Origin of the sequence: Paraburkholderia sp. EG286A, from assembly GCF_040965375.1 — a bacterium.
In the GTDB taxonomy this organism is placed as follows: domain Bacteria; phylum Pseudomonadota; class Gammaproteobacteria; order Burkholderiales; family Burkholderiaceae; genus Paraburkholderia.
In genome coordinates this window covers 1-57,671 of the sequence record NZ_JBFRCB010000014.1, presented here as the reverse complement: position 1 = coordinate 57,671, position 57,671 = coordinate 1, and the positions used below count along the sequence as shown (strand labels likewise).

45 protein-coding genes and 8 pseudogenes (1 of these 53 running past the window's edge) are annotated in these 57,671 nt (G+C 59.0%); 36 read left to right on the top strand and 17 right to left on the bottom strand.

The window, feature by feature from the left end; all coding sequences use genetic code 11:
- A protein-coding gene (tnpB, locus tag AB4Y35_RS39280) for an IS66 family insertion sequence element accessory protein TnpB (RefSeq protein ID WP_368708582.1) crosses the window boundary here: on the bottom strand, positions 1–143 show its 5' end (the start). It extends 172 nt beyond the left edge of the window; the window shows 143 of its 315 coding nt (coding positions 1–143); its start codon is at positions 141–143; its stop codon lies off the left edge, out of view.
- Positions 144–173: 30 nt separating this feature from the next.
- Complete coding sequence (locus AB4Y35_RS39275; protein WP_368692091.1) at positions 174–590, bottom strand: transposase; 417 nt, start codon at positions 588–590, stop codon at positions 174–176.
- Between the two features lie 387 nt (positions 591–977).
- Between AB4Y35_RS39275 and AB4Y35_RS39270 the strand changes: the two genes are divergently transcribed.
- From AB4Y35_RS39270 to AB4Y35_RS39255, 4 genes are all read left to right on the top strand, one after another.
- Complete coding sequence (locus AB4Y35_RS39270; protein WP_368692092.1) at positions 978–1,571, top strand: hypothetical protein; 594 nt, start codon at positions 978–980, stop codon at positions 1,569–1,571.
- 98 nt (positions 1,572–1,669) lie between these two features.
- Positions 1,670–3,106: a DDE-type integrase/transposase/recombinase gene (locus AB4Y35_RS39265; RefSeq protein WP_368692093.1), complete on the top strand. Its 1,437-nt coding sequence runs from the start codon at positions 1,670–1,672 to the stop codon at positions 3,104–3,106.
- Positions 3,103–3,960: an ExeA family protein gene (locus tag AB4Y35_RS39260; RefSeq protein WP_368692094.1), complete on the top strand. Its 858-nt coding sequence runs from the start codon at positions 3,103–3,105 to the stop codon at positions 3,958–3,960. Before AB4Y35_RS39265 ends, AB4Y35_RS39260 begins: the two co-directional genes overlap by 4 nt.
- Before the next feature lies 1 nt (position 3,961).
- On the top strand, positions 3,962–4,177 hold the full coding sequence (locus tag AB4Y35_RS39255; protein WP_028231560.1) for a hypothetical protein: 216 nt from the start codon (positions 3,962–3,964) through the stop codon (positions 4,175–4,177).
- Between the two features lie 509 nt (positions 4,178–4,686).
- On the opposite strand, the pseudogene AB4Y35_RS39250 reads toward AB4Y35_RS39255, so the two are convergent.
- Positions 4,687–5,217, bottom strand: a pseudogene (locus AB4Y35_RS39250) (IS5 family transposase); the annotation flags it as partial.
- Positions 5,218–5,657: 440 nt separating this feature from the next.
- Here AB4Y35_RS39250 and AB4Y35_RS39245 point away from each other — a divergent pair.
- Together AB4Y35_RS39245 and AB4Y35_RS39240 are read left to right on the top strand one after the other, a co-directional pair.
- A complete protein-coding gene (locus tag AB4Y35_RS39245) occupies positions 5,658–6,773 on the top strand; it encodes a glycerophosphodiester phosphodiesterase family protein (protein ID WP_368692095.1) in 1,116 nt (371 codons plus the stop codon).
- Positions 6,774–6,805: 32 nt separating this feature from the next.
- The gene (locus AB4Y35_RS39240) at positions 6,806–9,187 is read left to right on the top strand and encodes a pectinesterase family protein (protein ID WP_368692096.1); all 2,382 of its coding nucleotides are present in this window, start codon (positions 6,806–6,808) and stop codon (positions 9,185–9,187) included.
- A 134-nt stretch (positions 9,188–9,321) separates the two neighbouring features.
- Here AB4Y35_RS39240 and AB4Y35_RS39235 read toward each other — a convergent pair.
- Positions 9,322–10,220 (bottom strand): annotated as a pseudogene (locus AB4Y35_RS39235) (IS3 family transposase); the annotation flags it as partial.
- Positions 10,221–10,255: 35 nt separating this feature from the next.
- On the opposite strand from AB4Y35_RS39235, the pseudogene AB4Y35_RS39230 reads away from it, so the two are divergent.
- Both AB4Y35_RS39230 and AB4Y35_RS39225 read left to right on the top strand, forming a co-directional pair.
- Positions 10,256–10,429: pseudogene (locus AB4Y35_RS39230) on the top strand (IS3 family transposase); the annotation flags it as partial.
- Positions 10,430–10,468: 39 nt separating this feature from the next.
- Complete coding sequence (locus AB4Y35_RS39225; RefSeq protein WP_368692135.1) at positions 10,469–11,245, top strand: IS4 family transposase; 777 nt, start codon at positions 10,469–10,471, stop codon at positions 11,243–11,245.
- Positions 11,246–11,351: 106 nt separating this feature from the next.
- Here AB4Y35_RS39225 and AB4Y35_RS39220 read toward each other — a convergent pair whose 3' ends face one another.
- From AB4Y35_RS39220 to AB4Y35_RS39205, 4 genes are read right to left on the bottom strand one after another with little or no spacing between them, the layout of a single operon-like run.
- Positions 11,352–11,666, bottom strand: a complete 315-nt coding sequence (locus tag AB4Y35_RS39220; RefSeq protein WP_368692097.1) for a hypothetical protein — start codon at positions 11,664–11,666, stop codon at positions 11,352–11,354.
- Positions 11,667–11,717: 51 nt separating this feature from the next.
- A complete protein-coding gene (locus tag AB4Y35_RS39215; RefSeq protein ID WP_368692098.1) occupies positions 11,718–12,626 on the bottom strand; it encodes an NAD(P)-dependent oxidoreductase in 909 nt (302 codons plus the stop codon).
- Positions 12,627–12,651: 25 nt separating this feature from the next.
- Positions 12,652–13,323 carry an HAD family hydrolase gene (locus AB4Y35_RS39210; RefSeq protein WP_368692099.1) on the bottom strand — a complete coding sequence of 224 codons (672 nt, stop codon included), beginning with the start codon at positions 13,321–13,323 and terminating at the stop codon, positions 12,652–12,654.
- Positions 13,324–13,358: 35 nt separating this feature from the next.
- Entirely contained in the window at positions 13,359–14,951 is a 1,593-nt protein-coding gene (locus tag AB4Y35_RS39205; RefSeq protein ID WP_368692100.1) for a glutamine amidotransferase class-II, read from the bottom strand.
- A 1,119-nt stretch (positions 14,952–16,070) separates the two neighbouring features.
- Between AB4Y35_RS39205 and AB4Y35_RS39200 the strand changes: the two are divergent.
- Positions 16,071–16,214 (top strand): annotated as a pseudogene (locus tag AB4Y35_RS39200) (ATP-binding protein); the annotation flags it as partial.
- A gap of 135 nt (positions 16,215–16,349) precedes the next feature.
- Positions 16,350–16,790 (top strand): annotated as a pseudogene (locus tag AB4Y35_RS39195) (zinc-binding dehydrogenase); the annotation flags it as partial.
- A 321-nt stretch (positions 16,791–17,111) separates the two neighbouring features.
- Here the strand turns inward: AB4Y35_RS39195 and AB4Y35_RS39190 are convergent.
- Positions 17,112–18,863, bottom strand: a complete 1,752-nt coding sequence (locus AB4Y35_RS39190) for an FAD-binding protein (protein WP_368692101.1) — start codon at positions 18,861–18,863, stop codon at positions 17,112–17,114.
- A 152-nt stretch (positions 18,864–19,015) separates the two neighbouring features.
- Complete coding sequence (locus tag AB4Y35_RS39185) at positions 19,016–20,095, bottom strand: LacI family DNA-binding transcriptional regulator (protein ID WP_368692102.1); 1,080 nt, start codon at positions 20,093–20,095, stop codon at positions 19,016–19,018.
- Positions 20,096–20,379: 284 nt separating this feature from the next.
- On the opposite strand from AB4Y35_RS39185, the gene AB4Y35_RS39180 reads away from it, so the two are divergent.
- From AB4Y35_RS39180 to AB4Y35_RS39150, 7 genes are all read left to right on the top strand, one after another.
- The gene (locus AB4Y35_RS39180; RefSeq protein ID WP_368692103.1) at positions 20,380–21,708 is read left to right on the top strand and encodes an MFS transporter; all 1,329 of its coding nucleotides are present in this window, start codon (positions 20,380–20,382) and stop codon (positions 21,706–21,708) included.
- Positions 21,709–21,811: 103 nt separating this feature from the next.
- Positions 21,812–23,023, top strand: a complete 1,212-nt coding sequence (locus tag AB4Y35_RS39175) for a CaiB/BaiF CoA transferase family protein (protein ID WP_368692104.1) — start codon at positions 21,812–21,814, stop codon at positions 23,021–23,023.
- Positions 23,024–23,100: 77 nt separating this feature from the next.
- Entirely contained in the window at positions 23,101–24,339 is a 1,239-nt protein-coding gene (locus AB4Y35_RS39170) for a CaiB/BaiF CoA transferase family protein (protein ID WP_368692105.1), read from the top strand.
- Between the two features lie 65 nt (positions 24,340–24,404).
- Positions 24,405–25,187, top strand: coding sequence for an enoyl-CoA hydratase-related protein (locus tag AB4Y35_RS39165; protein WP_368692106.1), 783 nt, complete (start codon positions 24,405–24,407; stop codon positions 25,185–25,187).
- 123 nt (positions 25,188–25,310) lie between these two features.
- Positions 25,311–26,240 carry a dihydrodipicolinate synthase family protein gene (locus AB4Y35_RS39160; RefSeq protein ID WP_368692107.1) on the top strand — a complete coding sequence of 310 codons (930 nt, stop codon included), beginning with the start codon at positions 25,311–25,313 and terminating at the stop codon, positions 26,238–26,240.
- 126 nt (positions 26,241–26,366) lie between these two features.
- On the top strand, positions 26,367–27,977 hold the full coding sequence (locus AB4Y35_RS39155) for an aldehyde dehydrogenase (NADP(+)) (RefSeq protein WP_368692108.1): 1,611 nt from the start codon (positions 26,367–26,369) through the stop codon (positions 27,975–27,977).
- A gap of 359 nt (positions 27,978–28,336) precedes the next feature.
- Positions 28,337–28,996, top strand: a complete 660-nt coding sequence (locus tag AB4Y35_RS39150; RefSeq protein ID WP_368692109.1) for an HAD-IA family hydrolase — start codon at positions 28,337–28,339, stop codon at positions 28,994–28,996.
- A 189-nt stretch (positions 28,997–29,185) separates the two neighbouring features.
- Here AB4Y35_RS39150 and glcF read toward each other — a convergent pair whose 3' ends face one another.
- The 3 genes from glcF to glcD are packed head-to-tail and all read right to left on the bottom strand — an operon-like array spanning position 29,186 to position 33,058.
- A complete protein-coding gene (gene glcF / locus AB4Y35_RS39145) occupies positions 29,186–30,478 on the bottom strand; it encodes a glycolate oxidase subunit GlcF (protein ID WP_368692110.1) in 1,293 nt (430 codons plus the stop codon).
- A gap of 13 nt (positions 30,479–30,491) precedes the next feature.
- On the bottom strand, positions 30,492–31,559 hold the full coding sequence (gene glcE, locus AB4Y35_RS39140) for a glycolate oxidase subunit GlcE (RefSeq protein ID WP_368692111.1): 1,068 nt from the start codon (positions 31,557–31,559) through the stop codon (positions 30,492–30,494).
- Complete coding sequence (glcD, locus tag AB4Y35_RS39135) at positions 31,559–33,058, bottom strand: glycolate oxidase subunit GlcD (RefSeq protein ID WP_368708580.1); 1,500 nt, start codon at positions 33,056–33,058, stop codon at positions 31,559–31,561. The genes glcE and glcD overlap by 1 nt, the downstream gene beginning before the upstream one ends.
- 218 nt (positions 33,059–33,276) lie before the next feature.
- Here glcD and glcC point away from each other — a divergent pair, with 218 nt between their 5' ends.
- Together glcC and AB4Y35_RS39125 are read left to right on the top strand one after the other, a co-directional pair.
- Entirely contained in the window at positions 33,277–34,056 is a 780-nt protein-coding gene (glcC, locus tag AB4Y35_RS39130) for a transcriptional regulator GlcC (RefSeq protein ID WP_368692113.1), read from the top strand.
- Between the two features lie 786 nt (positions 34,057–34,842).
- Positions 34,843–34,997: pseudogene (locus tag AB4Y35_RS39125) on the top strand (IS5/IS1182 family transposase); the annotation flags it as partial.
- A 287-nt stretch (positions 34,998–35,284) separates the two neighbouring features.
- Here AB4Y35_RS39125 and AB4Y35_RS39120 read toward each other — a convergent pair.
- Positions 35,285–36,358, bottom strand: a complete 1,074-nt coding sequence (locus AB4Y35_RS39120; RefSeq protein WP_012406566.1) for a LacI family DNA-binding transcriptional regulator — start codon at positions 36,356–36,358, stop codon at positions 35,285–35,287.
- Between the two features lie 299 nt (positions 36,359–36,657).
- Between AB4Y35_RS39120 and AB4Y35_RS39115 the strand changes: the two genes are divergently transcribed.
- The 11 genes from AB4Y35_RS39115 to AB4Y35_RS39065 all read left to right on the top strand — a co-directional run bounded on the left by AB4Y35_RS39115 (position 36,658) and on the right by AB4Y35_RS39065 (position 48,328).
- Complete coding sequence (locus AB4Y35_RS39115) at positions 36,658–38,157, top strand: ABC transporter substrate-binding protein (RefSeq protein WP_368692114.1); 1,500 nt, start codon at positions 36,658–36,660, stop codon at positions 38,155–38,157.
- Positions 38,158–38,257: 100 nt separating this feature from the next.
- Positions 38,258–39,208 carry a carbohydrate ABC transporter permease gene (locus AB4Y35_RS39110; RefSeq protein WP_368692115.1) on the top strand — a complete coding sequence of 317 codons (951 nt, stop codon included), beginning with the start codon at positions 38,258–38,260 and terminating at the stop codon, positions 39,206–39,208.
- Between the two features lie 12 nt (positions 39,209–39,220).
- On the top strand, positions 39,221–40,081 hold the full coding sequence (locus tag AB4Y35_RS39105; protein WP_368692116.1) for a carbohydrate ABC transporter permease: 861 nt from the start codon (positions 39,221–39,223) through the stop codon (positions 40,079–40,081).
- Positions 40,078–41,022 (top strand): ribokinase, encoded by a 945-nt coding sequence (locus AB4Y35_RS39100; protein WP_368692117.1) that lies wholly within the window; start codon positions 40,078–40,080, stop codon positions 41,020–41,022. Before AB4Y35_RS39105 ends, AB4Y35_RS39100 begins: the two co-directional genes overlap by 4 nt.
- The gene (locus tag AB4Y35_RS39095; protein ID WP_368692118.1) at positions 41,022–41,792 is read left to right on the top strand and encodes an SDR family NAD(P)-dependent oxidoreductase; all 771 of its coding nucleotides are present in this window, start codon (positions 41,022–41,024) and stop codon (positions 41,790–41,792) included. The genes AB4Y35_RS39100 and AB4Y35_RS39095 overlap by 1 nt, the downstream gene beginning before the upstream one ends.
- A complete protein-coding gene (locus AB4Y35_RS39090; RefSeq protein ID WP_368692119.1) occupies positions 41,785–42,606 on the top strand; it encodes an HAD-IIA family hydrolase in 822 nt (273 codons plus the stop codon). Before AB4Y35_RS39095 ends, AB4Y35_RS39090 begins: the two co-directional genes overlap by 8 nt.
- Positions 42,599–43,714: an ABC transporter ATP-binding protein gene (locus AB4Y35_RS39085; RefSeq protein WP_368692120.1), complete on the top strand. Its 1,116-nt coding sequence runs from the start codon at positions 42,599–42,601 to the stop codon at positions 43,712–43,714. The genes AB4Y35_RS39090 and AB4Y35_RS39085 overlap by 8 nt, the downstream gene beginning before the upstream one ends.
- Before the next feature lie 462 nt (positions 43,715–44,176).
- Entirely contained in the window at positions 44,177–45,361 is a 1,185-nt protein-coding gene (locus AB4Y35_RS39080; protein ID WP_368692121.1) for a Tm-1-like ATP-binding domain-containing protein, read from the top strand.
- Positions 45,358–46,191 carry a phosphoenolpyruvate hydrolase family protein gene (locus AB4Y35_RS39075; RefSeq protein ID WP_368692122.1) on the top strand — a complete coding sequence of 278 codons (834 nt, stop codon included), beginning with the start codon at positions 45,358–45,360 and terminating at the stop codon, positions 46,189–46,191. The genes AB4Y35_RS39080 and AB4Y35_RS39075 overlap by 4 nt, the downstream gene beginning before the upstream one ends.
- 34 nt (positions 46,192–46,225) lie before the next feature.
- The gene (locus AB4Y35_RS39070; RefSeq protein ID WP_368692123.1) at positions 46,226–48,022 is read left to right on the top strand and encodes an FAD-dependent oxidoreductase; all 1,797 of its coding nucleotides are present in this window, start codon (positions 46,226–46,228) and stop codon (positions 48,020–48,022) included.
- Between the two features lie 102 nt (positions 48,023–48,124).
- Entirely contained in the window at positions 48,125–48,328 is a 204-nt protein-coding gene (locus AB4Y35_RS39065) for a hypothetical protein (RefSeq protein WP_012406554.1), read from the top strand.
- A gap of 9 nt (positions 48,329–48,337) precedes the next feature.
- Here the strand turns inward: AB4Y35_RS39065 and AB4Y35_RS39060 are convergent, their stop codons facing one another.
- On the bottom strand, positions 48,338–49,399 hold the full coding sequence (locus AB4Y35_RS39060; protein ID WP_368692124.1) for an IS630 family transposase: 1,062 nt from the start codon (positions 49,397–49,399) through the stop codon (positions 48,338–48,340).
- A gap of 936 nt (positions 49,400–50,335) precedes the next feature.
- On the opposite strand from AB4Y35_RS39060, the gene AB4Y35_RS39055 reads away from it, so the two are divergent.
- From AB4Y35_RS39055 to AB4Y35_RS39030, 6 genes are all read left to right on the top strand, one after another.
- Positions 50,336–52,159 carry an alpha/beta fold hydrolase gene (locus tag AB4Y35_RS39055; RefSeq protein WP_368692125.1) on the top strand — a complete coding sequence of 608 codons (1,824 nt, stop codon included), beginning with the start codon at positions 50,336–50,338 and terminating at the stop codon, positions 52,157–52,159.
- Between the two features lie 56 nt (positions 52,160–52,215).
- On the top strand, positions 52,216–52,467 hold the full coding sequence (locus AB4Y35_RS39050) for an acyl carrier protein (protein ID WP_368692126.1): 252 nt from the start codon (positions 52,216–52,218) through the stop codon (positions 52,465–52,467).
- Positions 52,464–53,651: an acyl-CoA dehydrogenase family protein gene (locus tag AB4Y35_RS39045; protein WP_368692127.1), complete on the top strand. Its 1,188-nt coding sequence runs from the start codon at positions 52,464–52,466 to the stop codon at positions 53,649–53,651. Before AB4Y35_RS39050 ends, AB4Y35_RS39045 begins: the two co-directional genes overlap by 4 nt.
- A 1-nt stretch (position 53,652) precedes the next feature.
- Entirely contained in the window at positions 53,653–54,744 is a 1,092-nt protein-coding gene (locus AB4Y35_RS39040) for an amino acid--[acyl-carrier-protein] ligase (protein WP_368692128.1), read from the top strand.
- A 413-nt stretch (positions 54,745–55,157) separates the two neighbouring features.
- Complete coding sequence (locus tag AB4Y35_RS39035; protein ID WP_368692129.1) at positions 55,158–55,316, top strand: hypothetical protein; 159 nt, start codon at positions 55,158–55,160, stop codon at positions 55,314–55,316.
- A gap of 87 nt (positions 55,317–55,403) precedes the next feature.
- Complete coding sequence (locus tag AB4Y35_RS39030) at positions 55,404–56,501, top strand: IS5 family transposase (protein ID WP_368692130.1); 1,098 nt, start codon at positions 55,404–55,406, stop codon at positions 56,499–56,501.
- A 172-nt stretch (positions 56,502–56,673) separates the two neighbouring features.
- On the opposite strand, the pseudogene AB4Y35_RS39025 reads toward AB4Y35_RS39030, so the two are convergent.
- Both AB4Y35_RS39025 and AB4Y35_RS39020 read right to left on the bottom strand, forming a co-directional pair.
- Positions 56,674–56,850 (bottom strand): annotated as a pseudogene (locus tag AB4Y35_RS39025) (transposase); the annotation flags it as partial.
- Between the two features lie 618 nt (positions 56,851–57,468).
- Positions 57,469–57,671: pseudogene (locus tag AB4Y35_RS39020) on the bottom strand (IS630 family transposase); the annotation flags it as partial.

The following is a 57,671-nucleotide window of genomic DNA, read 5'->3' as shown; positions in this document are numbered from 1 at the left end:
CAGTAAATCGCCTTCAGAAGATCGCCGCGGCGCCCTCTAAAAACAAAGACATGACCCGAGTATGGGTCACGGTCGAGCACCGTCTGCACTTTCACCGCCAGGGAATTGAAACCGCAACGCATATCAGTTGCGCCCGCAGCAATCCAGATCTTCGTATTGCCCTGGCAATCCGATCATTTCAGGCAATCCCGAAGAAACCGCTCGGCCAGATCCATCGACAGTCCACAGATTCGAACACGCCGCTTGCCGACTTCGATCTCCACTTCGCAACTTGCGACCGTGCCGACCGGTTGTCGCTCAGTTGCTGCCCTCGCAGCCGCATCGATAATATTCACCGGCAGCATCACAGCATTGTCAGCGCCCGGCACGTCACCCGTGTGTACGGCCACTGACACTGCAGCCTTAGCCTGCGCTTCGAGATACCGCCGCCGCCACTTAAACACCATGTTGTCGTTCAGGCCTTGCTCGCGTGCAATCTGCTCCACGCATGCTCCAGGCTTGAGCGTCATTTCGACAATCGAGCGCCGGAACTCCGGCGTAAAATTCGGGCGCTTGGGCGCCGCAGTTACCACTTCGTCCGACCTGTCCACAATAGAGTCCTCCAAATATTTGGTGGACTCTATGCTGCCCAGCTCTCGTCATGCTTTCACGACGGCCATGATCGAATGCTTACGACCACGCGGAAGTCAGCCCGCTTTCGCGTCGGGCGATGTTTCAGCCCGTATCCCGGCCGTTACAGCCAGGCGTTTGCTTTTTCCGCAATCCTCTACCCGCAGCGCTAACAGCGTTCCTCGCGGTTCGCCTGCCGTTTCCGGCAGCGCTACGGGCTTACCCTGGGCATGAGCACGCAAGTCGATGGGGATTCGGGGCGTTTTGAGCGACTTGCGTGATGTAGCTGAGGGGATCTCCCTCAGGCATCTTGCACAAACGACGCCCAAGGGAGAGTCTCGCGTTTTCCAAGACCCGAGACCTTTGCAGTGTGCCACACGAGTGCCCGTAATCCTGACTTCTACCGCCTGCTGCTGCGGATCGATCAAGACTTCGCCGAGCAAACCCGCTCGCAGCACTGCCGCCGCTGCAGAGGCGTTCTGCACAGCGCCCGCTATCGCCGCAAACCACGCGGCCTTACCCGGCAAGCCCGCGCCGAGTGCGGCGATTTCCGCTACAGCTTCTGCTGCGCCGAGTGCCGCCGTCGCACCACGCCGTTCTCCGTGCGCTTTCTCGGCCGTCGCGTCTACGTTGCTGCAATCATGGTCGTCGTCAGTGCCACGCGCGCCAGTGCCGGCACGGCTGCCGCGATGCATCAGCTCGGCGAGCTGGGCGTGCCGCGCGCAACGATCGCGCAATGGCGGCACTTGTGGCACTGGTGGCAGACCGACTTCGTCAGCACGCCGTTCTGGACGCTTGGGCGGGCGGCGTTCGTGCCGCCCGTCGAGACCGTGCAGGCGCCGGCGAGCCTGCTCGAGCGCTTCGCTGCGGCGTTACAGCCTGAGCCGCTGCTGTGCCTGCTGCGCTGGCTCTCGCCGCTCACCAGCGGCAGCGCCATGAGCACCGTGCATGAGGGACGGTAGCCGCCCGCAGAACTTCTCGCTCGCCCCCTCCGAACAGCGCTTGTAGTCTCGCCTCTCCCCTGAATCGCGGCGCGGTGCGCCGCATCTTTGGAGAACGCATGACTGAACTTCACGATCTACCCGTGCGGGATCGTTGGGCGCGCCTGCGCTTCGCGATCGTCGGCCCCTTGCTTGCAGCACCGCCCGAGTCGGGGCAACTGCGCGAACTCATCACCGCACTGGCCGCCAGACGCTGGCGTCATCCCGTCACTGGTGATGATATCCAGTTCGGCCGCTCGACCATCGAACGATGGTTCTATCAGGCCCGCAAGGCGCCACACGATCCGGTGGCGAGACTGCGCAACCGCAAGCGCCCCAGTGGCGCCGGCGCAAACCTGTCGCCTCAGACGGTACAGGCGATCCGCACGCAGTACCGCGAGCATCCCGGCTGGACCTGCCAGCTGCACTTCGATAACCTCAAGGTCACGCTCGGTGCGGCGAACCTGCCGTCGTACACGACCGTGCGCCGTTACATGCGTGCGCAGGGCCTGTTCCGGGAACGCCAGCCCCGGCACACGAGCGCCGGCGCGATGCTCGCGCGCGATCGCCTCGAGAAGCTCGAGGTCCGCAGCTTCGAGGTCGAGCAAGTCAACGCGCTCTGGCATCTCGACTTCCATCACGGCTCGCGCAAGCTGTTCACCCATGACGGCCAGTGGATCACGCCGATGCTGCTGTGCGTGATCGATGACCGCTCGCGCGTCGTCTGTCACGCGCAATGGTTTCTCGATGAGACTGCGCGCAGCCTGATCCACGGACTCGCCCAGGCGTTCCAGCGCCGTGGGCTGCCGCGCGCGCTGATGACCGACAACGGTGCGGCAATGCTCGCCGAGGAGACGACTGCCGGGCTGCTCGCGCTCGGCGTGCTGCACCAGACAACGCTGCCATATTCTCCGTATCAGAACGCGAAGCAGGAGACGTTCTGGGCGCGTATCGAGGGGCGCGTGATGGCCATGCTCGAAGGCGAGCCCAATCTCACGCTCGAACTGCTCAACCAGGCCACCCACGCCTGGATCGAGCGCGAGTACCATCACGCGCATCATTCCGAGATCGGCGGCACGCCGCTCAAGCGCTACCTGGCCGGTCCCGACGTGCGGCGCGAGTGTCCCTCCAGCGATGCACTACGGGCCGCGTTTCGCATTGACGTGACACGAACCCAGCGGCGTTCGGACGGCACCGTGAGCCTGGCCGGCACGCGCTTCGAGATCCCCTCAGCTTACCGGCACCTGCAGCGCGTACGCCTGCGCTACGCACGCTGGGACCTGAGTCGCGTCGATCTCATCGACGCCGACAGCGACGCCGTGCTGTGCCCGCTGCGACCACTGGACAAGGCCGCCAATGCCGACGGCCAGCGCCGTCGCATTGATGCCGTCATTGTCGAGCCGCCACCGGCCACTGCGCCCGGCATCGCACCGCTGCTGCGCCAGATGCTGGCCGAACATGCGGCAACCGGGCTGCCGCCGGCCTGGATTCCCGCTGACTGGCAGGAGGGCGCATGAGCCAACGCCTGCAAGCCCTCTACGGCCTGAAGTGGAACCCGTTCTCGCCGGAGCTGCCGCTCGAAGCGCTGTACGTGCCGCCCCGCGTCGAGAACTTCTGCTGGCGCATCGAGAACGCGCTCGTGCGCGAAGGCGGCTTCGCGATGATCCACGGCGAGCCCGGCACCGGCAAGAGCGTCGTCATGCGCGTGCTGGCCGAGAAGCTCGAGCGGCTCACCGATCTGATGGTCGTCTCGATCAATCACCCGCAAAGCAGTCTCGCCGACTTCTATCGCGAGATGGGCGACATCTTCAATCTGGAGCTCAAGGCACACAACCGCTGGGGCGGCTTCCGGTCGCTGCGCGAGCGGTGGCTATCACATCTGCAGAGCACGCGCCGACGTCCGATCCTGTTGATTGACGAGGCCCAGGAGATGAGCGCCGGCGTACTCAACGAACTGCGGCTCATGGCCAGCGCCCGCTTCGATTCGCAGCCGCTGCTGTGCGTGGTGCTCGCCGGCGATACGCGCTTGACCGACAAGCTGCGGCGCGACGAACTGCTGCCGCTGGGCAGCCGCATCCGATCTCGCCTGGCGACCGAGAAGGCCACGGTGGATGACCTGCTGGCCTGCCTCGATCATCTGCTCGCGAGCGCCGGCGCCCCGCAGCTGATGACGCCGCCGCTGCGCCACACGCTGTGCGAACACGCGCTGGGCAACTACCGCGTGCTCACCACGCTTGCCAACGATCTGCTCGCCACCGCCGCGCAGCGGGAATTGACCGAACTCGACGAGAAGCTGTACTTCGAGGTCTTTGCCCCGTCAACACCATCCTCGCGCCGAACGCCCGCACGTCAACCTAATGGAGCCCGATGACATGTCCCGTAAAACATCACCTCACAAACCCGATGCGGCCCGACGCCTGCCGTTGCCCGAACTCTCCGACGAGGCCGCCTACATGATGCAGTTCTTCATTGAAGACTTCTATCTCTGGTTCAGCCGCGCCTACGCTACCCAGATCCGGCGCTACCGCGAGCCTTGGTACCGCGGTCCGACGCAACCGCCGCATCAGGTCGTCGACGAGCCGTTCTGAAACAACAACGGGGGCTTCATCGCCCCCCGTTTTACTTCGTCCTTTCAACATCATTTAGCTTGCCCATTGCCCCATCGATTCACGTGCTCACGCTCACTTACCCTCCTTCCGCATGAATTTCAGAGCGGAGCGGATCCCTCCTATCCGCCGACGGCAGATTGTCCATGATGGCCCAGCTCACATAGGCCATGCCTCGCCGCGTGCCATTTTGGCTCAAGCCTGTCAGCACATTTGGCTTGTACAATGATGACGACGTTTAACGGAGGTTCACATACGTTGATCGTTGCCGCTCGTCCCTAGCCCCTCACCCCCCCTGTGCTGGCAGATTCCGCTTTCCCTCGCGGGTCGGCGTACCGAAATCAATCGGCGGTTACATTGTTCCCAGAGCTTCACACCGAGCTGTTACCGGCTCCGCATGTCTGGGTAGAGAACGGTTGATGGAACAACCGGTTTAATCACAACGGACAACTCGTTGAGTTAGACAGAAATTCAAGCGACTTTCAGGTCGCATGCGCCTTCATCCCGAAATACCATTGATTTCCCTTCTTCGTCTGGTGCATCTCCGCGTCTCGTTTGCCAGAGTCGTTTTTCGTCGAAGTGGGTGCGCTAATCAAGGTCGCATCGACCGCTGACCCTACCTTCAACATCAAGCCTTGTTCACTCAGGATCTCATTAACCACTGCGAGCATCTGCGCGGCCAGACTGTGCGTTTCGAGAAGGTGACGGAACCGCAGAATCGTGCTCTCGTCCGGCAAACGCGTCATACCTTCGCCCAGCCCCGCAAACTCACGAGACAGCGGCACGTCATAAAGCGCCTCTTCCATCGCCGGGTCTGACAGACCAAACCACTGCTGCATGAAGTGGATCTGCAGCATTGTCGCAACCGCAAACGGCGGCCTTCCAGTCTTACCCTTCGGATAGTGCGGTTCAATCAACGCAATCAACCTCGACCATGGCACCACGCGCCTCATCTCATCGAGAAATTCCCACTTGCGCGTGCGTTTCGTTGAAAGATCCAGACCAAGACCCAGCTGTGTCATCGACGAACTCCTTGGACTTGCCTATCCTCCAGGATAGGCCAACCAGTCCTCAATGTCAGGACTTTTGCAGACCTTCCTTAGATCGCACTTACAAATGAATCAATATTAGAAATTCTTAATCGCATAGAAAAACATTTTATATCAGTGCGGCTGGCAATTAGTGATACCGTGGTATTCATTTTGCATCGCATGGAGAATCCAGTTTTTTCGCCCTTGTGCGCGGCAATGAATTTGCGCAATTACAGCAATCCCCGTCTGGCCCTTGATGGCCGTCGGTGCCGACGATGATGGTCGTTGACGATCGGAAGTCAGAGATCTACACGTTCACTGGGCGGAGTTGCAGAGATTTAGCTCTTAACGGACTTCTAACGCGATATTGAGAACAGGAAATACTGAAAATTTCCTTGTTTTGTTATCAGTGCGGCAATGGAGGACGCGGCATGAATATAAAGATATTCGCAATATCCATGATTATGTCTTTTACGCCAGTAGCTGCCAGAGCGGATACTCCTTTACCGGTGATACCCTCCAGCTACGTAGTCGACAAAATTACTCAAAGGATGTTCGAGCCATCGAGTACCTCTTCCGATCTTGTCCTGCTGTCCGCCCACCGCGGATATTGGGAAAAATATCCTGAGAACTCGTCTTACGCCCTACAAGATGCTTGGAACCGCGGATACGAAACTGTTGAGATCGATGCGCGATTTACCGCCGATAAACAGGTGATTGTCGCGCACGATTTTAATATAGACCGTATTTCGACAGGATCTGGCGCGGTGAGCAGCCTAACATATTCGCAACTTAAGCAGGTCGATCTGAAGGATCGGCATGGAAAAGTGTTTTCAGATGCAAATGGTAATAAAGGAAAATTCTTGAGCTTCTCAGAGGTTTTGGATCTTCTTGAACAGTACGTCACCTCAGACGGACTAGGTTATGTCGTTATTGTTGACATCAAGACGGCGCCCGGCGGGTCCGGCCTGGAAATCATGCAGAAACTCCTGGACCTTATAGCTGCCAAAAATAATCCCTCACTAAGCAAGGCCGTTGTAATCAAGATCAACGCGAGAGATGCGGTTGATCTCGGGTCTGTACTGAGTCGAACTACATACAATCCCAACGTGAACGGCGGCTTGGTTCTCGTAGAAAATCCTGACGCCGACAACGTCAAGATATCAAATTATGATCCCAATCAGGACGTTAACTACGGTCAGTGGAACACCGCGCCATTCCCTATACAGTTCGAGATGAATCAATACTATAGAGGTGATGGTCTCGAAAATTACTTCCATTATGCAGATCAGCAAAAGGGATTTGCTACGTATATAGAAAGCAATCTATTTCCAGAAGGAGTGGCTACCGCAGCCGGAATGTGTTGCGTAGCTCACATCACGGACCCGAAGTCTACAGCGTCGGCCCCAATCATCCCGGATTATCGAGGTGATCCGGAGATGGCAGTTATAAATCCTACCAACCTGATAACAACAGACTCGGTCGATGCAGTAGGGGATATGCTGCAGGCATTGAGGCGACGAAATATCAACTTACTAAAGCGATAGATTATTCCTGTCTTTTACAAGGTGGCTCCGTCATGTCAAAGCTTTTTAGACTCTTTGTGCTGCATGGCACTGCAATTGCTGGGCTATATATAACCGCAGCATCCGCGCAGACATGCTCCAACGAAGCAGAATGCCGGCAATCGGCAGGTGCCAAGCAAATACAGTTACTAACACCTGTTGTAGTGCCAATACAATATGACTATCCAAAACTAATTATCCATAACCATGGGCCAGATTTCGACACTGACTATCAAGTTCCTAACGGAACAACGATAGTTTACGACTTCTACACGGATCGCAATTCCTTCAACCTTCCCAGCCAGACGTCGATTATCACGAACGAAATAGCGCGGCTCGATCCAGCGAAGGGTTTTACAATTCTCGTTATTCACCGGACCCGTGATAACTTCGCAGCGGGCGGGGGCGCATCGGTCTCGCTACTCAGTTCGGCGGATAATACGGCTTATGCCTCCTTCATGCTTGGGTCTCAACCAAGTGCTACAGGGCAGAAGTGGTCCTTTGGTAAAAGCTTGCTGCAAAGTAAGCGTCCTCAGACAGCTTACTGGCAAAAGCCTTGGGACATGAACATTCTCGGACCAACCGGAAGCTTCTCAGGTACCGAATGGGTTTATTACACGTTTACGCCGGACGGTAAGGTCAAAATCGATCTGTTTGCGCCATATACATACTCTCTTGCCTTCACGGCGTATCAGTGGGATGAGGCGGTACTTGACAGCGGCTTCCCGCACTTTGCGTACAAGGCTGGAGGGCCAACCTCACGACCAAATCAAGCTCCGTTCGGCTCTGTTGGCCCCTTGATGGTTGGTGCCGTGAATGTGCCTGGTCAAGGTTCTCCGACCCTTACTCCAGTCCAGGCTTTGCCAGGATTTGAACGTGCGGTCGTGTTCTCCGGGCCATTGTCCAATCGTGAGATAGTTGCCTTTCAAAAATCACTCAAGGGCAGCCTGTTTCTCGATGTCGACATGCTTCCCTGCAACAGCGGCGCTTTCCTCGCCGGAGAAATCCGCACGCCTTGTGGCAAGGGCAGTCCAGGCAATCCTCCCGCCGATGTCAGTAGCATCACTCCAGTTGGGCTAAATACCAATGTCGATCCCAAAGGGGTTACCCTAGCTGCCAACGACGGAGGGGGAGGTAGTTTTTCGACGATCAAGGCCGCAGTTGACGCGCTTCCGCCAAGCGGCGGCGTGATCCGGATCCCACTTGGCGTCTATACCGAGACATTGGACATTACGAAGCCGAACGTGAAGCTGATCGGCACCGGCACTGACGCATCGCAGGTTTTGATCACCGGCAATCACTCGGCGAACGCGACCGATCCGGGGACTGGGCAACCGTATGGAACGGCTGGCAGCTACACCGTGGCTGTGGACGCCAACGATGTCTACCTCAGCAATCTCACCATCCGGAATTCAGCCGATTACGAAGCTCCCGATTTTGGCGCCAAGGGCCAAGCTGTAGCCTTACGCTCGAACGGAGACCGGGATGTCTATCGAGCGGTACGATTACTTGGTGGCCAGGATACGCTGTACGTTAATGGGCCGGGGCGAGCTTATTTCAGCAATTGCTACGTCGAGGGAAATGTCGACTATATCTTCGGTAATGGTAAAGCAGTGTTTGATGGTTGCACTCTCAAGACCAAGATTCATGACGGCCTGATCGGTGAAGCGACGATTACCGCACAAAAGCGTGAGAGCGCCAGCGAGGCTAGCAGCTTCGGCTTCGATCACACGAAGAGCCCATATATGTCGAACGCTTGGCTAGGCCGTCCGTGGGGAAGTCACTCAACCGTCTACTTCCTCAACTCCACGATGGGACCGCAGCTTACCAGCGATGGCTGGATCGAGTTCATCCCGCCGCTGAACGGGCTGCCGGGCACTAACAATCTGCCGACCTCCACCTATCGTGAATACAATACGCGGTATGCCGACATGAATGGCCAAGGGGCCGCGCCGTTCGATATCGGCCAGCGCGAGACGACGTCGCCGAAGAGCAACGTCGCGCTGAGTTCGGCGGAGGCTGCCGCACTAGCACCTGACATTTATCTGGCTGGCACCGACGGTTGGCAACCTACCTTGGTGAGCGACGCCAGTCCGAACCTTGGGCAGCAGGTGCCAGTTCCCACTCCAGCCGCCGGGGGCCCCCAAGCCCCGCTGATCTCCGCAACGGTCGGCGGCAACGGCAACGTGCAGGTCACTTGGGCTGGCCAACCTGCCAATCCCGCAGAAACGGGTTATGTCATTACTGCGCGGCAACATGGCAAGAGTTGCGGACCGTTCCAGCTGCCGGCTTATGCTTATAGCGGGTATGTTGAAGTTGCCTTTAATGGCTCTGGTGCAATTAGCGCGGGGGCGAATCGGTTAAGGTGTCGGGCTGAACGAACTGAGAACCGATGATGAGCAAGCTGAAGAGCCTGGACGAACTGTTTGCTGGCCGTCACTTTGACCGCGATGTAATCATTCTGTGTGTTCGCTGGTACCTGCGCTACAAGCGGAATTTTCAAGCTAGTTGTCGCCTCAACGATTAAATTTCAGGCGGCCTTCTTCTCCCGGAGACGGTTTGGGGCGCCGCCCTGGTTGTCGCTTCGATCTGGGTTCAGGTGCGCAGCATGTACCCGCTGCCAGTTGCGCGTGGGGCCTTTCCATCGCAGCGGGTTGCGTTGCCGTGCAGTCTCATAGAGCGCCACTCGTCGATCCAGAATGTTCTGGTCGAGGTTGGCATGGCGCTGCGCCGGCGTCACGAACTGGATCGCGCTGTGACGATGCTGTTGTACCAGCGCACCAGCGCGCCCACCCAGGTGCGCGCGGCGAGCAGGGTATCGAACGCCTTGAGCGGGTAAGCAGGTCGGTACTTCAAGGTCTTGAACAGCGACTCAGAATAGGGGTTGTCGTTGCTCACGCCCGGGCGACTCAATGACGGCATGACACCCAGCGCCTGGAGGGTAGCGAGCATCGTCGCACCTTTCATCGGGCCGCCGTTATCCGAATGCAGAATCACCTGGTTGGGCTGTATCGCTTCGCGCGCGCAGAGGTCCTTGAGAACTTCGCTGGCCAGCGCGCTGCTTTCCTCGGCATAAACCTGCCAGCCGACGATCTTTCGGCTGAAGACATCCAGAAACAAGTACAGGTAAAAATACTGTCCACGGATCGTCGTCGGCAAATACGTGATGTCCCAGGAATACAGCTGGTTCGGCGCATCGGCGCAAACCGAACGGGGTTTGCTGCGAGCGTGGGCCGGCCGCTCGCTGCGCCGGTGGGCGAGTTGCCTCTCGGCCTTCAGTACCCGGTAGAACGTCGATTCCGAGGCGATATAGCGTTGCTGGTCTGCCAGTCGCGGCACGATCTGGCTTGGCGGCAGATGACCGAATTCGGCCGAGTTCGCGACTGCCAGAAGCTCGGCGCGTTCCTCGGCAGAGAGCTTGTGGCGCGGCTCGTGGTGCCGTAACGAGCGCCCGTCCACCGCGTCAGGTTCACGGCACGAGGTATCGCACGCATCGCGAAGCCGTGGCGGACTTGTTCGAATACATTGAAGTGTTTTATAACCGCAGTCGTCGTCATTCATCGCTTGGCTTCATGTCGCCAACTCAGTTCATGCAAGACTGGCTTGCGGCTCAGCGGACAAAGGATACGGCTGCATAACCCGGGGCCTCTGGAAGGCGAAAAACCAAGGGAAGCTCACTGTTCTATACCGCCTACGATCTTTGCACGCATTTCCTCGTGCGCACGTGCGTCGACAGGCTCGCAGGAGACGGGCAGCACACGATCGCGAAGGCGATGCAGCAGGTCCAGGTGAAGGGGCTGCATCGCGTTGAGCTTCGTGACGCTAAAAGCCGCCCTATGATCGTCACACTTGAGCTTCGCTATCAGCGAATGACGGTATTGCCGCCTGTTGGCAAACAAGGCAGCTACCCTGCGTTACAGCTGACTGTCCTTCACGCCCAAGAGCGTGACCCACCGCCTGGGCGCCACCGCATTGAATGGAAGCTGATCACCGATCTGCCAGTGAGATCACGTGCCGAGGCAATCGAAAAACTCCACTGGTACGCCATGCGCTGGAAGATCGAAACCTTCCACAAGATTCTGAAATCGGGCTGCAGGGCTGAGGAGTCGAGGCTTCGTACAGCGGACCGACTCACGAACCTGATCGCGGTATTCTGCGTCCTGAGTTGGCGTATATTCTGGCTCACGATGATTGGCCGGTCCGCGCCACAGGCAGCAGCCGAACTCGCTTTTACGCAAACCGAAATCGAACTGCTTGAACACGTGGTTCGCGAACCGCATCACAACGCACAGGCACCACCACTTGTACGCAGCGTCATGAGGCTCGCACAGCTCGGCGGTTACCTTGCGCGCGCCAACGATCCTCCGCCAGGAAATACTATCATGTGGCGCGGGATGCGACGTCTAACCGACATCCAACTTGGCTACGAACTTGCACTAAAAGGAAGTGGGTAATAACAAGGTGCACCGTACGCTTACATCCTTGCGCACTTGCCACGCGAAGATAAGCGTCGACGTCATTGACCTGAACGTGAGAGAGCGGCCGCCCAAACTGCTCGTACTAATGTAGAAACCGCTTGATGTGGCGAAAGTAAAGCCTAATTGTCGCTTCGCTCAGGTCGCGCTCGTGGCTCGCCCATCTGCAGTATTCATCCAGTTGCGACTGGAACGCGATCTGCTGTGCCGGCTGATGAAGACAGCCAAGATAGCGTAGCCAGCCGCGAGCGTTGACAATGATCCTTCTCCGTGTCCAGCGGCTGTCGAGATTGCAATGGCAGAGCTCATCACGATTTCCGCCAGAGAACACGGCCGATTCAATCGTGACCTGCAAGGCACTGCAAGCGACCCAGAGAATATCCCACGCTTTGCGCAGCACTGTTAGCTGCGAGTCACCTCGCTGCCTAGCAAGAAAATAGTGCTGAGAATCTCAGGAGCGCGCAATATGAGGTAATGTTAGAAGACCGTCACCAAGCGATACTGCGGTTTGAAGTTTCTGTGATGCCATGTTAAGCGTTGGCAACACAATTTCTTCTTGCTCCGCCAATTCCAACGTGTACCCAATATCCTTGGAAGCATTGGTAATTGAAACCGAAAGGACGTCTCTATCTTCGCTTAGAAGAAAGGTCACAAACTTCTGAAAAATGCCACTGTTAGTTGACCCCTGACTAACAATATCACGGAGGAGTCTCAGATCAATATCTGATTTTTTCGCCAGCTGACAGGTCTCAGCGACGACAGCAGCAATGCCCATCGTCATCCCATTATAGATGAGCTTGAGTTTATGACCGGCCCCCACGCCGCCCGCGTGAATTATCCCCTCGCAAAACGAGGCCACGACACCAGATACTGTTGGATAGATATGTAGATCTGCGCCGACAAGTGCATTGAGTTTTCCTTGAAGGGCCTGTTCAGGACTTCGCGTTACAGGCGAATCAACGAAATGGATGCCGCTTCGTGCCGCATCTTTTGCAAGAGCATGAGTTGATGAGGGCTTGGAGGTTGAACAGTCAATAATGACGCTGCCTGACAACAAATATGCAAATAGCCCATTGGGTGGTTGGCAAATCGACTCGACCTCAGTACTCGAAGGCAAAGAGAGGACGACAATACCTATCTTCGCCATTTCTGCAACAGACATACACTCGCTAGCGCCCAACTTGAGCAAACAATCCACACCATTTCTATTTTTGTTTGCCATAACATGCAGTCGTGCACCATGACGTATCAGGTTTATCCCGATCCCCGTGCCAATCCGACCGACTCCGATCAGGGCGATATCTTTACCATCCACATTGGGTTCGGTACTTCGTATTAATCTCGACTCGTTCATATGCATCACACTTTCCTTTCAGACGTCGAATTTATAAGATTCCATTTTTTTCGAAAATACCCTCCAATTCGAAGTGGGAGCGAATGAGGTAATCCGGTTGGGCATCACGCAGCCGCGCATCGGAAACCGCGCCGCCGGTAATGGCAACGCTCTTGAGATGCAGAGTTCGTGAAATGCTGCATTCTTCTGGTGTATCACCCACAATAAATGTCAGACTTGGATCGATACCCATTTTTTTAATGTAGATGGCCAATTTTTCACCTTTAGTCACGTCCTCGTACTGAGTAGCACGATTATCGTAGGCCAGGACGTCAGTGATGTAATTCTGGATGCCCAGTCGTCGCAACGCAATCTTAATGGGGCCGCAAATGTGATTACTTAATACAATTACCCTCATGGAATTTTTCTTCGCCAACTTGAGCATCTCACTCACTCCATCTCTTGGCAAAACTGATCCAACACGGGATTCATAGTAATCGTGAAAAAGTGCGTTGCCATCGTTTTGAGCGATGGCAATTTCATTTTCGGTCAACCCCAAATTTCGATAGAGGACAGAAAATGGGAATTCACACTTTTCCTGGAAGATGGCAAGATCGAGAGACGGCTTGTTGAACCGAAAAATAATTGAATTGATCGTCTGCAGTATAAGTTCCGTGTCATCGAGTAACGTGCCATTCCAATCGAGAACAAGTGTTGATTTCATTTTTGATCCACAAAGTTGCTTTTAAATTAAAAAGGTCAAACTGTCTTTTCAACCACTATTTTGTGAAAATTTCGCGCCGCCATCCTCAGCCCGCTCTGCGTTGGCATACGCAACGTAAACGGCGAAAGATCGTTACAATCATCAGCACCAGGCAAAACTGCAATCAATGACCGCAGCGGCAAATAGGTGACGCTGCCTGCTTTGATGAATAGGGCAATTTCCTGCTCGATAATGCGAATCATGCTGGGGTCCATGTTCTGCAACGACAGGCCACATTGTCTTATGTGATCAGGCAACCTACGCCATATTTTCCAAAAAGCCAACTCCTCCATGTGCTGTATCCCAACGCCATAGTAGTTAGGTGCGATAATCGGCGGTGAGCCAATCACCCAATGGACGCCGCTTGCGCCTGCGTCGATGAGTTTTTGGGTTACATCTTTGCTGGTATCGGCGCGAATGAGGGCTTCGTCCACGATGACAATCATTCTTCCTGACACGCGAACATCAATAACTTGATATTTCTGGTTAATGAGTGACTTGCGTTGATGAGCATCACTGATCAGTGTGCGCTGGGATAAATTTAACCTGACGACTTCCGCCCTTTCATAATTTTCTGGATCTTTCTTGGATAGCTGTGAAAAAAGTCCGTCAGCATATGGTCTACCGGTATCTGGCATCGATGAAATGATAATCTTCTCCCTATGAGGGCCATACCCGATCTTTTGAGGCACCAGCTCGCTCAGTTCAGAACCTATTTTGTAGCGCGTTGACTCATGGCATTGATTTTTGTTTTTTGTCTCAAGGTTTCCAATATAGATTGACTCGAATGCGCATAGGGTAGCGGGATGTTTTTCGTCACCGACAAAATGATCCGTCAAAAGTCCGGTTTGCGCGTCGATTACCTTTATGTGACTCGGCAAGACTTCCTCGTATTCACCGTCAAAGTCAATGAAGGCCCCATTTTCTGATGCAAACAATATAAACTTGTCCGTCGTCGTCATGAAATCCAATGGGCGTATCCCCCCTTGATTCCTATATGCAACGAGGTTGCCATGCCCATCCAAAAGCAGAGCACTGACAGCCCCATCGATTCGAAGATCAATTTCTCGAAAAACTTTTTTATAATTGATGGGCTCACCAAATTTCCAGTAGTCTCTTCTGCAAATTAATTCGACAAATCGCATGAAAATCTCGGCATCGTCATTTCCGCGTGGTAAGATGCCGTGTTTTTGTAATTCATCTTTCAAGTCATGACCGTTAGCCAAAGCGCCATTTAGTGAAATAGAGATAAATGTGTTCTTCTCATTGTGATTGAATTCACTGTTTGATCGTGGTTGCACGTTAGACGGATCACTTTTTACTGGGGTATGACTATGAATGTGCGCCAAGCCTACAGAAGCAGGGTGGCTGATTGTTATGGAATATTCGCTTTGTTCTATAGGAATATATTTTGATGGGAGGCAATTTGAGCGATATCGCGTTGTGCCTGTTTTTTCCATAAACACTAATAGGTCGGCGCCGCATTGCCCCCTATTTGCCAGCTTTGCCGCCATCTTCCCCAGACGGCTAAGTACCGTTTCATCTGAAACACTGTCTGGTAGTTTAAATGCTGCTGCAATTCCTGCCATATTTTATTTTCTCCTAGGTTCATTTAGAAGTACTGGCGAGTTGTGTAAAACGATGACTGACCGCTTCAAGAGGCTTGTTCAGTGTTGCCTTTAAACTGCAGCATGTGATGCGATGCGCAACAAACCTTGTCAAATAGGCTCGATTGCCTCGCTGGCCGTTTGCTGCTCGCTGTACCGTTCGCTCCATTCCGGTGGTCAAGCTGTTGAGGTTATGCCTTACAAATTTTCGTCTCAAAAGATCGTGCATGGCACGAACCCGTTACTGCGGAAGCCGCAGCGGTGCGGGCGGCAGCGACCCGTTGTTTGCAAGTCTCATACCAACGCTCTTTTCCGGTCAGATCCGCGCCCCTCAGGGTCAGCCTAGGCGTACATTCAAACCGGACAAGCCCGCCATTTGCTGGCTTAGAAGCTCGAACAACACGAGTCAAAGGGGCGTTAACGCCTGCCGTTCTCTGTAATCCCGGAAATGCGACCTCCACCAATACCGCCGGAGAAGCATGAGGAACTGCTCTGCTGCAGTGCAAGGGGAGGCAACGCTTGCGTAGCCTCAACATACAAACCAGACAATTCCGCCAATTTGTTGCGCTACCGATTGGTGGCGCCGGGAATTCAGACAGGGGTGTAAGTAGAGCGACTGGCTACTATCCACGGCGTCAGAATAGTTGTCGGTGTGCCAAGAAGGAAAGCGACCGAAGGTCGTCGTACATGCTGTATCCGTGATGAGGGTTGGCCCCTCGGTTGCGCCGATCAGGCGATGATACGAAACCACCCAGAGCTGCACTCGTTAAGAGCGGGGGAAGAGGCTCAGCTGGGCCGTTGGTCCGTTCGCATGCGCGTGAGGCATGATTGTGAACTGGAGCCGTCGGTCAGGTAGCGGGATTCGGCTGGCTGGCGTGTGCAGCTTGCGGCCACACGCCAAGGCGGGAGCTCGTGTCATGGATCGGCGATATGGAGCCAATCCGTGATCGGCGTAATGAAGCCACCTGAGGATCGGCGTATAGGAGCCATGGCATGATCGGGGTATTGGAGCCAGTCTATGATCGCCGTAAAGAAGCCACCTGATCGTCGTCACGCAGTGGCCAGTAGTTCCGGGATATAGGCGGTTCGAACTTTCCCAGTCGGTACCTTCGCGACAGCACCATGGCTTCGACGATCCTTGACCGACTGCTTCATCGCTCCAAACTTCTCGAGTTTGAAGGCACGAGCTATCGCCTGCGTGAAGCCGCCACCAGACTTGCCGTCACTGGGGAATCCGACGCATAATCCGCTCGTCCTGCCTGGGGGAATTTAGCCGCCCACAAGTGGAATGATATGAACGGCCCCGCCTACCGTGAAGGCGCCTGATGGGGCGGATCCTCACGGGCCGTTCATATAGAGGAGTTTGAACTGCCCATCCGGGCGAAGAAGTTCGGCATGACGCACTTCATCAACCCGAACGAAGTCGAGAACGTCGTCGATCACATCGTGCAGCTGACCGATGGCGGTGCCGACTACTCGTTCGAAGGCATCGGCAACGTGAAGGTGATGCGTCAGGCGCTCGAATGCACGCACAAGGGCTGGGGCCAGTCGTTCATCATCGGCGTCGCGGCGGCGGGCGAGGAGATCAGTACGCGGCCGTTCCAACTGGTGACGGGCCGCGAATGGAAGGGCTCGGCGTTCGGCGGCGCGCGCGGCCGCACCGACGTGCCGAAAATCGTCGACTGGTACATGGAAGGCAAGATCAACATCGACGATCTCATTATGCATCGGCTGCCGCTCGAGCGTATCAACGAAGGCTTCGACCTGATGAAGCAAGGTGAGTCGATCCGCTCCGTCGTTATATACCAGGACGGTCAGTAGGCCCCGGCCCCGGATCCGCCATACAGGCCGTACAGAGCAGGAATATCAACGTCCCATGCATGACGGATTTGAGTGCCCATGTGCCGGTAAAGTCGCGAGGAAAATGTCTTCTAACAGGCCAGGAGTTCCGAACAGCTCGTTCGGCGGTCGTGTACGTTCCGGAGGGTATCGCGACAGCTGCTTCTCCTTTTGTCTTCCAGCGGACACTTCAGCGATCCATCTAAAAGGCTGGCTCCGCCTGTTGGCGGGGCCGAGCGTTCGGCGGGGCGAGGCGACATTGGCTGCATGTCCCGACTGTCGCCGTGTGCCCTGTCTGCCCTGTTACGAAAGCGACGGCTGCCACTCCAGGTTCGGGAGATCGGATAGGCTCGCGCGCACAATGCCGGACCTGGCCTTGCTGTCCAGAATGATGCTGAAACCGAGCGCCGGATCGCGCTCCGGGTAGTCACGGCGAAAATGTCCTCCGCGACTCTCGCGACGTTCTAGCGCCGCGCTCGCCATGAGTCTGGCCACCAGGATCATGTTCGCGCACTCGATGGCCGCGATGCGATCCCTCGGACTGACGATCCGCGACTGCGTGAGGCGCTCCTCAAGGTGTGCGCAGACCTTGAGTAGTGCATTCAGGCCGTCGGCGTCACGAATGATGAGCAGATGACGGTTTGCCGCACGCTGCAGTTCAGCGTGGATCGATTCTACTAATTCTGATCCCGTTTCATGGTGTGCGAAACGGCGTTCAAGTTGTCCGATTTCCATCTCAACGTCCAGGATGTCCGGCATCGGAACGCGCTTCGCCCGTGCTGCGGCGGCAATGCCCGCGCGTCGCCCAAAAACCTGGCAGGTGACCGCCATGTTTCCGCCAAGGCGGTCTGCTCCGTGGGGGCCGGCTGCCACTTCACCAGCTGCGAAGAGGCCGGGGAGCGACGACTGGCTATCTGGATCAATCAGGATGCCGCCATTGACTGCGTGTGCTGAACAGGTAATCTGGAACCTGTCCTTGTGCAAATCTACACCGCGATCCTTGTACCATTGCCACGTCAGCGGCCACATGTTCGTGATGCTGCGGGTCTTGTCTGCAAAGAGGGTCTCGAAGTCGCAGTCAATGAAATCCATATAAACACCGCCTTCGTCGGACCCTCTGCCGTCGTTGATCGCCTGCTGGATGGCGATTTCAATGTAACGGGAGATGTCACTCGCGCTAAACGGGAAGTGCTTTGCCTTCTGCGCGATGACAGCCTCGGGCGATAGTCCGGCGGGAAGGTAATCGGCGAGGAACGGCTTGCCATTGCGGTCGGTCAGTCTGGGCTGTGCATCCCACAGATAGTTGCCGAACAGGTTGACGAACGGCGTGAGTGTGCTGACACCTGCCTGCATGAACTCAAGGTTGGCAAGCCGTGCGCCGGCCCGGTAAGCCATGGCGTATCCGTCGCCCGTGATGTCGGTCGGGTAAAGATTCTTCGCGAAGATCTGGCTGGCTCCGCCGGTGGTCAGGATGGTCGACTTCGAGCGGATGATGAGCGGAACGCCATCGGCGCCGAGCGCGATGACACCGACACATTGACCGTCGCGCACAATGAGATCGACGATCATGGTGCGGTCCAGCACACCGATCTGCCGCCGGCTGGCCTCCTGACCTAGCGCCTTGACGATCGGCTTGAAGTGTTCGGGGATCACATGGGAGCGGGGTCTGGATGAAAAACATGCCTGGAAGACGAGGTAGCCGTTCCCGCTTTTCTCGAACGTGACGCCGTACTTCTCCAGATACTGCATCGCGTCCCCGGCCTCCTGCGCGAGGATTCGGGCAAGCCGCGGGTCCGCCATGTCCTGTGCGGCATTCAGGATGTCCTCGACGAATACATCAGGGCCATCGCCGACCTTTCCGGCGTCGTCCGGCACGTTGAATGCACCCACCTCGGCAACGCTATGGAACGTTGCGCCGGACTTCCGGAATTCTCCCTTGATGGCGACGAGCACTGATGCGCCACTGGCTTGGGCTTCGAGCGCTGCGCGAAGGGCTGCGCCCCCGCCGCCGACGATCAATACATCAGTGGAAATGGCGCGTGATGGTTGGGTCATGAGGTTTCCCCTGTTATGCGGATCTTGACGAGGCCCGCGGCCTGCTGTTCGATGTAAAGTTGCTCATAAGAATGAAAGCGCTTTCAAATATCATTGTAGTGCAATGCGGTGAAGCCGGGAGATGGTGTTAACGCTGAGCGTCTTGCCGTCGGTCATTTCGGGCCACGGGCGCGTGGTAGCGTCCTTGTTCGCGGCCTGGCGGTCGAACTGCGTGCGACCAGGCGGTAAGGCAGCGCCGTATTCAGCGGTATCGGCACCCCCTCAACTGCACTGACGAGGTAATCCGCCGCGGACCGACCAATTTCCCTGGCGGGTGTTGCAATCGTAGTCAGCGGGGGCTCAAGTTGCGCGGCGAGTTCGATGTCGTCGAATCCGGTGACCGAGATGTCATGGGGCACACGCAGGCCCATGGTTCGCGCTTCTGCAAGAGCGCCGACCGCCAGCGTGTCGGTCGTGCAGATTACGGCTGTGATTACTGGCGCCGCGAGGAGCAGTTCGCGCAGGCCCTCGCGTCCCTGCGAGATGGAGTGGGCGCAGTTCACGACGCGGGACGCTTCCAGTGCGTGACCTGCCTCGCGCAAGGCACGACTCACGCCGGCAATTCGGGCTTTCGTGCGGTCGCTGGCGAGCTGCGTGTTGGCAACGACGCCAAATTCCCGGTGCCCAAGCCGCAGAAGATAGCGCGCCATGTCATAAGTGGCGCTCTCATTGTCGATGCCGATGGCAGGTACGCCCTGCTGTGACTCGCAGACGTAGGTTGTCAGAACGGGCGTGCCACTGCGCACGATCGTTTCGCAGGTTTCTGGTAGATGCGAATTCCCCACCAGGACCATGCCATCCACCCCGCGATCGATCAGCGTTCGCACCTCGTGAAGCTCGCGATGCGGATCGTATTGCGAAGCAGCGATCAGCAGCGTGTAGTTCAACTCGGACAGGCGGCTTTGCAGCGCCTCGATGCCCTCTGCAAAGATGCTGGTCGCAAGCGTTGGCACGACGACCGCCATGGTGCGGGTACGACGGGATATCAGCGATCTTGCAGCGTTGTCAGGTGCATACGCCAAGGCTGATATGGCCTGCTGCACTTTCTGGCGGAGCACTTCGCGCACTTTGTCGGGGTGGTTGAGGACCCGGGAGACCGTTGCTGGCGACACATCTGCGAGGCGCGCCACGTCTGCGATTCTTGCCTTGCCGTTGCCGGAAGAGTCGGCGATCAGGTTCGCGATGTTTGCCATATTGTCGCTGCTGGGGCGCTGTTGTTGAACGTCGAGACCGCGATTCCCCGCCCGTCAGTCCTGAAAACCGACGCCGGCGAGGGGTGCGGGCGTTTACCCTGCCAACAGAAAATCTTGACAGTTTTCCTCCGCTGGAACAGTATAGCTGAAAGCGCTTTCAATAAATCAAAAAAGGGCTTCCTTGACGGGGCATGTTCGACAGGTGAGTTGCCTGGCGATGCGTCCACGCCGAAGACCGTCAACAGACGGTCGATCAAATTAAACGCGGTGTTCAGGAGACAGATATGGAAGCAGGACTCGGTGGCACGAGGTCGGGAGGTTTTGCTGGCGCGCCGGCAGCGTCGGGCAGACGCGTGACGTGTGGTCTTGGGGGAGGCGTACTGCTCGAATGGTACGACTGGAACGTGTACGGGGTCATGGCGGCGTTCCTCTCGCCACATTTCTTTCCCTCCACCGATCCGGTCAGCTCGCTGCTTGCGGCGCTTGCCGTGTACGGTGCGGGATTCCTTGCGCGCCCCGTTGGTGCCGCCATTCTCGGACCGATCGCCGACCGGATCAGTCACAAGAGGGTCATGATGATTTCAGTCTCGGCCATGGCACTCTCGTCGTTGCTGATCGCAATACTTCCGACCTATGAACGCATTGGCACCTGGGCCGCATTCATTCTGTTTGCGATCCGTGTGATCCAGGGGCTGGCAACCGGCGCGGAGGCGGGCGTGGCGAATGCGATTGCCATCGAACTCGCTCCGCCGGGACGGCAGGGCCGATATCTCGGGCTCGTTAGCGGCACATTTATTCAGGCCGGGATTTTCGGTTCCACACTGGTCGCTTTTCTGGTCAGTGCATCCGTGACCCGCGCGGAGCTAATGGATTGGGCGTGGCGTATTCCCTTTGCTGTTGGCGGGGTCCTCGGCCTCGCTGTCATCTGGTTGCGCAGTGCCGTACCGGAGACGCTCATCAGGTCGGCCCTTCATCGGCGGGACGAACTTGAGCAGGTCCAGCAGACTACGGGCGGGGTATGGAAAACGCTCTGGAAGGTGCGGCTTTCCCTGCTGGCAGTCGTGCTCGTAATTGGGTCCATCCAGATTGCGAACTACGCGTGGAACACGGGGTTGCCGAACATGGCAAACGCCGTCTTCAAGGAGAACAGCACGGCCGTCTTCGGCATCACGACAGCGATGGGGATCGTCTGGATCATTTCGGGACCGCTCATTGGGGCGCTCGCCGACAGGATCAGGCTCTCGCGTGCGTTCACGATCCTCCGGCTGCTGCTCATCCCTGCGTTCTTCGTCACGCTGCTCTACACCAAACCGAATGTCGCGCTGTTCGCGCTCATCATGATTGGCGGCGGCGCCATCGTCGGGTTCAACATGAGCCTCTATAACTATGTGGCGACGACCCTCATGCCGAAAAGCGTGCGCACGACCGGTGTGTCAGTGGGATACGCGCTGGGTGTGTCGATCTTCGGCGGGCCTTCGGCATACCTGCTGGTCTGGCTTCAGCACCATCATGCCGCGTGGATGTTTCCTGTCTACGGTTCGATCGTCACTGCGCTGAGCGTGGTGGTGTACTGGAGCGCCAAGCGCCGCGGGATGACCTACGCCGCGGACTGATCCATGCTGGACGGGCAGTGAAGTCCCACTAGTGCGAGCGGTTACTGATCAATAAGTCCTGCATCGCGGCGTGGCCGCCTGCAGGCAACTGTGAGGTTATGTCATGAATCATCTCAAGGGGCTGCGTGTCGTCAGCTTCAACCATTTCCTGATGGGTCCTGTCGGAATCCAGTTTCTGGCGGACATTGGGGCGGACGTGATTGCGGTGGAACCGACCGAAGGCGCGTTCCAGCGCAGCTGGGGCGGTGCGAACAAGAGCGTCGATGGGCAGACCATGCTTTTGCTGTCTGGCAACCGGAACAAGAAAAGCCTCGCGCTCGACCTGAAGGACCCTCAGGGGCTGGCGATCGCGCGCAAGCTGATTGCAACCGCCGATGTGCTCGCGGAGAACTTTCGGCCCGGCGTGCTTGACAAGCTGGGCCTGGGCTACGACGCGGTGCGTGCGATCAAGCCGGACATCATCTACGCATCGGCATCGGGCTATGGTGCGGACGGCCCCTATGTGAATCGCCCTGGGCAGGACCTGCTCATTCAGGCGTTGTCGGGCTTGGCAACCATCACCGGGACGCCTGATGGCGGTCCACGTGCGGTCGGTGTGTCGGCAGCGGACCATCATGGCGCAGCGCTTTTTGCAGCCGGGATTCTGGCGGCGCTCGTGCGGCGCGAACGGACCGGCGAGGGCGGGCGCGTGGATGTCAGCCTGCTGTCAGCAGCGATCGATCTGCAGCTTGAGTCATTTACCTGCTACCTGAATGGCCAGCGGCCCGATGACGTCAGGCAGCCGTATCCGCTTTCCGGTTGGTACTTCGGTGCGCCATACGGCATCTACCGGACCCGCGATGGCTACATCGCGATCTCGCTCGGAAAACTGTCGACGCTGTATGACGCGCTCGACTGCCCTGCCGAGAGCCGGATCGATGACTCCGACGCCTATGTGCGGCGCGAAGAAGCAGCCCAGGTGATTGCCGGTGCAGTGCGTGGATTGACGACAGACGAATGTGAAGGGCGCTTTGTAAAGCAAGGGATCTGGCATGCCCGTGTCAACGACTATGCGGATGTTGTCGAGGACCCACAGGTTCGGCACAACCAGACCTTCAGGACCGTGCGCGGTGCAACGGGCAGTGACATCACGCTGGTGTCGCACCCCGTCAGATATGACGGATGTACGCCCGAGGTGACGCTCGCGCCCCAACCGCTGGGCGCGCAGACCGAAGAGATCCTGCGCGAGCTCGGCTACGACGACGGAGCGATCGATGGGCTTCTCGCGAGCGGAGTGATCGCGGCAGCGCCGGCTCCTCAGGAGAGCGGTGGATGAGGCGATTGCGGTATGTATCGCTGGTCCGGGGCGCATTTGCCATCCCGGTTGTGAGGAAATGAAATGGAGTGCCTGAAATGACCTCAACGACGAATGTACTGGAAGGTCTTCGCGTACTGAGCTTCTGCCACTATCTGCAGGGGCCGGCCGCCGGTCAGTACCTGGCGGACATGGGCGCGGATGTCGTCAAGGTCGAACCGCCATCGGGCGCGTTCGAGCGTCACTGGGCCGGTGCGGACACTTTTGTGAAAGACGTCAGCGCCTTTTACCTGTGTGGCAACCGGAACAAGCGCAGTCTTGCGATCGATGTCAAGCAACCAGAGGGACGCGAGATCGTGCTTCGTCTGGCTAGGGACTTCGACGTTGTGTTGGAGAATTTCCGTCCTGGTGTCATGGACCGGCTGGGTCTTGGCTATGAAGATATCCGCAAGGTCAAGCCTGACATCATCTACGCGTCCGCCAGTGGATTCGGTACCTCAGGGCCGGATCGGGACCGCCCGGGGCAGGATCTGCTGGTCCAGGCCCGAACGGGACTCGTCGCAGCCACCGCGGTTGCGGGAACTGCGCCGACCGCGGTCGGATGCGCGGTCGTCGATCAGCATGGCGCATCGCTTCTGGCGATGGGCATCCTTGGCGCATACGTCCGACGCCTGAAGACCGGCAAGGGCACCCGGGTCGAGGCTAGCCTGCTTAACGCCGGTATTGACCTGCAGGCCGAGGCCCTGACGCTGTACTACTCGGGCAATCGCGACGCGAACATTCTCCGCCGCGACTCGCACCTGGCGACATGGTTTCATGCGGCCCCGTACGGGGTTTATCGGGCCGTCGACGCCCATATTGTGCTGTCGTTGAACGAAGTCGGAAAACTTGCGCAGGCACTCCGGAGTGACGAGCTGGCAACCGCAGCGGCTGGCCTGGTGACCGGATCGGCTTATACGGAGCGCGACGCGCTCGCAACGCTGATCGCTGCGGCGATTGCACCGTTGACCTACGACGCATTGTCCAGCGCGTTCGATGCGGCAGGCATCTGGTACCAGAAGGTGCAGAACTATGACGAGCTTCGCCACGACCCCCAGGTGGTGCACAACGAGTGCTTCAGGGAAGTCAATGTCGGTGAGCGCGTTGCGACGCTCGTGGCCCATCCGTTGCGATACGACGGCAGCACACCCGGGTTACGGCACCTCGCGCTGTCGGCAGGAGAGGATACCTCCGACGTGCTCGCTGAGCTCGGCATGGGCGCCGACGAAGTGGAAGAACTGGAACGGCGGGGCATCGTCAGGGCGACTGCTGCAGCGGATGCGACCAGCTGTTGCTAACGGCAAATTTGAGCTGATCGCGCATTGTGCGTGCAACAGGTTAAATGGGAATGAGAGGGACCGAAATGAACGATCAATGGACAACGATTGAGACGACATCGCCAGTGGACGGTGTACTGCTCGTCAGGCTGAACCGTCCTGCGCAGCGCAACGCGTTGAGCGCGGGCCTGCTGAAGGAGGTGGCGCAAGCCCTGTTGCAGGCGCAGAGCGATCCCGGCGTGAGGGCTGTTGTCGTGACGGGTAACGAGAAGGTCTTCTCCGCTGGCGCGGATATCAAGGAGATGCAGAAGTACGGCTTTGATGCACTGAGCAACCATGAAAGACAGGCTGCATGGGATGCGGTCGCGGCGTTCAGGAAGCCGGTGGTCGCGGCAGTCCAGGGCATCTGTTTTGGCGGCGGCCTCGAATTCGCGATGCTGGCAGACATCATGATCGCAGGCGTTGGGACCGTCTTCGGACAGCCCGAAATCACCATCGGCATCCTACCAGGCGATGGCGCGACACAGCGATTGACGCGGGTCGTAGGCAAGTCGCTCGCGATGCAGATGATAATGACAGGCGAGCCTGTCACGGCTGAAGTCGCACTGCGAGCGGGCCTCGTCAGTGAAGTGGTTTCAGTGGACAGCGTTGTCGAGCGTGCGGTCGAGATCGCGTCCGTGATCGCGCGCCGGGCGCCGGTGGCCCTGCAGCTCGCGAAGGAGGCAGTGCTGGCGTCGTATGAGACAGCACTGTCGGCGGGGCTGACCGTCGAGCGCCGGGCGATACGATACGCCTTCACGACGCGTGACCAGCAGGAGGGGATGAACGCTTTCGTTGAGAAGCGCGCGCCGGAGTTCCTCGGGCACTGACGTACCGGGCCCGGTCGCCCAACGGCCTGGCAGTACAGTGCAATTCTTCAGGAAGTGTGGCCTGTCGCGATAGCGATATCCCGATCAGCGGCGCATTCCGCTCAATCGATAGTTCTACAGATCATGAACAGAAAACCTAGTACGAAATTCACGGGCGTGTTCCCGGTCGTTCCCACCATTTTCCGCGACGACGGCGCACTGGACCTGGATAGTCAGCGACGCTGCGTCGATTTCATGATTGATGCTGGCTCGGACGGGCTTTGCATTCTGGCGAACTACTCCGAGCAGTTTTCGTTGACAGACGCAGAGCGGGAACGTATCACGACCGCGGTGCTCGATCACGTAGCGGGGCGCGTCCCGGTCATCGTCACCACGAGCCACTTTTCGTCGATGGTCTGCGCGCAGCGCAGCCGGCACGCGCAGGATGCGGGCGCCGCGATGATCATGGCGATGCCGCCTTACCACGGTGCGACGTTTCGTGCGACCGAGGCTGCGGTGGTCGGCTTTTTCTCCCAGGTATCAGATGCAGTCGATATCCCGATCATGGTCCAGGACGCGCCGGTTGCTGGCACACCGTTGTCCCCCGCATTTCTGGCCCGGATGGCCCGGGAGATCGACAACCTGTCGTACTTCAAGATCGAGGTGCCGCAGGCTGCAGCGAAGCTGCGGGAGCTCATCCGGCTTGGCGGCGATGCAATCGTGGGGCCGTGGGACGGTGAAGAAGCCATCACACTGCTCGCGGATCTGGATGCAGGCGCTACGGGTGCGATGACGGGTGGCGGCTATCCCGATGGCATCCAGCAGGTACTGCGTGCGCATGTCTCGGGTGATCGGGAGGGCGCTCTGAATGCCTATGAACGATGGCTGCCGCTGATCAATTTCGAAAACCGGCAATGTGGCCTCGCGGCATGCAAGATCCTCATGAAGGAGGGTGGCATTATTGACTCCGATCATGTTCGACATCCGCTCTTGCCCGTCGAGCCGCAGACACGCGCCGGATTGCTGGAGATCGCGCGACGACTGGATCCCATGGTGCTTCGCTGGGCGCGCTAGGAACGTTCATCTCGCTATGCAGTAAATGCATTCGCCGGTGCATCGGTTCTTCGCATGTCCTTGTGAGCCCCGACAAGCGTGGACGCCGGTTCGCGTGTGGGACTATTAATTTCAGAGGAGTATGAAATGACCTTGACGGGGGAAATGCTCGTCGGCTCTGCCACGGTACGCGGCAGCGATGGCAGCCAGTGTGCATTCAATCCGGCGACCAACGCTGGTATTCTGGAACCCAGGTTCGGGTTAGGTGGCCCAGCAGAAGTCGAGCGCGCGGCGCACCTCGCAGCGGGAGCTTTCGACGTCTATCGCACATTGCCCCTCGAGAAGCGTGCGACATTCCTCGAGACGATTGCCCGAAATATCCTGGATATCGGTGATGAACTGATCGGGCGCGCGCATGCGGAGACGGGACTGTCCGTTCAACGTCTGGAAGGTGAGCGCTCTCGCACAGTCGGCCAGTTGCTCATGTTCGCGAAGGTCGTGCGGGATGGCCATTTCCTCGGCGCGACCATCGATCATGCACAACCCGAGCGCGGGCCGTCGCCGCTCTCGGACCTGCGCCTCGCGAAAATCCCGCTCGGGCCGGTGGCTGTATTCGGCGCGAGCAATTTTCCGCTCGCCTTCTCGGTCGCGGGGGGCGACACGGCTTCAGCGCTCGCGGCCGGTGCGCCGGTAATCGTCAAGGCGCATGGCGCACATCTCGGGACGTCGGAACTGGTGGGGCGCGCGATACAGAAAGCGGTCACGGAGCAAGGCTTGCCGGAAGGGGTGTTTTCGTTGCTCTTTGGTGCTGGCCGTCAGATTGGAGAAGCGCTGGTCGCGCACCCCTTCATCAAGGCCGTAGGCTTCACCGGCTCCCGACAGGGAGGTCTCGCGCTGCTCGCGATCGCGAACGCGCGGTCCGAGCCAATTCCGGTGTATGCCGAAATGAGCAGTATCAATCCGGTTTTCCTGTTTCCTGGCGCACTCGCGGGCCGGGCGGAAACCATCGGCAGGGCATTCGTCGACTCACTGACGTTGGGCGCTGGGCAGTTCTGCACGAATCCGGGCCTGGTGCTGGCGATCGACAGCCCTGATCTGGAGCGTTTCGTGAATGCTGCGGCCGACGCACTGGCCGTGAAGCCTGCGCAAACGATGCTCACGCCGGGCATTTTTGACGCATTTGTGAGCGGCAACCGAAAGCTTGAAGCAATGCCAGACGTGACGGTAGTGGCGCATGGGCAGTTGGCTGGTGAGCGCCACAATGCCGCACGCGCGGGGTTGTACATCACCGACGCATCGCGTTTTCTGGCATCAGGGGAGCTCCGCGAAGAAGTGTTCGGGCCGGCCTCGATAATCGTTCGGGCGCGCAATTTCGACGAACTCCTCCAGATTACTGAATCGCTCGAGGGGCAACTGACCGCGACGATTCAGATAGACGCCAACGACTACGAGGACGCGCGACGACTGTTGCCTGTACTCGAACGCAAGGCCGGCCGTATTCTCGCGAACGGTTTCCCGACGGGCGTGGAAGTCTGTCACGCCATGGTTCATGGCGGTCCGTTTCCGTCGACGTCAAATTCGATGTTCACGTCCGTGGGTGCGACAGCGATCGACCGGTTCCTTCGCCCCGTGTGCTATCAGGACGTGCCCGACTGCGTGCTACCGGTTGCGTTGAAGACCAGGAATCCCCTGAAGGTCTGGTGCCTCATTGATGGGGAAGTTCGTCCACCGGGAGATTCAGCAAAGGTCGAAGCATAGAAAGGGCGGGGCGTCGAGTGATCTCGCTGCCTCTTTTGGCTCGCCACGATACCGCACCCGGTTTCCAGTGGTCTATGGTCGCGATCGTGAAGGATGCAAATGCGACGTGGGGTTAGATATGCGGGACAAGGTTGACACTCGGGGCCGTGGCGTCGCAACCGAACCTTCGCCAGGCTGCTACACGTCCTGGCGCTGTTACGCCGCGATCTCGCGGCCGCACAGGGTTTGCGATGGTGCTATTCGCACTCTTCGCAAACTCCATCGTATTGCTACGGAGGCTGCAGTTGCGCTGCAGCCAATATGAGCTGCCGGGCCATCGGGTCCAGTGATTGTCTTTGAGTTTTCAGAAAGTTTGATCCATGTTGCTTCGAAATACCCAGCTTCGCGCATCCTGCCTCCTCTTTGATATGGATGGCACTCTGCTCAACTCCCACGCGCCGACCGTCCGAGCGTACACGGAGTGGGCAAACCGTTACAGCCTGGACCCTCTCCACGTACTTCGCCAGTCCCAAGGACGGCGCACCATCGATTCATTGCGCGCGCTGGCGCCTCCTGATGCAGATCTGGAATCCGATGCACTCACCGTCATGCGCAGGGAGCGGGAGGACACCGCGGGCATCGTTGAGGTTCGGGGAGCGGGTACATTCCTGCGCGGTCTTCCAGCAGAGCGCTGGGCAATCGTGACCTCGGCCGACAGGATACTGGCCCACAACCGTATCAGAGCTGCCGGTTTGCCGATGCCCGACGTATTGGTGACTGCGAACGACGTGCAAAAGGGCAAGCCGTCACCCGACGGATATCTACTCGCGGCACATCTGTTGAATGTTGAGGCGGCCAACTGCATCGTGTTTGAGGACGCCCCGGCAGGCATCGAGGCGGGATTGAGGGCCGGGGCGCGGGTCGTTGTGGTGGCATCACCTCTGATGGAGGGCAGGCTGGAACAGCTTGACTATGTGGAGGACCTGAGCGGTGTGACGATATCGCTTGAGGGCAACGACCTCATTGTGCACATCGCCTGATCTGATGTGCGCGCCGCGGGCCATATGGTAGCTTGGCAATTTTGCTGCGGGTGGGGTGGTCGGGCGCAGCCGCGATGGATTTTTTTGCAGATATCGTACCGGTACGTATCAGACGATGCCGAGGATGCGGATTTGCGCAGTCGTCGGCTAGTGCCGGACAATCGGGGCTACGACACGCGGCAGAGAAAATCATCGGGCTCGCGGGGCCGGCAGCCGCTCAGCGGTTGAGGTGGCCTGGTATGACGCACTGCTGCAATCCAGTGCTTCGTCAATGAGCTCGACCCAGTGGCGTACGCGCGTTCTGCCCGCACCATCGAGATGCATCTGACAACCGATGTTCGCCGTCGCGATGATGTCCGGCTGTCCGCTTTCGAGCGCTGTCAGCTTGTTATCGCGCAGCTTTTGCGCCAGCTCGGGCTGCGTGATCGAATACGTGCCCGCTGAGCCGCAGCACAGATGACCGTCGGGGACGGAGGACAGATCGAAGCCGAGCCGCGTCAGTACGCTTTCGACTGCGCCGCCGAGCTTCTGCGCATGTTGCAGCGTGCAGGGACAATGAAACGCGACGCGCAACGCGTTGGCATCGCCGGCCGGCTGCAGGGCGTCGAGCGGCTCGGCCGCCAGCACTTCGACGAGGTCGAGCGCCAGCGCGCTCACACGCGCGGCCTTCACAGCGTAGAGCGGATCGTTGCGTAGCAAGTGTCCGTATTCCTTCACGAACGCGCCACAGCCGCTCGCCGTCTGCACGATCGCTTCGGCGCCTGCTTCGATTGCGGGCCACCATGCGTCGATATTGCGGCGCGCGCGGTCGAGGCCCGCGTCCTGCGCGTTCAGGTGATAGTCGGTGGCGCCGCAGCAGCCCGCTTCGCGAGCGGGCGTCACGCTGATACCGAGTCGATCGAGCACGCGCGCCGCCGCGGCATTCGTATTGGGCGACAGCGACGGCTGCGCGCAACCTTCGAGCATCAGCACGCGGCGTGCGTGACGCGTCGAGGGCCGCGGTTTCGCGGGCACGGTGGCGCGCGCCGGAATCTTCGCCTGCATCGCGGCGGGCAACAGCGGCCGTACGGCGCGGCCCGTCTTGAGCAGCGCATCGAATACAGCGGGACGCGGAATCACAGTGCGCAAGCCTTTGCGCGTCAGGCGTTCGCCGACAGGCCGTTCGATGCGCCGTTCGAGTTCCGCGCGTCCGATATCGAGCAGCCGGTGATACGTGACGCCCGACGGGCACGTCGTTTCGCAATTGCGGCACGTGAGGCAGCGGTCCAGATGCAATTGCGTCCTGTCGGTGACGGGCTCGCCTTCGAGCAGTTGCTTGATCAGATAGATGCGCCCGCGCGGTCCGTCGAGTTCGTTGCCGAGCAGTTGATACGTCGGACACGTCGCATTGCAGAAGCCGCAATGCACGCACGAACGCAGGATGCTTTCGGCTTCCTCGGCATCGGGCAGGGCTTTCGCGTGAGAGTCGAGATTCGTTTGCATGAGTGCGCTCGCTTCAGAGATCGGCGTACAGTCGGCCAGGATTCAACACGCCATTCGGATCGAGGCGGTGTTTCAGTTGACGCTGATAACGCAGCAGCGGTACGGCGAGCGGCTGGAACGGCTCGCGTTCGCGCGACGGCGTGAAGCAGGTAGCATGTCCGCCCGCCGCATGCGCAAGCTGGCGGATTTCGGCAGTGGGTGCTTCGCTCTTGAGCCAGCGCTGCGCGCCCGCCCAGTCGATCAGCACGTCGCCGGGCAACGGCATCAACGGCGTCGCATTCGGCAGCGACAGACGCCACAGCGGACGCGGGTCCGCGAAGAACGGCAGCTGATGATCGCGCAACGCATCCCAGAACGCGCAGTCGATCTCCTCGCCGCCGATCCGCTCTACAGCCGATTTCACCGATCCACTGCCGCCTTCGAGCCGCACATGCAGCTTGCCGTCGATATAACAGGCGCCGCTTAACGGCAGCGCGGCCTTGCGCCATGCGGACAGTTCGCGCATCGCGTCGTCGACGCCCAGCGTGAGCGCAAAACTGCGACGCTCGCGCGGCCTCGGCAGCACTTTCAGCGACACTTCCGTCAACACGCCGAGCGAACCGAAGCTGCCGGCGAGCAGGCGCGACATGTCGTAGCCCGCGACGTTCTTCATCACCTGGCCGCCGAAGCGCAGATGATCGCCGTCGCCCGTAATTACGCGGCAGCCGAGCACGAAGTCGCGCATCGAGCCCGCCCACGGGCGGCTCGGACCAGAGAGCCCACTCGCGACGGCGCCGCCTGTCGTGCCTTCGCCGTCGAAAAGCGGCGGCTCGCACGGCAGCATCTGGTTCGCGTCGTCGAGCACCGCGTTCAGTTCGACGAGCGGCGTGCCCGCGCGCACGGTGATCACGAGTTCGGTCGGGTCATACGCGACGATGCCGCGATGCGAACGCGTGTCGAGTTCCTCGCCTTGTACGTCGTGGCCGAGAAAGCGCTTGCTGTCGCTGCCGCGTATGCGCAGCGGCGTGTGCTGCGCAATTGCGGCCTGAACCTGCGCGATGAGGCGCGCGCTGTCGTCCATTGAATCGAATTCGCGTCGCATCAGAAGCGCTCCAGCTCGGGAAACGGCAGCTTGCCGTGATGAATGTGCATCGCGCCGAACTCGGCGCAGCGATGCAGCGTCGGAATGTTCTTGCCGGGATTGAGCAGGCCGTCGGGATCGAATGCGGCTTTCAGCGAATGGAACAGCGTGAGTTCTTCGCTGCTGAACTGCACGCACATCTGGTTGATCTTCTCGCGTCCCACACCATGCTCGCCTGTGATGCTGCCGCCCACGTCGACGCACAGTTCGAGGATCTTCGCGCCGAGCGTTTCGGCGCGTTCCATTTCGCCGGGTGCGTTTGCATCGAAGAGAATCAGCGGATGCATGTTGCCGTCGCCCGCATGAAAGACGTTCGCGACGCGCAGGCCATATTCGTCCGACAGCGCCGCGATACCGCGCAGCACGCGCGCCAGTTCGCGGCGCGGGATCGTGCCGTCCATGCAGTAGTAATCGGGCGACACGCGGCCTACAGCGGGAAACGCATTCTTGCGGCCGGCCCAGAAGCGCTGGCGTTCGGCTTCGTCCTTCGCGATGCGGATGTCGGTTGCGCCCGCTTCGCGCAGCAATGCGCCGACGCGATCGCAGTCTTCCTGCACGTCGGATTCCGCGCCGTCGAGTTCGCATAGCAGGATCGCTTCGGCGTCGACGGGATAGCCCGCGTGGATGAAGTCTTCGGCGGCGCGGATCGCGAGGTTGTCCATCATTTCGAGGCCGCCAGGAATCACGCCCGCGCCGATGATCTGTGCGACGGCCGCGCCCGCTTTTTCCACATCGTCGAAGCTCGCCATGAGCACCTTCGCGCTTTGCGGCTTGGTCAGCAGTTTCACCGTGACTTCCGTGACGATGCCGAGCATGCCTTCGGAGCCCGTCAGCAACGCGAGCAGGTCGAAGCCGGGCGAATCGAGCGCTTCGGAGCCGAGCGTCAGGCGCTCGCCGTCGATGGTCATGACTTCGAGCTTCAGGATGTTATGCACGGTCAGGCCGTATTTCAGGCAGTGCACGCCGCCCGCGTTCTCGGCGACGTTGCCGCCGATCGAACACGCGATCTGCGACGACGGATCGGGCGCGTAGTAGAGGCCGTGAATCGCGGCGGCCTGCGAGATCGCGAGATTGCGCACGCCAGGTTGCACGCGTGCAATCGATGCTTCGGGGTCGATGTGCAGAATGCGGTTGAAGCGTGCCATCACGAGCAGAATGCCCTGCTCGAGCGGCAGCGCGCCGCCCGACAGACCTGTGCCGGCGCCGCGCGCGACGACGGGCACCTTGCGCGCGGCGGCGAATTTCAACAGCGCCTGCACCTGTTCGATCGAGTCGGGCAGCGCGACCATCATCGGCGTCGTGCGATAAGCAGAGAGGCCGTCGCATTCGAACGGGCGCAGATCTTCCCGGTCGTGCAGCAGTTGCATGCCGGGCACGACGCGCTGCAACTCGGCAACCAGCGCGGCTTTATCGTGCGAGGGTAGGGGGCCGTCGATCCGTTCGTCGTAGGCGTAGCTCATGGGGTGTCTCCGTGGACGCTCATGCCTGTTCGCGTGCCGCTTGTCCGTGTAGCCGCCGATTGTTCCCGTTTCGTATTGTGATGTCGATGGATGAACCAAGTGGTCGTACCAGTTTTTTGGCGGCATCGGTCCGTTGAGTTGATCAATCTAGCCATTTAAAAGGGAATTCTCGATATCATTGCTTTCATGAAAAATCAGTTCTGAAAGTGGTCATACCAGTGTTTGCAAATACGGAAAACAGCGCAAGAGAGGCCGATCGCAAGATCGCCGATGTGGTCGCGGAGCGCATCGAACGACTGATCGTCGATGGCGTACTGAGAGCGGGGCAGGCGTTGCCATCCGAGCGCCGCCTGACAGACAAGCTCGGCGTATCGAGGACGGCACTGCGCGAAGGGCTGAAGCTGCTGCGCGCGCGAGGCATCATCGAAACAGCACATGGCAAAGGTTCGTTCGTCGCGACTCTCACCGCGCAGCCGCCGCAATCGCCGCTGATGCATCTGCTCGCTTCTCAGCCGCGCACGCTCTACGACCTGTTCGAAGTGCGCGGTATGCTGGAAGCGGAATCGGCGCGTCTCGCCGCACAGCGCGGCACGCCCGCCGACTACATGATGATCACGCGCCGCTACGAGGAAATGCTCGCCGCACACGACATGGCAACCGATGCGGCCACCCACGCGCGCCTCGACCACGCGTTTCATCTTGCGATCTGCGAGGCGTCGCACAACCCGGTGCTCGTGCATACGCTGAGTTCGTTGACCGAGCTGCTGCTGAGTTCGGTGTTTGCGTCGGTGAACAATCTTTATCACCGGCAGCCGCATCGCAAGCGGATCGACCGGCAGCATGCGCGCCTGTACAACGCGGTGACAGGCAAGCTACCGGAGCAGGCGTATCGGGCAGCCGCGGATCACATCAACGGCCTGCGCGACAGCTTGCAGGAGATCGAACAGGAGGAGCAGCGTCTGGTGCGGGCGACGCTGAGGCTGCAAGGGTGGAGGTGACGCGCGTTGCCTTAAGAGACGCTTTCAGCTGCGACGTGTCTCGCCGTCTGCCGGATGTAAATCGACAACGTAGTGGGTGGTAAAGCTCTTCCCTGCCTGTGCGCTGGCCAAAACCGGCAAAGTGTTGTGAATGAAAGAGTCCTACGTTGAAGGCCTGGCCAGCCACGGCGGCCCCGAGTCATGCGTGCGCACCCGCGAGGGAGCTGGCGAAGCGTTCGCAGGAGTACGCGCGGGCCGGGATTGAGCCGCGTAGCGGAGCCTCGTGGCGAGAGCCCCGAGATGTTCGGGGTGCCGGGATGCCGGGCAGATATCGACGGCGACACCGTTGCTGCCGTATTGGCGAGTCAGTAGCGGACCCCGCACAGTCCGAGACCCCATGCACGTGCGGAAACACTTTGCTCGAGAACCGGGAGAACCCACGCTCTACTGCGCCCTCTAGGAAGCGTTGGGCGCAGTGCGCATCGTTAAGCCTGAGGGCGCACGACGATGAGTCATGAGCGCGGGAAGTCGGACTGCTGCGTAGTACATGGGAAGCTGCCGAACAAGGCTGCGGGTGAAGCTCCTGCGGCAGCATGCGCCCGCCGGGCGTGCTGGCACTGGAAGACAAGCTCGTCCAGCTTGCCACGGTCGAGGATACTTAACGTGGTCTATGAACAGGATTTCCTTCAGTCCATCATCACTGGGTCAAGATAGCATGAAATCAACAGGAAGATTTCTGAGTGCTGGCCCAAGTACTACAAGCTGGTCAATCCCCTTGACCTGCAGACCGATATCTCGCCCAACAGCGGCAAGCGTGGCAGACCACTATCGAAGCCTCGGGTCGTTCAGGGTGACATAGGTTTTCGATGTCCACTACATGCCGCCGCATCGCAACCGAAATTGCTCGGCGCGGTCAGCCTCGTGGTAGCGGCCTTGGCAAAACACGCTGGGTCGTGGAGCGAATCTTCGACTTGTTACGGTTCTTGGCGCGCTGATTGGTGAAGTCGCGAGGCATCGTCATGGTGGCGATCCTCGTCTCCTCGTATGTGTGGTGGCATAGTGCCGACATTGCTACAACGATGGGTGGAGTGATGGCTACGTAGAGAACATCCGATCGGGATTGTCTCCCGCAATGCAGCGACGGCCATCAGATGTCGGCACAGCCGTTCGTCACGACAGCAATATCGATGCAAGTCGCGGGAGCAAACATGCGCCCGCATGGGGCTACCTCGGATTGTCATCGGAAAATTCAACGCTGCATCGGTGGCAATTGTCTGGTCCGTGGCTTCGCGGTCGATGCCCGCACAACGAGACGGTACGGAAGCGCCATGCTCAGAGGTATCGGAATCCCGTCAATTGCGTTTAGAAGATGGTCTGCGGCCGCCTGACCGATTTCCCCGGCGGGCATGCTGATCGTCGTTAGTGGTGGTTCGAGCTGCGCGGCCAGCTCGATATCATCGAAGCCAGTGATCGACAGGTCCTGCGGCACGCGCAACCCCATTTCGCGCGCTTCGGCAAGTGCACCGATCGCCAGCGTATCGGTCGTACAGATGATGGCCGTAATAGTGGGGTCGCGGAGAAGTAGCTCGCGCAGTCCCGCTCGTCCATGCATGACCGAGTAGTTCGCCTTGATGATGCGCGAAGTGTCGAGGGCAATGCCAGCATCTTTCAGCGCTCGCCGGATGCCCACCACGCGCGCACGGGAACGATCGCTTGACGTCTGCGTGTTCGCGATGATTCCAAATTCGCGATGCCCGAGGCCGAGAAGATATCTCGTCATGTCATAGGTGGCGCTCTCGTTGTCAATCCCGATCGCGGGCACGTCGTCGCGGGAATCCGACACATAAGTCGTCAGAAAGGGTATCCCGCTGCGCCTGACTGCCTCGTAGGTCTCTGGCAGGTGCGTATTCCCCACCAAAACGATGCCGTCGACGCCGCGATCGGTCAACGTCCGGACCTCCTGCAGTTCGCGGTCGGAATCGTATTGGGATGCTGCAATCAGAAGTGTGTAGTTGCGCTCGGAGAGGCGGGTTTGCAGGGCCTCAATGCCTTCCGCAAAGATGCTCGTGCGCAAGGTGGGAACCACGATGCCGACCGTGCGGGTCTTGCGGGACATCAACGCCCGCGCAGCGTTGTCGGGTTTGTAGGCCAAGGCTTCAATCGCCTTCTGCACCTTCTCACGAAGCGCAGACCGCACGATCTCCGGATGATTGAGCACGCGCGATACGGTGGCTGGCGACACCTCAGCCATACGGGCCACTTCTTCAATCCTCACCTTGCCGTTACCCACTGCTTTGGCTTTCGATCGCTGACTGCTTGGCATGTTTTTGCGGTGCAAAGGTTACAAAGGGAAGATCGGCGGCACGGCTGGTGCCGGCGTTTCCGGGATGAGGCGAAGCAGGGCGGACAGCGTTTACCCTGCCGGCAGAGTCCTTGACAATCGCCTTCGTCGAGCAGAATATACCTGAAAGCGCTTTCAGTACTACGGGCGATTTCCATCTCCCAGGGTAGCGCTACAAACGATGACGGTGCCGAAAGCTGGCGTAGCCTGTCTGCCCTAAAGGCCCACGATCATCGGTGCAAGGCCGCAATCCAATTACATGTGGCACTCAGGAGACAAAGATGAACGCAAGGCATGGAGAAACCACGCCGGCAGGTGTCGTCGGCGTAACAGCAGTGTTGGACAGATGTACTGGAGCGCGAGCGTCGCTCGCATTCGGCAGACATTTTCGCAAGAATTGTGATCAACGTCTTGCGCGTCGCCGCGTGCGATACGGCCTTTTCAGGGCCATTGTCGCGGGTGCTGTCGCTTTCTGCGGGTTCGGAATCACTGAAAGCGCGTTCAGCGAAACCGTCAACTGGCGTCAGTTTGCGGGTACCACCATTACGTGGGCGTACGACATCCATCCGTATGCGGATGCGGTTGTGGCCCAGTTGCCCGAGTTCGAGAAGCTTACCGGCATCAAGGTAAAACCTGAACTCTATCCGGACGACACTTACTGGAACAAGCTGACGGTTCAACTCACGACCAAATCTCCTGCCTGGGATGTCGTTGGCACGGGGATCCAGCCTGAGTGGGATCTCACGCCCGCTGGACTGCTGGAGCCGCTGAACAAATACCTCGCCGATCCGAAGCTGACCGACGCCAGCTACGATTACAACGACTTCTTCCCGGCCTTGCGCAGCGCCCTCACGTGGACAATCAAGGACGGCCAGATCGCTACACCCGGTACAGGCGACATCTGGGCGATCCCGCATGCTTTCGAGAACATCCAGCTTCTCTATCGGAAGGATATCCTGGACAAGTATCACATCAAGGTCCCGCAGACTCCGCAGGAGATGGTAGCGGCCTGCACCGCATTGAAGGCGGCTGATCCGGCCATCACGCCGCTGGCGGTCCGTGGTGTCCGTTTCTGGAGCAGCATCCATACTGCCCCGATTTCCATTGCCGCATCGTACGGCGTTCGTGATTTCATCCAGAAGGGTGACAAGCTCGACACCGGTCTGGATTCGCCGGCGTCGGTCCAGTTCCAGAAGGACTACGTGGCGATGATCAAGATCTGCGCGGCGCCGTCCTTTGCGAATGACAACTGGTACCAGGTCGTCGACGGAATTTCCACAGGACGTACCGCCATGGCGATTGATTCCAACATGTTCGGCTTCTGGAACGACGTCGCAGGGAAGTCCTCAAGCGGTCAGATCGCTTTCGCGCCGCCACTGCACGCCCCGGGTGCGAAGAGCTTCCAGTCGAACATCTGGATCTGGTCACTGGCAATCAATGCTGCGTCGAAGAACAAGGGGGCAGCGTGGCTCTTCGTGCAGTGGGCAACGTCAAAGCAGGTGGACCTCAACGGCGCGCTGGCGGGCAAGCTGGTCAATCCGCCGCGTGTCTCGACGTGGAACGACAAGGCATGGCTGGCTTATGCGAGCCAGCCCCAATTTAACAACTTCGTCGATACCTTCAAGGAGGTGCAGCAGCGCGCGTCCTTGCTCTTTACGCCGCGCGTAGGATTCAGCACGGCAATGAACGACTGGGCCGTGGCCATGCAGAAAATGGTCAACGGTGCCAACGTCAATGACACGATGCGTGCGCTCGCAAAGGACATCCAGGCGAATCTCTAGCTGAGAGGCGGGTAGTAACTTCCGTTACGCAAAGCCTGCGTCGTGGCTCGCGAAGCTGCGATGCAGGACTTTCTCAGGACAGACATTCAGGGAAAGAAACATGTACGAGGTTCAACAGATGTCTCGCGCAACAACATTTGCTTCACGAGAGCTCGCCAGAGAGCCGGCAGAGCCGGTTGGTCGCCGATCTGCCGACTGGTTCAGTCTGGTGGCCGTAAGCCCCGCCGTCATCATCCTGGTGGCTTTTCTGTTTCTGTTCTTTTACGGGGTGTACCAGTCACTCACCAATCTGAGATTCGGGGTGCCTGTTATGCACTTCGTCGGCTTGAGGAACTACGCGGTGCTGCTCCAGAGTGCAGACTTCTGGAACAACCTACGAGTCACGTTGACGTATGCGTTCGCCTGCGTGTCGCTCGAAGCCGTAATCGGACTTGCCATCGCAAGGCTCTTTGCGTCTGAGGTGCTGCTCGCACGCGTGCTGAGACCAATGGTGTTGCTGCCGCTGGTGTTACCGCCGATGAGCGTCGCACTGATGTGGACCACCATGATGAACCCCCAGGCAGGCATCCTGAACTACCTGCTCTCTCTTATGGGCCTGGGGCCATTCGCCTGGATATCAAGTGAAAGTTCGGCGCTTGCGTCGGTCGTCCTGATCGACGTCTGGACGTTCACGCCATTTTTCACGCTGATCATCTTTGCCGGGCTTCAGGGGATTACGGACGATATCCGGGAAGCGGCCCGCATCAATGGGGCAAAGGCCTGGAGCATCTTCTACCGGATCGAGTTGCCGCTGGTGGCACCCTACATTCTGGTCGCTGCCCTGTTCCGGCTGATTGAATCCCTGACGCAGTTCGACATCATCTTTGGGACCACGCAGGGTGGGCCCGGCGACAGTACGGCAGCGCTCTCTGTGCAGGCATACATTACGGCGTTCCAGGACATGAACTTCGGTCGTGGCGCAGCGCTGATGGTGGTGAACTGGCTCGTCGTGCTTGCCAGCGCGATGCTGCTGGCGAAACTGTGGCGGGCGGTCCGCCGTCGCGTGAGCTGAGGAGTTGATCCCATGACTATCCATCGCTCGTACGGTATCCGTTTCGGCCTCAATCTGCTCGTGCTGGGTGGTGCAGCGATCATTGCCTTTCCGATTGTCTGGATCGTGCTGATGTCGCTCAAGACGCAGGGGCAGGTCATGGCCTGGCCGCCGCAGTTCGTTTTTCAACCCACGCTTGAAAACTTCCGCGTGCTGTTCGACGCAGCGCAGTCCGGCGCGACGAGCTATGGCTCGCTGAAGGTCGACTTCCTGCATCCGGTGATCAACAGTGTGGTCATTGCCCTCGGTTCGGTGATCGTTTCCCTGCTGGCAGGCGTCCCCGCGGGATATGTGCTCGCGCGCAAGGACATTCCGTTCAAGGAAGACATTGCGTTTTTCATCCTGGGATTCCGGTTCGCTCCAGTCCTTCTGGTGGTCATTCCGCTCTTCAACGTGTTCCAGGCGATCGGCCTATACGACACGTATCTCGGGATGATCTGGGTCTATCAGGTCATCACGCTGCCCATGATCGTGTGGTTAAGCCGCTCGTATATCGAAGATATCCCAAAAGATATCGAGGAAGCGGCTGCGATGGACGGGGCGAAGCCTGCGCGTGTGGTGCTGCATATCGTGTTGCCGCTGCTTAAGCCCGGGCTGATTGGAGCGTCGTTACTGGTATTCCTGCTTGCGTGGCACAACTTTGCGCTCGGGTTGATGTTGAGTTCCGACAAGGCACCGGTCACGGTGGCGCTGCTGAAGCTGCTGAATCCCGGCCTTCAGTTCTATCCGGTGATGGCCGCGGGCCTCGTCGTGACCATGGCAGTCCCGGTCATTCTCATCCTGCTTGGCCAGAAGCACCTCGAACGTGGCCTGACGATGGGAGCCGTGAAATGAATGCGACCCCCCGTCCTCTCATGTTCTTCGGAACCACAAATCTCGACTTATGCTTTGAAGTCGAGCACCTGCCTGCGGCAGGCGAATCGGTCATGGGCACGCTCGCCCGCTACGCAGGCGGCAAGGGGGCCAATCAGGCGGTCGCCGCTGCCAGGCTTGGCGCTGCGCCACGATTCTTTACGCGAATCGGTGGCGACGAGGCGGGAGACTTCCTGCTGCGCTCGCTGGAAGAGGCTGGCGTGATCGTGGATGCAGTCGAGATCGCGTCGGGAGAACCGTCCGGATCCGCACTCGTGGCAGTAGGCAATGACGGCAGCAACGTGGTCATCATCGACCCGGGTGCAAACCGGCACATCACGGTTGCGAGTATCAGCCATGGCGCGAGTTTCATCTCGCGGGATACCGTTGTCGTCGCAGAGATGGGACTGCCACTGCCGGCTCTCGAATACCTGTTCTCGCTAAAACGTGAAGTTCCGTTCACGCTCGTCTTCAACCCTGCGCCCGTGCAATCGGGTATGAGCCGGGATGCATGGCGGGCCGTCGATATCGTCACGCCGAATGCAGCGGAGGCGTCGGAGCTCACGGGCATTCACGTCGTGGACGATAAAACGGCGCGAAGCGCCGCCACTGCGCTGCTCGAACTGGGTCCCCGCGCTGTCGTGATCACGCTGGGCGAACAGGGTTCCTGGTATGCCGATATCGAACAATCCTTCGGGATGCCGGCGTTCCCCGTACAGGCGGTCGATACAACCGGTGCCGGGGACGCCTTTACCGGTGGCCTTGCGGCAGCGATCGCAATGGGACGTCCGATTCGTAGTGCGATTTGCCGGGCCATGGCTGTCGCGGCGATCTCGGTCACACGCCACGGCGCACAGATCGCGATGCCCTCGGCTCGCGAAGTCGACGACTTTTTGCAACCCATCATGTCACTGGAGTCGTAATGTCCGCACCATTTTCCCTATCAAGCCGAACCGTACTCGTGACCGGCGCCGGCGGCGGCATCGGCGCTGCCATCACATCGGCCTTCCATCAGGCGGGCGCGCGGGTCGTGGCCACCGATACGAACCTCGATGCCTTACGCACAATCCTCGCGCGCAGCCCGGAACTCGAGGGCGTCGTTCCGATGGCGATGGATGTGACCGACGAGGCGGACGTTGCAAATGTCATTGACGAAGTGACTGAACGCTTCGGCCCGCTTCAAGTCCTGGTGAATAACGCCGGCGTGAAATCGGCGGAGCCTTTGCTGACGGGAGATAACGAAAAAACGAAGCGAACGCTCGAGATCAATGCGAACGCGATCCTTCTCTGCTCGAAACTTGTCGTGGCGAGATCCATGCGTCAAGGGGGCGGTCGCATCATCAACATCGGCTCCTCCCTGTCATCGCAGGGCGCTGTATTCAACTATCAGGCGGGCGGCGCTGACTACTGCCTGTCGAAGGCAGTGGTGCATGACCTGACGAAGCTGCTCGCGTATGAATGCGCACCGCTCGGAATCAACGTCAATGGCATCGCGCCAGGCATCATCGATACGCCGATGCACGGGCGTCCGCGGGAAGAGACCGAGGCACGACACAGCGGACGCATTCCTCTCGGCCGTGTCGGCATACCGCAGGACATCTCGGGCCTGGCGCTTTTCCTTGCGAGCCCGGCAGCCGATTACATCACCGGGCAGATCATCCATGTGAACGGTGGGATGCTGATGAATGGATAAGCAAATGCAAATGCGGGCCTGGCCGCGCATCCGTGGCGTTGTCTCGGATCTCGATGGCGTTGTCTATCGCGGAAAACAGGCGATCAAAGAATCGATCGAGGCTTTTCAAGGGTGGCGCAGGCTCGGCGTGCCGTTCTGCTTCGTCACGAACAATTCGACGCACACCGAGGCTGACGTGGTGAAAAAGCTTGCGGACATGGGACTTCCGATCGAGTCGCAGGAGGTGGTCACGTCCGCTGGCGAGACAGCGCGCCTGCTTCGCACCATGTGGCCGGAAGGGACACCAGTGTATGTGATCGGTGCAGAGTCGCTCACGAACGCGGTTGCCGGGGCAGGTATGAACATCACCGACCGTTCGCCAGCAGCGGTGATCATGGGACTAGACCGCGCGATTTCGCACGAGAAGATGCGCGTTGCGGTACGGGCCATCCTGGACGGTGCCACATTGATTGGAACGAACCCGGACCTGTTGTTGCCCACGGCCCAGGGATTCGAGCCGGGGGCGGGAGCACAGCTGACTGCCGTGGCGGTGGCGGCACGGGTAAAGCCCATCATTGTGGGCAAGCCGGAGACGCACATGATTGAAGCAGCGCTGGCTCGCCTGGGCACAGCGCGCGAGGAAACCATCATGGTCGGCGACCAGATTCCCACCGATATCCAGGCGGGCAAGCGCGCCGGGTTGTGCTCGGTGCTCGTTATGACGGGTGTCCCAGCCGTCGAAGATCCCGTGCTTTTGCCGCCCGATTTTGTCGTTCAAAGCCTGCGGGATATTCCTGTCTTCAACGAGAACGCACTGGGAGCGAGTCATGGCTGAAGTTCAACTCGAAAGTGTCCGGAAGAGCTATGGTGGGATGGAGATTCTCCACGACATCGATCTGTCGATCCGCCACGGCGAATTCGTTGTCTTCGTGGGTCCGTCGGGATCAGGCAAGTCGACGCTGTTGCGCATGATCGGGGGCCTCGAGCAGATCACCGGCGGACGGCTTTCCATCGATAACCAGGTGGTCAATCATCTCGACGCGGCTGATCGAAATCTCGGCATGGTGTTTCAGAGCTACGCCCTTTACCCGCATCTAAGCGTGCGGGACAACCTGGCATTTCCGCTGCGCATGGCGAAGGTGCCTCGTGACGCGATCGGGCCGCGGGTTGAAGAAGTCGCCGGCATGCTTCAGATCGCGCACCTGCTCGATCGTCGGCCAAAGCAGCTCTCGGGCGGTCAGCGCCAGCGTGTGGCGATCGGGCGCGCCATCGTCAGGGAGCCCAAGGTCTTTCTCTTTGACGAGCCGCTGTCGAACCTCGATACGGAGCTTCGCGTGCAGATGCGTGTGCAGATCGCGAAGCTGCACCGTGAACTCGGCAACACGATGATCTATGTCACCCATGATCAGGTCGAGGCAATGACCATGGCCGACAAGATCGTTGTGCTTCGGAACGGCCATATCGAGCAGGTCGGAACGCCGCACGAGCTTTATCATCAGCCCAGCTCACAGTTTGTGGCCGGATTCATCGGGTCCCCGCGTATGAATTTTCTCAAGGCAGCCTGTGTGAACACGGGCCCCGGAGGGGTGACCGTGAGTCTGAGCAGCGCGGCCCCGGTCGTGTTGCCGGTCGAGGCGGACGGTGTTTCACCCGGTCAAGCTGTCACGGTCGGCGTGCGTCCGGATGACTTCACCGCGCCAACCAGTGACCACGATCAGCTGCGCGTGGAGCTCGATGTCGACTTTGTCGAACATCTCGGCAACGCGACTTATCTCTATGGAACAGTGGGCGGTGAGGCACTTGTTGCACGAGCCCCCGCGGAAGGAAACTTCGCAGCTCCAATGGGGCGAGTCGCGCTGTCAGTTGCGAAGGGCGATTGCCACCTCTTTGACGCAAGCGGGCAAGCGTTGCGGCGCAGGAATGTCCCACGGGCGTGGAATTGACGTGTCTGGTTGCAGGCGAAGGCGGCGGTATGGTCAGAACCGTTGTCGCGCGGCGGACGTACGGCCAGTGGCTGGAGAGAGCAATGGCGGATGCTGAGAGGTCGCTTCGTGCAATGGTGGAACACTGGCTCGCACCGGACCCCTCGGGCCGGGTGCGGGTCAAGCGATTCAGCCATCGACGCACCGCGCAGGCGCGTTACGTGTGCGTCGAGACAGTAAGAACGGGGCAGTTGGTAGAGATGTTTTTCTTTCGCCACGGCGACGGCACCTGGCACGTCTTTCCGCCTCCGCGAGAGCGGCCCGCTATGCGCGTCGCTGGACAGTACGCATATCTCTAAAATGAGCGCTTAGCGTTCTCCACAACGAACTGATTAATCAAGTATCGTTTGTCTTGAAATATGCACTACTAATCTATTGGCATTGGACGAAACTCAAATGACATCGCCATCTGGAAATGATGCAGTGGCCATCATCGCCACATTGGACACCAAGGGTGCCGAGGTAGCTTTTGTGTCGAAAGCACTGGGGCGGCTCGGTCGATCCTGTCGGATTTTCGATATCGGTACCGCCGGACCGTACGCGCGTGAGCTACTTCCTGATGAGAAAGGCAATGATCAATCGAATGGTCAGCGGAAGTCCGCATCCGGCATGCTGGCCAGAATTGCGGGATTGGTCCGCGACGAACTTGAGATGCGAACGAAGTCCGGTGAAGTGACGGCGGTTCTTGGCATCGCCGGAGGCAAGGGCAGCGCAGCGTTCGGGGCGATCGCGGGTGATCTTCCGTATGGCTTTCCCCGCATTCTTGTATCAAGCGCGCGGCCCGCACTTTTGGCGGAACTGGCCCGTCAGAGTGACATCCTGTTTTATCCGACGCTTGTCGATCTGTTCGGCATTAACGACTTCACAGAACGTGTGCTGAACAACGCAGTAAATGCGATCGCGGCGATGCGTTTTCAGCCCGCCCGTCGACGCGCCCGGAAAGTGGTTGCCATCACGGCGTTCGGCGTGACAACGCCGGCTGCCTCCGCCTGTGTTGCCCAGCTTCGAAACTCAGGCGTCGATTCGATCGTATTTCCCGCGAACGGTGCGGGTGGACGGACGATGGAAAAGCTGGTGCGCGCTGGCGAATTCGATGGCGTCATTGACCTCACGACCACGGAGCTCGCGGACGAGCTGGTGGGGGGGGCGGCGAGTGCCGGGCCGGAACGACTGACGGCGGCAACCGAGTCAGGCGTTCCACAGCTGGTTGCGCCTGGTGCTGTCGACATGGTGAATTTTGGCGCGCCAGACACTGTGCCGGCGCAGTTCGAAGGGCGAACCTTCTACTCACATACGCCATTTACCACGCTCATGCGCACGACGGCACAAGAGAACAGGGAGATTGGGCGCATTACTGGTTGCAAAATCGCCAGGGCAAAAGGACCTACCTGTGTCCTGTGGCCGCGCCGCGGTGTGTCCGATTACGACCGCGAAGGTGAGGCATTCTTTGATCCGCCTGCAGATCGCGCATGGTTTCAGGGCGTCCGCGAGGCGCTTCCGCCGGCCATTCCCGCGATCGAGATCGATTGCCACATCAATGACCCTGCATTTGCGCACGCCGCAGTGTCGTGGATGACTAAACAGCTTAACCAGGAAGTCCGGCCATGAAAATGTTTACCCGTACGTCAATTCGCGACGGCTTGCTCCGACAGGTCGCTGAAGGCAGACCAGTCCTTGCGGCGGGAAGCAGCTGTGGTCTGGTTGCGAAATGTGCGGCTTTGGGTGGGGCCGACCTGCTGGTCGTGTACAGCACCGGTCTTTCCAGATTGATGGGGTTGCCAACGAGCCGTATCGGCGACTCGAATGCCAGGACGGTCGAACTTGCCTCGGAGATTCGCAACGTCGTGGCCGACGTACCGGTGATCGGCGGGGTGGAGGCGTGGGACCCGCTGCGGCTCGATCTCGACGCGTTGCTGGATCGCTTCTGGCAGGCGGGATTTTCCGGGGTGATCAACTACCCGACCATCTCGACGATGGGCGAGACGTGGCGAAATCGCCGTGGCCGCGTGGGCCTGGGATTCGAGCGCGAACTGGAGATGATTTCGCTCGCACGGCGCAAGGATATCTTCACGATGGCCTACGTGGCCACTGCGTCGGACGCGAGAAGCATGGCCGAAGCGGGGGCGGACTGCATCGTTCCGCACGTTGGTGCGACGCGAGGTGGGCTTGCAGGGCACGAAGGAGGCCAGAACATTGCCACGGCTGTCCAGCGGATCAACGAGATCAATTCCGCAGCGCTTGCGGTTCGCGACGACGTCATCCTGCTCGCCCACGGTGGGGCGGTCGCCGAACCGGAAGATACGCAGGAAGTCTATCGATCAACGAAATGCGTTGGTTTTGTCGGCGCATCTTCCATTGAACGAATCCCGATCGAGCGAGCAGTGAAGGCCGCAGCCGAGGCATTCAAGGCGGTGTCGCTGGACGAACGCCTTACCTGAGCAACCCGATCTACTGTTTACATCCGAGCCCGTCATGATGAGCAATTCAACAACGTTACGTCAGATACAGACTCCATCAAAGTCAGCGCCGCAGAAGGAGGAGGATGTCGATCTCCTTGTCATCGGTAGTGGCGCTGCTGGCCTGTCTGCGGCCCTGTTCGCCGCAAAGCAGGGACTCAGCGTGCTCGTCTGCGAGAAATCGCAACGCCTTGGCGGCACTACGGCGTTGTCCAACGGCATGATCTGGATTCCATGCTCGCAGCAGGCAGTCAAGGCTGGCATCAAGGACTCACTAGACCAGGCGCGCACATATCTGAAAGGGGAGCTGGGCCAGTTCTATCGTCCGGACTTCATCGAAGCCTTGCTGAACGACGGCCCGGAGGCGATTTCGGAGCTGGAGAAGGATACCGAGGTACGCTTCGCACTTGCTGCTGCACCTGACTATCATTCTGCCCGGCCGGGAGGTGTCGACAAGGGACGTGCGTTGTCCCCCGTCCCGTTTGATGGTCGGCGGCTCAAGGATGATTTTGAACTCATCGGCGATCCGATCCGCGTTGTGCTCGGTGGCATGATGATCTCGTCCAGCGAGATCAACAACTTCCTCAGTCCGTTCCGGTCTCTGAAGGCCCTCCGGCACGTGCTTCGCAGAGTGAGTCGCTATTCGGCCGACCGCATGCGCTTTCGTCGCGGGACCGAACTGAGTGGCGGCAACGCGCTGATCGCGCGATTCCTCGTCAGTCTGCGTCAGCGGCAGGTCACCATCTGGACCAGTGCATCGCTGCGCGAACTCATCATCAGGAATGGTCGTGCGATCGGTGGCGTCGTGGAGGGGCCGTCTGGCGCTGTCAAGGTCAACGCGCGGTACGGCGTTGTGTTAGCCACCGGTGGATTCGCCAGGAATCCGGTGCTCAGATCCGAACTTAGCGGCCTTCACCCCCACGAGCAGACTCTGACGCATCCTGACGTAACCGGGGATGGCATCAACCTGGCTCTCCAGGCTGGCGCCTCAGTTGATACTGAGGTGCGCAGCGCGGGTTTCTGGACCCCAGTGTCGCTGCTCGGTGAAAACGGGAAGCAGCAAACTGTCCCCTATGGCTGGCTGGACCGCGGGCGGCCCGGGGTCATTGCGGTTGGGCCCGATGGGCGCCGGTTCGTCAACGAGTCGAACTCATACCACGACATCTGTCTCGCAATGTTCGACCATGGCTACCCGAAAGATGATCGGTTCTTCTTCATCTGCGATCACGATTTCATCCTGAAGCGGGGAATGGGCCATATCCTGCCTTGGCCGTGGACACTTGCCCTCCGCAAATACGAGCAGCGCGGATACATCCAGACCGGTTCGACTATCAATGATCTTGCTTTGCAGATTGGAATTGAGCCAAATGTCCTCCAGGCGACGGTTGATCAGCACAACCACAACGCCAGCAGAGGCATCGACCCAGACTTTCAGCGAGGCGAGTCAGCGTTCAACCGGACACTGGGCGATCCAGCCGTTGGCACGAAAAACCCGAATCTCGGGCCGATACAGAAAGCACCCTTCATCGCCCTGCGTATTTTGCCGGCCACCCTCGGTACCGCGGTGGGGCTGAAGACCGATACCGACGGCCGGGTGCTGTCTGTCGAAGGCTGGCCAATTGATGGACTGTTTGCATGTGGGAACGACATGACGTCCCCAATGCGCGGAATCTATCCCGGCGCTGGCATTACGATCGGACCGGCTATCGTGTTTGCGTACCGGGTAATAAATGCAATCGTTCGGCAAAGGGAAACGGGCCATGAGAGCCCAAGTCCGGACGATGCGCAGCTTCAGAATCATGTGGTTCGATGAGCTCTACCACCTCTCATCTGTTACTGAAGATGAGGAAAGGAACCTCATGGTGAATCCACGTGGTCGATCTGTCCAGATCGAATCTGTACTGGAGGCTCATTCATGTCGAAAGTCAATCCTGCAAAACCGGATGGACTGTCAGCGTCAGATTGGGAGATTCTCGCGCAGGGGTTGAATGCTCTGCTGCGTGAACGAACTGTCGCTTACCAGATAGCAGTCAGCATTGCTGTCGCGCGCGGTTTTGTCCGACCCGAGGTCGGTGATTTCGGGTTGCCGGATATCCTTCGGCTCAGCAGGGCGATCTAGTCGACTGCGTCATTGAAATGGCACTGGTCGAATTCGTCGTGATGGATCATCGTATTTCCATTTGATCGGCTTGGGATTCTTGTTGTGCTCGCGGATGTAGCGCATCAGCTTGCGGTCCAAATCCTTCACCGTGGTGAAGATGCCTCGCACAATTACATCGCGCTGGATGCGCGAGAACCAGTTTTCGACCTGATTCAGCCAAGAGGTATAGGTTGGCGTGTAATGCAACCGCACGTTGCGGTGTTGTCGCAAGAATTCGTGCACGCGCGGTGTCTTGTGGCTGCTGACGTTTTCGCAGATCACATGGATCTCTTGTTTGGGCCGCTGGCTGGCGATAACGTCGGTGAGGAAGGCCACGAACTGTTTGCTGGTATGGCGCGGTGCGGCCTTGCCGATGACTTCCCCGGTTGCCGTATTGAGCGCAGCGAACAGGCTAAGCGTGCCGTTACGTTTGTATTCGAAGCCATGGCTCTCGACGCGCCCTGGCGACAGCGGTAGCATCCGATCCTTACGATCCAGAGCTTGAATTGCCGTCTTCTCGTCCACGCAGAACACCACCGCATGTGCGGGCGGGTTCAGATACAGGCCGATAACGTCTGCAGCCTTGGTCTCGAAGTCAGGGTCGTTTGAGACCATATGCGTATCGAGTCGATGGGGGCGCACGCCGTGCTTGCGCCAGATGCGCTGTACCGTCGAGGCGCCTACATCGCCCAGAGCCGCCGCAAGCTTATAGCTGCTCCAATGCGTCGAGCCGTCCGAGGGCCGGTGCTTAAGCGTGAGATTCAGAACCCGCGCCTCGAGCTTTTCAGGCGGATGCACAGGAGCTCGTCCCGGATGGCGCGCGTACAGGCCTGCCAACCGCTCCGCCAAAAACCGACTCGACCAACGAGTAATGAAGCGCGAGTCACATCGCAGCCGCTGCATGATCGCCTCACGTGCTTCGCCTTCATCAAGCATCAAGATCAGCCGTGCACGCCGCGCGTCCGCTGCGCGCACCGTTTGGCTACGAGTTGCTGACAGCAATTGTTTGCGCTCAAGCGTGGTCAAATTCATCTTTTCCATGCGTTTCATTGGATACCAAATAAGGTGCTTTTTCAATGACGCAATGGACTAGTGTTGGAAGTCCGACTTAGCAAAACCATCATCGCGCATATTTCTCGCATGCATGCATCCGTTACGTGAATCAGTGTTATCCAAACAATCGATTTTGTAGTCGACACGGAAATGCCGCATAGTGCGTCCCGCAATGCACAGTACAGCCACCCACTATCCGCGCCATGAACGCAAATTTGCATGAGCTGCCTGAACGCAACTGGCGCGTCCGGCGCAAATATTGCTCTCCGAGTACCCTTTACCATCGGAGCCGTGATCCTCTTTATGAGAATGGGCCCGCTAACCCGCAACATCCGACCTGAAGCTCGGTGTACACCGCCCTCCGCACAGATAAATCGTTGTCAGCACAATTTGGTAGCGACCACGGATTTTTCCTTTGGCTCCAGCGGCCCAATTTCTCTTCGAAACTATTCGAAAACATTTTGAGATTTACGACATTATATTTTTTTAGGAAATTATTGTGCACCGAAAATTATTTAGCTCGTCTACCCACTCATATCTATCTTGACTTCGACCGGTCCATGGTTCATACGCCGGGGCCATTCGTCACTCGTGGCGGTCGACGTGTGAGTGATTCTAAAATGGCGATTGAAGTCAGTATGACATTGACAAGCACTCTGTTGTGCGTCTACGAGAACGTGCTCCTTCAAACGTGGTCGCGTCTTGGGGGGCGACACCGAACGCCTTGAGCGCTGAGAACTCCGGCACGCGAAGTTGGGCGCGAAGTTCATTGTCTCGACGCGCAGGCTTTGCGCAATATCGGGCTCTATAAATACCCGCGATTTGGTGCGATCGGTGTATGCATCTTCTCGGACTCCGTCTTTCGGAAACCGAGCAAATATCGCACTCCGAAATTAAACATCCCAGATATGGGAATTTTTGGATTGGTCCCTTATGCAAGCTGTCGTCTTCGGCGACTGTGCCGGGTGGCTCCATCCCGCCCCAGGACAGCACGGTGTCGTGCTGTGCAATGCGTTTGGCTACGACGAACTATGCACGCATCGTGCGTGGTTACAGTTGGCCGAAAGACTGGCCGCGCAGCAAATGCCCACGCTGCGTTTCGACTATCCGGGAACCGGCAATTCACTACATGTTGAAGAGGATCCGGATCGCGTCGACGCATGGATCGGCAGCATAGCCGATGCGCTCGGATACCTGCGCACGGTATCTGGCGTACAGCGCGTCTCGCTATGCGGGTTCCGGCTAGGCGCGATGCTCGCCACGCTTGCCGCCGAACGGTTGTCCTGCATTGATGGACTCGTGCTGCTCGCCCCCGTGCTGTCCGGGAAAAAATACCTGCGCGAACTCCATGCGCACCATCAACGCTGGCTCAGCGCACGCGCCCTTAACAGAATGTACACGGCGCCAGACAACATGAGCACGGTCAGCGCGTTAGGCTTCGGGCTTCATGGTGACGACATCGACAGACTCGCGGCGATCGATCTGCGCAACGACAGAACAGCATCCGTACGACGCGTACTCCTGCTCGAGGCGAACGACCGCGAAAGCGGTGACGCATTGAGCGCACGATATGATGCGTATGGCGCCGCCGTCGAGCGTGCGCCGTTCGATGAACTTGATGACTTCCTCGTCGAGGCACGCTTCAGCAAGCTTCCGGCTCGTGCGTTCGCGACCGTATCGGCATGGCTCGCGGGCGACGTCGACGGAAATGGCGATATCGACGCTTCGGCAGCTTCTCAGCGCATACTGAATCAGTCCGTGTTACTCGCCATACCCGTCGCTCCCACATTGGCCGGTCCAAATTTCACGGAGCAGCCAGTTTCTGTCGGCGCATGCTTCGGCGTGTACTGCCGCCCGCGCGACGCTCTCGAAAATGCTCCCGCGGTGCTGTTCCCAAACACGGCCGCGAACCACAACATCGGCGACGGCCGCTGCTTCGTGCTGTTCGCCCGCCGGCTCGCCGCAATAGGTATCGCGTCGCTGCGAATGGATCTGGCCGGTCTCGGCGACAGCGCCCCAGAAGAATGCACTATTACAGCGGAGTCGCTCCATTCGCAAGACGCATGTGCCGATGTGATCGCCGGCGCGAACTGGCTGCTCGAACAGGGCTACGCGACAGTCGTTACATTCGGTATCTGTAGCGGTGCTTTCGTTGGCCTGCATGCGTGCGCGGCGCACCCGCAAATCGTCGGCGCGTTCGGCGTGAATCTTCAGCAGTTCATGTGGCAAGACGACCAGCGGGTGCGAAACAGCAGCGCTATGGCGTCGAACCGGACGCTGCGGCAAGCCGCGCTTAGCGCAGACAAATGGAAGCGCGTCTGGGGCGACAAGGCATCGCTCGCTAGCGTGGCACATGGGCTCGCGGCGCGGGCGACACGCCGTTTGGAGCGTCGCGTCGCCGATTTGATGGACGCGATCATCGGTTGGTCGTTCTCGCCGAACAATGCTCGCCGACTCCTCGAACTTCTCCATGCGAAAGGTGCCGAAGTGCGGCTGCTATACGGTGAGTTCGATCACGGTATCGACGAATTAAAGCTGCAGTTCGGCGCAAATCTTCGTGGTCTTAGGCGGCTCCCGCACGTACGTGTTGCGATGTTGCCAATAGACGATCACTCGCTGTTCACGCGCGCCGCGCGCGAGGCTGCCATGAGTGATGCGCAGCGGTGGTTGCTCGAACGGTTCTGCAGCCTGCCAGATACTTCGTCTGATGCACCCCACTCGCCGCAATTGAAGATGGTGCCCACGCCGACTGGCTAGCCGTAGCCCGTTCCACGAGTTTCGACAGCCTCTTCACTGCACATAATGGTATCCAAATGAAAAAAACGCTGCGTCGTATCATTTGCGAATCGGTTCACTTGCGCGGATCGCCTGAGACGCTCAGCGATGAAGCCGACTTGTACGCGGCCGGACTCGAATCCATAGCGACTGTCCATCTGATGCTTGCGATCGAAGAAACCTTTGAAGTCACGATTCCCGACGAGATGCTCGCCCGACAGTTGTTCTCGAGTATCAACTCGATGGCCGACGCGATCTCACAGCTACAAAAACAAAAGGTGACGGTATGAACGCGCAGCTTGCCCACGAAGCGGCACTGCGGGTCGCCCGGATAGCCGCCGAGAATGCGCACGCAGTCGATCGCGATGCACGCTTCCCGGCCGAGGCTATCGACGCACTGCGAAAGGAGCGTCTCCTGTCCGCATTGGTCCCAGCGAGTTCCGGCGGCGCCGGTCTAACGCTGACCGAAGTCGCGTCAGTCTGCGAAATCATCGCGCAAGGCTGCGCGTCCACTGCGATGATCTACGCAATGCATTTGACCCAGGCGGCATGCGTGATCTCGCATTGCCGCGACCGGCCGTGGCAGCTCGCTTTTGTCGAGAGGCTGGCCCGTGAGCAGTTGCTGCTCGGATCGGCGACCTCCGAGGCGACAACCGGTGGAGGTCTGCGCGCCAGTACGTGCGCAGTACAGTATGACGGCCAACGGTTCCGCATCGAGAAGGACGCGCCCACGATCTCGTATGGCGCTTACGCCGACGCCATTCTCATTACCGCGCGCCGTGCGGATGACTCGCCGCCCTCGGATCAGGTGCTAATTGTCGCGTCGCGCGCCCAACTCGCACTAGAGCCGCAAGGCATCTGGGACGCGCTTGGTATGCGAGGCACCTGTAGCTCGGGATTTCGTCTCGTTGCGAACGGTGATGAAGAGCAGATTCTGCTCCCTCCATTCCGCGACATCGCCAACCGCACGATGCAGCCGGTATCGCATACGTTGTGGGCCGCCGTGTGGACAGGCATCGCGACCGATGCGCTGCGGCGCGCAAACGAGTACTGCCGCGCTCAGTCGCGCACGTTGCCGGATGGCATGTCGCTTGCCAGAGGGCGGCTTGTTCGTGCAACCGAGCAGTTGCAGATGATGAAAGCACGCGTGAGTACTGCACTTGCCGCAGCGCAGACTGTGCATGCAGCCAAGTACGACACAAGCGCAACGGAATTGCCGCTGACCGTTCAACTCGGCTTCATGGCTGATATGAATAGCCTGAAAACCGGCATCTCGTCGGCCGCACTTGGGATCGCACACGAAGCGATGATGATCTGCGGGATCTTTGGATACCGGAATGGCGGCCGTTATAGCATCGGCCGGCATTTGCGCGACCTTTACTCCGCACCTCTAATGATAAATAACGACCGGATTGACCAGAACACCGCCAGCCTGCTGCTTGCGCAGCGCCCGTCACAATTAATAGAGGCATGACATGAGCGCACCTTTCGCATCTTCTGTCCCAGACCATACACGCGGTGATGCCCCCGTATTGGATGTCAAACGGCCGTTGCGCGACCGGTTGATCGCAGCCGGTCTGCTCGTCGACACCGGCGAAAACGGCCTCTATGGACACAACCATATCTACGAAGGCATCGTCGAACGCCTGACCTGGCTGATATCCAGCATGGCTGCGGACCAGCATCCGGAAGTTCTGCGCTTCCCGCCAGCGGTGCCACGCAAGGACTTCGAAGACAGCGAATACCTGAACAACTTTCCGCACCTCGCCGGCACGATTCACGCGTTCTGCGGCGATGAGCGAGACCACCGGCGCCTGTTGCGGGCGCTCAACAACGTGCCATCCGGTCCCGGCGACGAGCGAAGCGACGCCTGGCTAGCCCAGCAAAAGCCAACGCGCGCTGTGCTCACACCCGCTGCGTGCTATCCGGTCTATCCGGTCATCGCGCGACGCGGCCCGCTACCGGAAAATGGACTCACTCTTGACGTGTTGTCGTACTGCTTTCGTCACGAACCTTCTCTAGACCCGACGCGCATGCAAATGTTCAGAATGCGCGAGTATGTGCGGATTGGCTCGCCAGAAGATGTTCAGGCTTTCCGCACGACGTGGATCGAACGCGGCCATGCACTTACAGGGATGTTGCGCCTGCCCGCCGAACTCGACGTTGCGAACGACCCATTCTTCGGCCGCGGCGGCAAGATCGTCGCGGACAGTCAGCGCGCGCAGCAGTTGAAATTCGAACTGCTGATTCCGGTAACGGACCCGCAGCGCAAAACCGCCTGCCTGTCGTTCAACTATCACATGGACCACTTCGGTCGGATATGGAAACTGCGTTGCGCGAATGGCGCCATCGCGCACTCGGCCTGCATCGCATTCGGAATGGAGCGGCTCGCGCTTGCGCTGTTGCATCATCACGGGTGCAACGTCGATGCGTGGCCCGACGACGTGCGTCAACTACTCTGGGGCGATAGTCACGAGCGCATTGCTGCTGAACTAGAATGCTGGCGACAGCCAGCTGACGCACCCGGAAGTGATGTCAATGGCGACGAAAAACAACAAGTCTATTGATGACGCGGAGGCGCTCATCCTGCGGGCAGGTCACGATGATGAAAGCGTCCCGGATGTCCCAGGATCGCCTTCACGCTTGTGGCCGCCGGCGTTTTCCGATGACCGAAATTTGTCGGCAAGGACGAATTCGCTCTCTCACAGTCGCCGGTTCCGTGCGGCGGTCTAATCATGCGCTATTTGTAGGGAATCCAACATCATTGTTCGATAGCCGACGCAAGTGCGCGACGCAATTTGACTGACGCCAATGCGTCATTAGCGTCTGTGCTGGGGGTTCCGGGCGTTTGCGCCACACATGGCCCGGAAGGTGCTTGGAGACGAGTTGCGCGCAGTGAAAGTGCGGTTCATGGTTGCCTGCCGACAGTGGCGCGAGTCGCAGCACTGAAACCCTGGTAACTTTTCGGAAAGGATCGGTCATGTCCAAAATGAAGAAGGTGCTGTGTAACGGTGTGCTGATTGCTATGCTAATCGGGGTGGCGGAAAATGCCGCCGCCGCGTTGGAACATGAGTGCGTTCCGTTCGACGCGTTTAGTGCTGTCTTCTGTTCAATCATTGGGGACGGCGATAAAGGTTAGCAGGCCGCTGAATTACCGCTGAAGCACGTCATCGCGCAGAGTTCGTGAAGCGTTGATAGATGGACCACCACTTGCCCCACGGAGATCATGCGCGGCGCCGACACATTCAGCGAGAGTCTGTTTTCCATGCGCGAGCTGGACGACTTCGTCCCCAAGTCACATCCGTTGCGTTCGATCCGCGTAATGGCGAACGACGCGCTGGCGAGGATAGATCGACTGTTCGCCCAGATGTACGAAGCGGAGATAAAGGGCGGGCGGCCGAGCATCGCTCCAGAGAAGTTGCTGCGGGCCATGCTGATTCAGGTGCTTTTCAGCATCCGCTCCGAGCGCCAACTGATGGAGCAAGTCCAGTACAACCTCTTGTTTCGCTGGTTCATCGGCCTGGCAATGGATGACGAGGTGTGGGTGCCCACGGTCTTTACGAAGAACCGCGAGCGTCTGATTAAGCATGACGCGGTGATCGAATTTTTTAACGAGGTGGTGGCCATCGCCCGGAAGAAGTGCCTGCTCTCGGGTGAACATTTCAGCGTGGACGGCACGCTGATCCAGGCGTGGGCGGGACACAAGAGCTTTGTACGCAAGGACGGCGACGATCAGGACAACGACGGTGGCGGCGCGAGCGACTTCAAGGGCGAGAAGCGCAGCAACGAGACACATCAGTCGAGGACCGACCCAGATGCGCAGCTCTATCGCAAAGGCAAAACGGCCAGCGAATTGCGGTACATGGGTCACACCCTGACCGATAACCGGCACGGCCTGGTGGTCAACGCACGCGTGACACGCGCCGACGGGCATGCCGAGCGTGAAGCGGCCAAGATCATGATCCACGACGCACGGCAAGTGGCAGAGGATCCGAACGTAGAAATCACGTTGGGTGCAGACAAGGGTTACGATGCCCAGGAATTCATCGAGGCGTGCCAACAGATGAACGTCACACCGCACGTGGCGCAAAACACTTCGGGGCTGCGTTCGGCAGTGCCCGATACGATCGCCTCGAGCGTGGGCTATGCCATTTCGCAGCAAAAGCGCAAGTTGATCGAACAAGGCTTCGGCTGGGCCAAGACCGTGGGCCGCATGCGCCAGGTGATGGTGCGTGGCTTGAAGAAGGTGGACCAGATGTTCGTGTTGAACATGGCGGCCTACAACCTCGTGCGCATGCGCTCGCTGGCACAAATGCGCCCATAGTGGCGCATGAAGGCGGCAATGAGGCCAGAAGTCGGCCTCACGGCGCTTAAAAAAGGTGCATTCGCGTTGAAATTGCACAATGCGAAAGATTTAGCAACGGTGGGCGCGTAAATCGAATACGCCCGCTTCCGTCGCGGGTGTATTTCCGCAACCTGCTAATCTAAGCCTCCTAGCCATCGGTCATCAGCGCAGCGCCTTCCTGCACGCCGGCGAACAGCTTGTCGGCCAGCTTCGCCCCACGACCCGGCGTATAGGCATAGCAACAGATCGGGATTCCCGTGCCTGTCATCTGACACCACAGGTAACTCTTCGTCTGTGACTTGCGCCCTTCCTCCTTGAGCATCTGGAATAGAAACGATCACTTTGCGCTGCCAGCGGTGCTGTGAAGCGGGTTGGACCCGCGCGGGGCATACCTGACCTGTCAACTGGAGAACTTGAATCCCGGAAAGCGACTGAGGCCCCTCGCGCGTCTTTCATCGGGGTCCGGGCCATTGGCCCAATATGACCGGTTGTAGTTACGCAGTCCTTCACCTTCTCACATGACGTTGGCAAGGCAACATATTGCGATAGAAGACCCGATGAGCTCTTGCGCTTAACGGGGAAGCCCTTGTAGTTATTTCTGAGCCAGAACACTGATATGTATGGACCGTGTCAAGTGGCCAAATGTGGTTCTCCGAGATTTAACGGGTCAAGGGATGGCGTGAGCCCGGCGTAGCGGACCCTTGACGCGACGTTGGCTTTCCGTGCTATGCATTGGTCGTGAGTGCGGAGTTTGCGCGCTCACGACCAATGCGAGGCGAGACCGTCTCTCTGGCGGTCATCAACAACAGGATGCTTGGGCCAGGACCGGGCGGCTATCCGACGGTTGATCATTCTGATATGCGCGGGTTGGTTACCGCATGACAAACGAAACGTCGGGGAGCTGCCTCAATCTAGTTTCGAGGGTTGTGCTGTTTCCAGTTGCCTCCTAGTCCGTTGAACCAGATGAATTGCACCGGATTCTCCGCGATGGATCGGAGTACTTCCATTTCAATGGGAGTGCCTGCTTATTGTATTGACGTATGTACCGCATGAGCTTTTTGTCGAGATCCCTGGTGCTGGTGAATACGCCACGCGCAATGACGTCGCGCTGGATGCGGGCAAACCAGTTCTCGACCTGATTCAGCCATG

What these genes read in the sequence shown, in the direction of transcription:
- AB4Y35_RS39265 (WP_368692093.1), top strand. Translation starts at nt 1,670, where the DNA reads ATGACTGAACTTCACGATCTACCCGTGCGGGATCGTTGGGCGCGCCTG.
- AB4Y35_RS39260 (WP_368692094.1), top strand. Translation starts at nt 3,103, where the DNA reads ATGAGCCAACGCCTGCAAGCCCTCTACGGCCTGAAGTGGAACCCGTTC.
- AB4Y35_RS39255 (WP_028231560.1), top strand. Translation starts at nt 3,962, where the DNA reads ATGTCCCGTAAAACATCACCTCACAAACCCGATGCGGCCCGACGCCTG.
- AB4Y35_RS39245 (WP_368692095.1), top strand. Translation starts at nt 5,658, where the DNA reads ATGAATATAAAGATATTCGCAATATCCATGATTATGTCTTTTACGCCA.
- AB4Y35_RS39240 (WP_368692096.1), top strand. Translation starts at nt 6,806, where the DNA reads ATGTCAAAGCTTTTTAGACTCTTTGTGCTGCATGGCACTGCAATTGCT.
- AB4Y35_RS39215 (WP_368692098.1), bottom strand. Translation starts at nt 12,626, where the DNA reads ATGCATATGAACGAGTCGAGATTAATACGAAGTACCGAACCCAATGTG.
- AB4Y35_RS39210 (WP_368692099.1), bottom strand. Translation starts at nt 13,323, where the DNA reads ATGAAATCAACACTTGTTCTCGATTGGAATGGCACGTTACTCGATGAC.
- AB4Y35_RS39205 (WP_368692100.1), bottom strand. Translation starts at nt 14,951, where the DNA reads ATGGCAGGAATTGCAGCAGCATTTAAACTACCAGACAGTGTTTCAGAT.
- AB4Y35_RS39190 (WP_368692101.1), bottom strand. Translation starts at nt 18,863, where the DNA reads ATGACCCAACCATCACGCGCCATTTCCACTGATGTATTGATCGTCGGC.
- AB4Y35_RS39185 (WP_368692102.1), bottom strand. Translation starts at nt 20,095, where the DNA reads ATGGCAAACATCGCGAACCTGATCGCCGACTCTTCCGGCAACGGCAAG.
- AB4Y35_RS39180 (WP_368692103.1), top strand. Translation starts at nt 20,380, where the DNA reads ATGGAAGCAGGACTCGGTGGCACGAGGTCGGGAGGTTTTGCTGGCGCG.
- AB4Y35_RS39175 (WP_368692104.1), top strand. Translation starts at nt 21,812, where the DNA reads ATGAATCATCTCAAGGGGCTGCGTGTCGTCAGCTTCAACCATTTCCTG.
- AB4Y35_RS39170 (WP_368692105.1), top strand. Translation starts at nt 23,101, where the DNA reads ATGACCTCAACGACGAATGTACTGGAAGGTCTTCGCGTACTGAGCTTC.
- AB4Y35_RS39165 (WP_368692106.1), top strand. Translation starts at nt 24,405, where the DNA reads ATGAACGATCAATGGACAACGATTGAGACGACATCGCCAGTGGACGGT.
- AB4Y35_RS39160 (WP_368692107.1), top strand. Translation starts at nt 25,311, where the DNA reads ATGAACAGAAAACCTAGTACGAAATTCACGGGCGTGTTCCCGGTCGTT.
- AB4Y35_RS39155 (WP_368692108.1), top strand. Translation starts at nt 26,367, where the DNA reads ATGACCTTGACGGGGGAAATGCTCGTCGGCTCTGCCACGGTACGCGGC.
- AB4Y35_RS39150 (WP_368692109.1), top strand. Translation starts at nt 28,337, where the DNA reads ATGTTGCTTCGAAATACCCAGCTTCGCGCATCCTGCCTCCTCTTTGAT.
- glcF (WP_368692110.1), bottom strand. Translation starts at nt 30,478, where the DNA reads ATGCAAACGAATCTCGACTCTCACGCGAAAGCCCTGCCCGATGCCGAG.
- glcE (WP_368692111.1), bottom strand. Translation starts at nt 31,559, where the DNA reads ATGCGACGCGAATTCGATTCAATGGACGACAGCGCGCGCCTCATCGCG.
- glcD (WP_368708580.1), bottom strand. Translation starts at nt 33,058, where the DNA reads ATGAGCTACGCCTACGACGAACGGATCGACGGCCCCCTACCCTCGCAC.
- AB4Y35_RS39120 (WP_012406566.1), bottom strand. Translation starts at nt 36,358, where the DNA reads ATGCCAAGCAGTCAGCGATCGAAAGCCAAAGCAGTGGGTAACGGCAAG.
- AB4Y35_RS39115 (WP_368692114.1), top strand. Translation starts at nt 36,658, where the DNA reads ATGAACGCAAGGCATGGAGAAACCACGCCGGCAGGTGTCGTCGGCGTA.
- AB4Y35_RS39110 (WP_368692115.1), top strand. Translation starts at nt 38,258, where the DNA reads ATGTACGAGGTTCAACAGATGTCTCGCGCAACAACATTTGCTTCACGA.
- AB4Y35_RS39105 (WP_368692116.1), top strand. Translation starts at nt 39,221, where the DNA reads ATGACTATCCATCGCTCGTACGGTATCCGTTTCGGCCTCAATCTGCTC.
- AB4Y35_RS39100 (WP_368692117.1), top strand. Translation starts at nt 40,078, where the DNA reads ATGAATGCGACCCCCCGTCCTCTCATGTTCTTCGGAACCACAAATCTC.
- AB4Y35_RS39095 (WP_368692118.1), top strand. Translation starts at nt 41,022, where the DNA reads ATGTCCGCACCATTTTCCCTATCAAGCCGAACCGTACTCGTGACCGGC.
- AB4Y35_RS39090 (WP_368692119.1), top strand. Translation starts at nt 41,785, where the DNA reads ATGGATAAGCAAATGCAAATGCGGGCCTGGCCGCGCATCCGTGGCGTT.
- AB4Y35_RS39085 (WP_368692120.1), top strand. Translation starts at nt 42,599, where the DNA reads ATGGCTGAAGTTCAACTCGAAAGTGTCCGGAAGAGCTATGGTGGGATG.
- AB4Y35_RS39075 (WP_368692122.1), top strand. Translation starts at nt 45,358, where the DNA reads ATGAAAATGTTTACCCGTACGTCAATTCGCGACGGCTTGCTCCGACAG.
- AB4Y35_RS39070 (WP_368692123.1), top strand. Translation starts at nt 46,226, where the DNA reads ATGATGAGCAATTCAACAACGTTACGTCAGATACAGACTCCATCAAAG.
- AB4Y35_RS39065 (WP_012406554.1), top strand. Translation starts at nt 48,125, where the DNA reads ATGTCGAAAGTCAATCCTGCAAAACCGGATGGACTGTCAGCGTCAGAT.
- AB4Y35_RS39060 (WP_368692124.1), bottom strand. Translation starts at nt 49,399, where the DNA reads ATGAAACGCATGGAAAAGATGAATTTGACCACGCTTGAGCGCAAACAA.
- AB4Y35_RS39055 (WP_368692125.1), top strand. Translation starts at nt 50,336, where the DNA reads ATGCAAGCTGTCGTCTTCGGCGACTGTGCCGGGTGGCTCCATCCCGCC.
- AB4Y35_RS39050 (WP_368692126.1), top strand. Translation starts at nt 52,216, where the DNA reads ATGAAAAAAACGCTGCGTCGTATCATTTGCGAATCGGTTCACTTGCGC.
- AB4Y35_RS39045 (WP_368692127.1), top strand. Translation starts at nt 52,464, where the DNA reads ATGAACGCGCAGCTTGCCCACGAAGCGGCACTGCGGGTCGCCCGGATA.
- AB4Y35_RS39040 (WP_368692128.1), top strand. Translation starts at nt 53,653, where the DNA reads ATGAGCGCACCTTTCGCATCTTCTGTCCCAGACCATACACGCGGTGAT.
- AB4Y35_RS39035 (WP_368692129.1), top strand. Translation starts at nt 55,158, where the DNA reads ATGTCCAAAATGAAGAAGGTGCTGTGTAACGGTGTGCTGATTGCTATG.
- AB4Y35_RS39030 (WP_368692130.1), top strand. Translation starts at nt 55,404, where the DNA reads ATGCGCGGCGCCGACACATTCAGCGAGAGTCTGTTTTCCATGCGCGAG.